This is a genomic window from Actinophytocola sp., assembly GCF_036555685.1.
GTDB lineage: Bacteria > Actinomycetota > Actinomycetes > Mycobacteriales > Pseudonocardiaceae > Actinophytocola.
In genome coordinates this window covers 1-57,671 of record NZ_DATBKY010000172.1, presented here as the reverse complement: position 1 = coordinate 57,671, position 57,671 = coordinate 1, and the positions used below count along the sequence as shown (strand labels likewise).

Annotated in this window: 40 protein-coding genes (1 of these 40 running past the window's edge); 21 read left to right on the top strand and 19 right to left on the bottom strand. The window is 73.6% G+C overall.

Translation table 11 applies throughout. The features are described from left to right. A protein-coding gene (locus VH969_RS16560; RefSeq protein WP_331975050.1) for a DMT family transporter crosses the window boundary here: on the top strand, positions 1-625 show its 3' portion. It extends 221 nt beyond the left edge of the window; 625 of the gene's 846 nt are visible here — the last part of the coding sequence; the start codon falls outside the window, past its left edge; the stop codon is at positions 623-625. After that, complete coding sequence (locus VH969_RS16555; RefSeq protein WP_331975048.1) at positions 615-1,049, top strand: DUF1707 SHOCT-like domain-containing protein; 435 nt, start codon at positions 615-617, stop codon at positions 1,047-1,049. Before VH969_RS16560 ends, VH969_RS16555 begins: the two co-directional genes overlap by 11 nt. Before the next feature lie 8 nt (positions 1,050-1,057). On the opposite strand, the gene VH969_RS16550 is transcribed toward VH969_RS16555, so the two are convergent. The 5 genes from VH969_RS16550 to VH969_RS16530 all read right to left on the bottom strand — a co-directional run bounded on the left by VH969_RS16550 (position 1,058) and on the right by VH969_RS16530 (position 6,816). Further along, the gene (locus VH969_RS16550; RefSeq protein ID WP_331975046.1) at positions 1,058-2,653 is read right to left on the bottom strand and encodes a serine/threonine-protein kinase; all 1,596 of its coding nucleotides are present in this window, start codon (positions 2,651-2,653) and stop codon (positions 1,058-1,060) included. A gap of 49 nt (positions 2,654-2,702) precedes the next feature. Next, positions 2,703-3,950 (bottom strand): APC family permease, encoded by a 1,248-nt coding sequence (locus tag VH969_RS16545; protein WP_331975084.1) that lies wholly within the window; start codon positions 3,948-3,950, stop codon positions 2,703-2,705. A gap of 14 nt (positions 3,951-3,964) precedes the next feature. Next, complete coding sequence (locus tag VH969_RS16540; protein WP_331975043.1) at positions 3,965-4,825, bottom strand: class I SAM-dependent methyltransferase; 861 nt, start codon at positions 4,823-4,825, stop codon at positions 3,965-3,967. 189 nt (positions 4,826-5,014) lie between these two features. After that, positions 5,015-5,629: a methyltransferase domain-containing protein gene (locus VH969_RS16535; protein ID WP_331975041.1), complete on the bottom strand. Its 615-nt coding sequence runs from the start codon at positions 5,627-5,629 to the stop codon at positions 5,015-5,017. A gap of 17 nt (positions 5,630-5,646) precedes the next feature. Next, the gene (locus VH969_RS16530) at positions 5,647-6,816 is read right to left on the bottom strand and encodes an aminotransferase-like domain-containing protein (RefSeq protein ID WP_331975039.1); all 1,170 of its coding nucleotides are present in this window, start codon (positions 6,814-6,816) and stop codon (positions 5,647-5,649) included. A gap of 72 nt (positions 6,817-6,888) precedes the next feature. Here VH969_RS16530 and VH969_RS16525 point away from each other — a divergent pair, with 72 nt between their 5' ends. The 3 genes from VH969_RS16525 (at position 6,889) to VH969_RS16515 (ending at position 8,921) form a co-directional block, all read left to right on the top strand. Then, positions 6,889-7,428 (top strand): Lrp/AsnC family transcriptional regulator, encoded by a 540-nt coding sequence (locus VH969_RS16525; protein ID WP_331975037.1) that lies wholly within the window; start codon positions 6,889-6,891, stop codon positions 7,426-7,428. Positions 7,429-7,555: 127 nt separating this feature from the next. Further along, the gene (locus tag VH969_RS16520) at positions 7,556-7,954 is read left to right on the top strand and encodes a cupin domain-containing protein (RefSeq protein ID WP_331975035.1); all 399 of its coding nucleotides are present in this window, start codon (positions 7,556-7,558) and stop codon (positions 7,952-7,954) included. 1 nt (position 7,955) lies between these two features. Beyond that, positions 7,956-8,921 carry an NADPH:quinone reductase gene (locus tag VH969_RS16515; RefSeq protein ID WP_331975033.1) on the top strand — a complete coding sequence of 322 codons (966 nt, stop codon included), beginning with the start codon at positions 7,956-7,958 and terminating at the stop codon, positions 8,919-8,921. 2 nt (positions 8,922-8,923) lie between these two features. Here the strand turns inward: VH969_RS16515 and VH969_RS16510 are convergent, their stop codons facing one another. Beyond that, complete coding sequence (locus VH969_RS16510) at positions 8,924-10,000, bottom strand: molybdopterin-dependent oxidoreductase (protein WP_331975031.1); 1,077 nt, start codon at positions 9,998-10,000, stop codon at positions 8,924-8,926. 702 nt (positions 10,001-10,702) lie between these two features. Here VH969_RS16510 and VH969_RS16505 point away from each other — a divergent pair. The 8 genes from VH969_RS16505 to VH969_RS16470 are packed head-to-tail and all read left to right on the top strand — an operon-like array spanning position 10,703 to position 30,383. Beyond that, positions 10,703-14,185, top strand: a complete 3,483-nt coding sequence (locus VH969_RS16505; protein WP_331975029.1) for a non-ribosomal peptide synthetase — start codon at positions 10,703-10,705, stop codon at positions 14,183-14,185. Between the two features lie 2 nt (positions 14,186-14,187). Further along, on the top strand, positions 14,188-14,412 hold the full coding sequence (locus tag VH969_RS16500; RefSeq protein ID WP_414638532.1) for an MbtH family protein: 225 nt from the start codon (positions 14,188-14,190) through the stop codon (positions 14,410-14,412). Continuing rightward, on the top strand, positions 14,409-17,924 hold the full coding sequence (locus VH969_RS16495; protein WP_331975027.1) for a condensation domain-containing protein: 3,516 nt from the start codon (positions 14,409-14,411) through the stop codon (positions 17,922-17,924). The genes VH969_RS16500 and VH969_RS16495 overlap by 4 nt, the downstream gene beginning before the upstream one ends. After that, the gene (locus tag VH969_RS16490; protein WP_331975025.1) at positions 17,921-19,939 is read left to right on the top strand and encodes an acyl-CoA dehydrogenase family protein; all 2,019 of its coding nucleotides are present in this window, start codon (positions 17,921-17,923) and stop codon (positions 19,937-19,939) included. Before VH969_RS16495 ends, VH969_RS16490 begins: the two co-directional genes overlap by 4 nt. Before the next feature lie 2 nt (positions 19,940-19,941). After that, entirely contained in the window at positions 19,942-21,258 is a 1,317-nt protein-coding gene (locus VH969_RS16485; protein ID WP_331975023.1) for an MFS transporter, read from the top strand. Further along, positions 21,258-27,764: a non-ribosomal peptide synthetase gene (locus VH969_RS16480; protein ID WP_331975021.1), complete on the top strand. Its 6,507-nt coding sequence runs from the start codon at positions 21,258-21,260 to the stop codon at positions 27,762-27,764. The genes VH969_RS16485 and VH969_RS16480 overlap by 1 nt, the downstream gene beginning before the upstream one ends. Before the next feature lie 32 nt (positions 27,765-27,796). Then, complete coding sequence (locus tag VH969_RS16475) at positions 27,797-28,819, top strand: iron-containing redox enzyme family protein (protein WP_331975019.1); 1,023 nt, start codon at positions 27,797-27,799, stop codon at positions 28,817-28,819. A gap of 13 nt (positions 28,820-28,832) precedes the next feature. Next, on the top strand, positions 28,833-30,383 hold the full coding sequence (locus tag VH969_RS16470; RefSeq protein ID WP_331975017.1) for an AMP-binding protein: 1,551 nt from the start codon (positions 28,833-28,835) through the stop codon (positions 30,381-30,383). Between the two features lie 21 nt (positions 30,384-30,404). On the opposite strand, the gene VH969_RS16465 is transcribed toward VH969_RS16470, so the two are convergent. The 3 genes from VH969_RS16465 to VH969_RS16455 all read right to left on the bottom strand — a co-directional run bounded on the left by VH969_RS16465 (position 30,405) and on the right by VH969_RS16455 (position 32,676). After that, on the bottom strand, positions 30,405-32,006 hold the full coding sequence (locus VH969_RS16465) for a GMC family oxidoreductase (RefSeq protein WP_331975015.1): 1,602 nt from the start codon (positions 32,004-32,006) through the stop codon (positions 30,405-30,407). A 188-nt stretch (positions 32,007-32,194) separates the two neighbouring features. Beyond that, positions 32,195-32,389 (bottom strand): hypothetical protein, encoded by a 195-nt coding sequence (locus VH969_RS16460; RefSeq protein ID WP_331975013.1) that lies wholly within the window; start codon positions 32,387-32,389, stop codon positions 32,195-32,197. A 101-nt stretch (positions 32,390-32,490) separates the two neighbouring features. After that, complete coding sequence (locus tag VH969_RS16455; protein ID WP_331975011.1) at positions 32,491-32,676, bottom strand: hypothetical protein; 186 nt, start codon at positions 32,674-32,676, stop codon at positions 32,491-32,493. 309 nt (positions 32,677-32,985) lie between these two features. Between VH969_RS16455 and VH969_RS16450 the strand changes: the two genes are divergently transcribed. Next, positions 32,986-33,783: an SGNH/GDSL hydrolase family protein gene (locus tag VH969_RS16450; protein WP_331975009.1), complete on the top strand. Its 798-nt coding sequence runs from the start codon at positions 32,986-32,988 to the stop codon at positions 33,781-33,783. A 104-nt stretch (positions 33,784-33,887) separates the two neighbouring features. After that, the gene (locus VH969_RS16445; protein ID WP_331975007.1) at positions 33,888-35,369 is read left to right on the top strand and encodes a sulfatase family protein; all 1,482 of its coding nucleotides are present in this window, start codon (positions 33,888-33,890) and stop codon (positions 35,367-35,369) included. Positions 35,370-35,374: 5 nt separating this feature from the next. Here the strand turns inward: VH969_RS16445 and VH969_RS16440 are convergent, their stop codons facing one another. The 6 genes from VH969_RS16440 to VH969_RS16415 all read right to left on the bottom strand — a co-directional run bounded on the left by VH969_RS16440 (position 35,375) and on the right by VH969_RS16415 (position 40,754). Continuing rightward, positions 35,375-35,947 (bottom strand): hypothetical protein, encoded by a 573-nt coding sequence (locus tag VH969_RS16440; protein ID WP_331975005.1) that lies wholly within the window; start codon positions 35,945-35,947, stop codon positions 35,375-35,377. A gap of 1 nt (position 35,948) precedes the next feature. Then, a complete protein-coding gene (locus VH969_RS16435) occupies positions 35,949-36,305 on the bottom strand; it encodes a type VII secretion target (protein WP_331975003.1) in 357 nt (118 codons plus the stop codon). 79 nt (positions 36,306-36,384) lie between these two features. Then, entirely contained in the window at positions 36,385-37,752 is a 1,368-nt protein-coding gene (locus tag VH969_RS16430) for a pyridoxal phosphate-dependent decarboxylase family protein (RefSeq protein ID WP_331975001.1), read from the bottom strand. Between the two features lie 10 nt (positions 37,753-37,762). Continuing rightward, positions 37,763-38,587: an AraC family transcriptional regulator gene (locus VH969_RS16425; RefSeq protein WP_331974999.1), complete on the bottom strand. Its 825-nt coding sequence runs from the start codon at positions 38,585-38,587 to the stop codon at positions 37,763-37,765. 24 nt (positions 38,588-38,611) lie between these two features. After that, positions 38,612-39,232, bottom strand: a complete 621-nt coding sequence (locus tag VH969_RS16420) for a class I SAM-dependent methyltransferase (RefSeq protein WP_331974997.1) — start codon at positions 39,230-39,232, stop codon at positions 38,612-38,614. 97 nt (positions 39,233-39,329) lie between these two features. Then, entirely contained in the window at positions 39,330-40,754 is a 1,425-nt protein-coding gene (locus tag VH969_RS16415; protein WP_331974995.1) for a hypothetical protein, read from the bottom strand. A gap of 315 nt (positions 40,755-41,069) precedes the next feature. Here VH969_RS16415 and VH969_RS16410 point away from each other — a divergent pair, with 315 nt between their 5' ends. From VH969_RS16410 to VH969_RS16400, 3 genes are all read left to right on the top strand, one after another. Further along, positions 41,070-43,670 carry a helix-turn-helix transcriptional regulator gene (locus tag VH969_RS16410; protein WP_331974993.1) on the top strand — a complete coding sequence of 867 codons (2,601 nt, stop codon included), beginning with the start codon at positions 41,070-41,072 and terminating at the stop codon, positions 43,668-43,670. A gap of 72 nt (positions 43,671-43,742) precedes the next feature. After that, the gene (locus VH969_RS16405; RefSeq protein ID WP_331974991.1) at positions 43,743-43,994 is read left to right on the top strand and encodes a DUF4242 domain-containing protein; all 252 of its coding nucleotides are present in this window, start codon (positions 43,743-43,745) and stop codon (positions 43,992-43,994) included. 116 nt (positions 43,995-44,110) lie between these two features. After that, positions 44,111-44,887, top strand: coding sequence for an SDR family oxidoreductase (locus VH969_RS16400; RefSeq protein ID WP_331974989.1), 777 nt, complete (start codon positions 44,111-44,113; stop codon positions 44,885-44,887). Between the two features lie 6 nt (positions 44,888-44,893). Here the strand turns inward: VH969_RS16400 and VH969_RS16395 are convergent, their stop codons facing one another. After that, the gene (locus tag VH969_RS16395; protein ID WP_331974987.1) at positions 44,894-46,531 is read right to left on the bottom strand and encodes a penicillin-binding transpeptidase domain-containing protein; all 1,638 of its coding nucleotides are present in this window, start codon (positions 46,529-46,531) and stop codon (positions 44,894-44,896) included. A gap of 44 nt (positions 46,532-46,575) precedes the next feature. After that, on the bottom strand, positions 46,576-47,736 hold the full coding sequence (locus VH969_RS16390) for an MFS transporter (RefSeq protein ID WP_331974985.1): 1,161 nt from the start codon (positions 47,734-47,736) through the stop codon (positions 46,576-46,578). Between the two features lie 54 nt (positions 47,737-47,790). Between VH969_RS16390 and VH969_RS16385 the strand changes: the two genes are divergently transcribed. Together VH969_RS16385 and katG are read left to right on the top strand one after the other, a co-directional pair. After that, positions 47,791-48,543, top strand: coding sequence for an AraC family transcriptional regulator (locus VH969_RS16385; protein WP_331974983.1), 753 nt, complete (start codon positions 47,791-47,793; stop codon positions 48,541-48,543). Between the two features lie 149 nt (positions 48,544-48,692). Further along, a complete protein-coding gene (gene katG / locus VH969_RS16380) occupies positions 48,693-50,927 on the top strand; it encodes a catalase/peroxidase HPI (RefSeq protein ID WP_331974981.1) in 2,235 nt (744 codons plus the stop codon). 86 nt (positions 50,928-51,013) lie between these two features. Here katG and VH969_RS16375 read toward each other — a convergent pair whose 3' ends face one another. Continuing rightward, on the bottom strand, positions 51,014-51,541 hold the full coding sequence (locus VH969_RS16375; protein ID WP_331974979.1) for a hypothetical protein: 528 nt from the start codon (positions 51,539-51,541) through the stop codon (positions 51,014-51,016). Positions 51,542-51,739: 198 nt separating this feature from the next. After that, a complete protein-coding gene (locus VH969_RS16370; RefSeq protein WP_331974977.1) occupies positions 51,740-52,195 on the bottom strand; it encodes a TIGR03618 family F420-dependent PPOX class oxidoreductase in 456 nt (151 codons plus the stop codon). Between the two features lie 280 nt (positions 52,196-52,475). Between VH969_RS16370 and VH969_RS16365 the strand changes: the two genes are divergently transcribed. Beyond that, a partial coding sequence (locus tag VH969_RS16365; protein ID WP_331974975.1) for an ATP-binding protein occupies positions 52,476-57,671 on the top strand: 5,196 nt, incomplete at its 3' end.

The window sequence follows — 57,671 nt, the reverse complement described above, 5'->3', positions numbered from 1 at the left end:
GGTCCAGGCGATCGTCGCGAGCCAGGTGGCGCTGACGGTCATCGGCGCGCACGTGCTTTCCACGGCGCGCGCCGGGCGGTACCAGATCGCCGCCGCCGCCGCGTGCGTCGCCGGGCTCGGGGTGGTCGCGGCGAGCGGCAGCACCGGCGACGCGCCGGTCGACGCCTCGGTCGTCGACACCGTGCTCGTCGTGGCGCTCGCGGCCATGGCGATCGCGATCCCGGTCGCCGTACGTACCGGCAGCCCCGACGGCCGCGCGGCGATCGCGGGGCTCGCGTTCGGCTGCGTCGCGGTGGCGGTCCGGTCGCTGCACCAGCGGCTCGACGAGCTGAGCGAGCTCGTCCGCCAGCCGGCCGCGTATGCGATCCCGGCGTTCGCCGCGATCGGCGCGGTCATGTTCGCGCTGGCGTTGCGCCGCGGCGGTGCGAGCGCGGTCGCCGCGATCGTCGTGGGGCTGGAGATGCTCGCCGCGGGTGCGCTGGGCATGGCGCTGCTGGGCGACGGCATCCGGCCGGGCTGGCAGGCACCGTGCGCGATCGGGGTGCTCGTCGCGGTCGCCGCGCTGGGTGCCCTCGCGCGCACCGGCGATCGGGTGGGCTGGCATGCTGGATCACATGGGCCGTGAGGAGATGCGGGCCGGCGACAGTGACCGCCAGGCCGTGGCGGAGAAGCTGAAGCAGGCGCACGACGAGGGTCGGCTGGATCTCGCCGAGTACGACGAGCGCCTGCAGCAGGCGTACGCGGCCAAGACCTACGGCGAGCTGGACGCGCTGCTCGACGACCTGCCCGGCACGTCCGCCGCCCCACGGCCGGCCGCGGCGCCCGCGGCGACGCCGGCGCCACCGCCCGAGAAGCGTTCCGCACGCGCCGGCCAGCTCGTCCGCGCGTGGCTCGGCGGCTTCGGCGGCATCTTCGTGATCTGCACCGCGATCTGGCTCGCGACGAGCATCGGCAACGGCCATGTCGAGTACTTCTGGCCGGTGTGGCTGCTCATCCCGATGGCCTTCGGCGTGCTCGGCCGGCTGGGCGGCGGCCGCCGCGACTCCTGAATGGACGGTCAGCTGCCTCGTGGGTAGACCTTGAGCACCTTGCCGTCCAGGTTGGCCTCGACGTAACCCGCGCCGTAGTCGTCGATGAGGTAGTACAGCATCGCCGGGGTCTCGTCGAAGAGGTCCGGCTGCACGACGAGGTAGCGCAGGGTCGGCTTGTCGATGCGCAGGTCCTTCGCGGCGCGCTTCGCCAGCGCGGGTATCGCGTCCCAGTTGACCTTGGCGAGGTCGAGCACGGCCTGGTCGGCGTCGACGCCGTCCGCTCCGGTGCGGGCGGCCACGCCGTCGCGGTACTCGAAGGCGTCGAACCCGTTCTCCACCGCCTTGGTCGGTGCGGTCGCCGTCGCGTAGTCGCCGTAGATGTTGAGCTGGGACACCGTGGTGCCGCCCATCTCGTCGGTGAGCGCGGCGACGGCGGTCCGCGCGCCGTCGGGGGTGAGCAGGTTCTCCGCGGCGTCCGGCGTGGGCGGGGGCACCGTCTGCGCGGGGGAGGCCTGCGTGCCGGGGAAGCCGACGGTGTTGGTCGTGGTGCCCTCGCCGCTGCCGGCGTTCGTGGTGCCGCCGGTGTCGTCCTTCGCGAACGTTCGGGTCATGATCAGCACGGCGGCCGCGATCGCCACGACCGCGGCCAGCGACACCGCCGCCGCCACGAGGCCGGCCTTGTTGCGTCGGGGTTCGGGCGGCTGCTGGTAGCTCGGCACAGCCGGCTGCGGGTACCGGGGCGGTGGCCGGAACTGCTGCTGGTACTGCGGGCCGGAGGGCACACCGGCTTCGGCGGCGGCGAGCATCCGGTCGAGCTGCTCGCCGTTGGGCCGGGCGGCCGGGTCGGGGACGAGGACCGAGGTGAGGGTGGACGTCAGCGATCCGGCCCGGCGGGGTGGCGGCACCGGCTCGGTCATCACCGCGGCGAGCGTCGCCATCGTGCTCGCCCGCCGCATCGGGTGGTAGCCCTCGACGGCGACGTAGAGCAGCATCGCGAGCGACCACAGATCCGAGGCGGTCTGCGTCTCGTCGCCGTGCAGCCGCTCCGGCGCGATGTACTCCGGCGAGCCGATCACCTCGCCGGTCGCGGTGAGCGTGGTCGAGTCGCGCAGCGCGGCGATGCCGAAGTCGGTGAGCACCGCGCTGCCGTCCGGTCGCAGCAGGACGTTGCCCGGCTTCACGTCGCGGTGGTGAATGCCGGCCGCGTGCGCGGCCCGGAGCGCACCCAGCACCCCGCGCCCGATGCGCGCGGCCTCCTGCGGTGCGAGCGGGCCCTGGCGCAGGCGGGCGTCGAGCGAGGTGCCGCGCACCAGCTCCATGACGATCCACGGGAACGGCGATCCCTCGTTCTCGAGGATCTGGTAGATCGACACGACGTTGGGGTGCTGCAGCCGGGCGAGCGCGCGGGACTCGCGCATGACCCGTTCCCGTTGCTGCGCGGCCAGTTCGGGGCTGTGCTCGTAGAGGGCGGCGTCGGGAGGCCGTACCTCCTTGATCGCCACCTCGCGGTGCAGCTCCAGATCGCGGGCGCGCCACACCGTCCCCATGCCCCCGCTGCCCAGCCGCTCCAGCAGCTCGAACCGCCCGCCGACGAGCCGTCCGGTATGTCCTCGCTCCGACATCGCGCACAACCTAGCAACCGCGCGGCCGCATCCGTACGGAAACCGCCGTTCAGGCGCGGGATCGTGCGCGCACGGCCGCACGGCCGGCCAGCCCGACGGCGAACATGCCCACGCCCGCGACGACCGACTGCCACGGCAGCGTCGCGACCAGCGCCAGGCAGCCGGCGACACCCAGCACGTTCAGGGCCCGCGGCCAGCGCCGCTGGGCCGGGGGCTGCGTGTACGCGGCCGTGTTGGCGATCGCGTAGTAGATCAGCACGCCGAACGAGGAGAAGCCGATCACGCCGCGCAGATCCGTCGTGGCGACGAGCACGCAGACCACGACGGCGAGCGCGACCTCGGCGTGGTGTGGCACCAGGAAGCGGGGGTGGACGGCGGCGAGCCAGGCGGGCAGGTCACGGTGGCGGGCCATGGCGAGGCAGGTGCGGCCGACACCCGCGATCAGCGCCAGCAGCGCGCCGAGCGCCGCGACCGCGCCCCCGACGTGCACTACCGGCGCGAGCGCGCCGGCGCCCGCGGCGCGAACGGCGGCGACCAGCGGGGCGGTGGCCGAGGCCAGCCGCTCCGGGCCCGCCGCGAGCAGCGCCGCCAAGCCGACCACGACGTAGACCGCGACGGTGATCAGCAGCGCGATGGGGATGGCGCGCGGGATCGTGCGCCGCGGATCGCGGACCTCCTCACCCATGGTGGCGATGCGCGCGTAGCCGGCGAAGGCGAAGAACAGCAGCCCCGCGGACTGGAAGACGCCGTAGGCGTTCGGCGCCGGCCCGGCGAGGTTCGCGGCACCGGCGTGGCCGCCGGCCGCGATGCCGACGACCACGACGGCCAGGGCGGTCAGGCTCGCGGCGACCAGGATGCGGGTCAGCAGCGCGGTCTTGGTGACGCCCCGGTAGTTGAGGGCGGCGAGGGCCAGCACCGCGGCCACCGCCGCCGCGCGTTGCGTCCACACCGGACCGGGCACGGCGTAGGACGCGAAGGTGAGTGCCATCGCCGCGCACGAGGCGGTCTTGCCGGCGACGAATCCCCACCCGGCCGTGAAGCCCCACCAGTGGCCGAGGCGCTCGCGGCCGTAGATGTAGGTGCCGCCGGAGGTCGGGTACGCGGCGGCCAGCTGCGCCGAGGCGGTGGCGTTGCAGTAGGCGACCACGGCGGCGAGCACGAGGCCGGCGAGCAGCCAGGAGCCGGCCGCCCGCGCCGCCGGCCCGAACGCGGCGAACACGCCTGCCCCGATCATCGCCCCGAGCCCGATGACCACGGCGTCGCCCGTGCCCAGGCGCCGCGCGAGCCGACCGTCCATGTGCGACCCGTCCGTCACGCGTCGGCGGTGAGGACGAACGCGGGGGAGGACCAGTAGTCGCACAGGGGCTCGACCACGACGTTGCGGTAACCGCACGCGGTGAGCTGGTCGGCCCACGCCGTGGCCGGCTGCTCCCAGGTGCTCCGCGTGGCGCCGGGTGCGAGCTGCCCGGCGAGGACGGGCATGAGGAACCCTTGTGCCACGAGGTCCCGGTCGGCGCCGTACTCGGCGAGACCCTGCTCGTAGGTGTCGGCGAGGAACGTGAGGTGCTCGGTGCTGCCGGGCGGGTGGCCGGGCACGTCGAACTCCGCGAGCACGAGGTGGCCGACGTGCCCGCGCAGCGCGGTCAGCATCGCCGCGCGTTCCTCGTGCGGCAGCGCGTGCAGGGCGAAAGTGGACTCGGCGAGGTCGAACCCACCGGCCGTTCCGGTGGCGAACGTGGTGGCATCGGTGGCGTGCGCCGTGACCGCCCCGCCGTACCCGTCGAGCGCCGAACTTGCTTGGGTGAGCAACGCGGGCGACGGTTCGACCAAGGTCACCGCGGGGCAGTGGCCGGACGCCGCCAGCGCCGGGACGAGCGCCCGGCCGTCCCCGCACCCGAGGTCCACGAGCGAGCGCACGCCGAAACGGTCGTACCGCTCGGCGAGCGCGGCGGTGGTCGCGTCGTAGAGCCGGATGTTGCCGCCACCCCGGATGAACGCCGTGAACGCGGCCGGCTGGTCGTACACCCGCCCGCCGCCCTCGCCCGCGAGGTACGCGGCGAGCGCGGCGTTGAGCAGCGGCCGCCGCACCCGGGCGGCGAGCTCCGCCCGTGCCCGCGCCTGGTCACCGTCCATGAGCGCCCGCAGCGCGGACACCTCCCCACCTGGTTCCACGGGACGACCTTACTGATCTGCCCAGGCGCGCCCGCCATGTTTTGTCTCCGCTGTGCCGGGACCGGTCGGGCACCACGATCCTCGCCGCGCTGCGGTGGGCCGCGGGCGCGGTGAAGATCAGCTGCGACCGGCCGCCCCGACCGGCGAACCTCTGCGACTTCTCCACCGCGGGCCGCCTGACCTGTTCGGTCAGCGCACGGAGGCCGTCGCGTAGAGCCAGGGGCGGGTCGGCACGATCTTGGGAAGCGGGTCGAGGATCTCGCGTTCCTCGAAGGTGAAGCCCGCCTGCTCGATCGCGGTGGGGGTGTCGCGGTTGGGGTGGCAGCCGCCGGCCAGCCAGATGCACAGCGGGGTCGCGAGGCGCTGCCAGCGTGCGTGGCCGCCGGTGTTGCGGACGTGCTCGAGAACCGCGAGCCGGCCGCCCGGCTTGAGCACGCGCCGCGCCTCGGCGAGGGTCTTCGCCTGGTCGGCGACCGAGCAGAGCACGAGCGTGAAGACGACCGCGTCCACGGCGGCGTCCGCGAACGGCAGCGTCTCCGCCGGCGCGGCGGTGACGTCCACGGGCACGGCCGCCTGGTCGAGCTTCGCGGTGAGGCGGGTCCGCATCGCCGGGTCGGGCTCGACCGCGTGCACCCGCGTGGCGGCACGGAAGTGCGGGAGGTTCGCGCCCGTGCCGGCGCCGACGTCGAGCACGACGCCGGGCAGGTCGGCGAGCAGGCGGGCCCGCAGCGGCGCGAAGATCTCGCGCTCGGCGGCGCCGTTCATCCTGTCGTACAACGCGGCGAACACCGGGTGTCCGGTCATGGCGCCTACTCTGACGGCTACCGCAGGTGCGCGGCCAGCCGGGTCAGGCCGTCGTTGATGCGATCGTCCGGCAGGCCGGAGAAGTTCAGCCGCGCGTGGTTGTGTTCCGGCTCCGTCGGGAAGAACGTCGTGCCCGGCACGTACGCCACGCGCGCCTCGGGCAGCGCGACGTCGCGCATGAACGCCACCGTGTCGAAGCCGGACGGGAACGTGAGCCAGGTGAACAGGCCGCCCTGCGGGGTCGTGTGCCGGACGGTGCCGGGGAAGGCGTCGTCGAGGATGCCCAGCATCAGGTCGCGCTTGTGCCGGTACGCATCGCGCATCGTGACGATGTGCGCGTCGATGTCGTAGCGGTCCAGGTACAGCGACACGGCCGCCATGTTGAGCGTGCTGCACTGCGTGTCCGCGGCGAGCTTGAGCAGCCCCAGCTTCTCCAGCACGTCGCCGTCGGCCACGGCCCAGCCGAGACGCATGCCCGGCGCCAGGATCTTGGAGAAGCTGCCGAGGTGCACGACCCGCCCCTCGGTGTCGAGGCTCTTCAGCGTCGGCAGGTGCTCGCCGTCGTAGCGCAGCGCGCGGTACGGGGTGTCCTCGACGACCAGCAGGTCGTACTCGTTTGCCAGCTCGATGAGCCGGCGCCGGCGCTCGAGGCTCATCGTCACGCCGGTCGGGTTCTGGAACTCCGGCACGGTGTACAGCAACCGAGCCCGTGGCGACCCGGCCAGCACGCGTGCGAGGTCGTCGGTGTCCATTCCGGACTCGTCGGTGCGCACGGGCGCGTAGTCCGGCTCGAACGGGTTGAACGCAATCAGCGCGCCGAGGAACGTCGGGTTCTCCGTGACCACCGTGTCGCCCGGGTTCAGCACGAGCTTCCCGGCGAGGTCGAGGCCCTGCTGCGCGCCCTGGATGATCAGCACGTCGTCCGCGCCGCGGTCGATGCCGTCGGCGGCGAGCCGCTTGGCCACGTGCTCGCGCAGCTCCGGCAGCCCGTCGGACGGGCAGTACTGCAAGGACAACGGGTTCCCGGCGAGCAGCTCGTCGTAGACCGCGCGCAGTTCGGCCATGGGGAACAGCGCCGGATCCGGGTAGCCGCCGCCGAAGGAGATGATCCGCGGGTCGGCCCCGTGCCGCAGCAGGTCCCTGATCGCGGAGGGCACGACTCGGCGCACCCGGTCTGCGTACTTCACGACCCATCCTCGCAAACGTACGGTCTTGATCGGCTTGAGTCTTACGTTCGTCAGTCTATGATTGCTCGCGACGTGTCAATCGACAAGGAGATTTCCGTGCCGCTGCCGCCGCGCCTCGACGAGACGGACGTGCAGATCCTCGAGTACCTCTCCGGCGACGCCCGGCTATCCCAGCGCGCGATCGCCCGGGCGGTCGGCATGTCGCCGCCCGCGGTCGCCGATCGGATCGGCCGGCTCGAGTCGCTCGGCGTGATCCGGGGCTACCGCGCGGAGCTCGACTACGCGCTGCTCGGCCGGTCGCTCACGGTCGTCGTCGGCATCGCCTCCGAGCGCAGCGACAACCAGCGCGAGCTGGCGCGGAAGGTCGTGCAGATCCCCGAGGTCGAGGCCGTCGACCTGGTGACCGGCAAGGACGACCTGCAGGTGCGGCTGCGGGTGCGCGACCAGGACCACCTCAACGAGGTGTACTTCGAACGCCTGCTCGCCCTGCCCGGCATCCGGCACACCGAGACCGCGCTCGTCCTCTACGCCTACACACCCGACAACTTCGCCAAGCGGGTACTGACCAGCCTGGCAGCCACTTCGACGACGCCGCACCGGGAGGAACCGTGACAGGACCGTGCGCTCCCCAACCGCAGCCAAGGGGACCGGGACGCGACAGAGCCACAGGTACGTGCTCGACCGCACTGATTCGATCAAAGGCGACCAACAGGGTTGATCCCGGGGAGGCGGAACTGCCATGACCGAGCACTTCAGCACCGAGGCCAGTGGCACGCCGACCGCGCCCGGCCGCTACGTGACCGTCGGCGACGTCGAGGCCGTCGAGTTCGTCGAGGGCCTGGAGTTCCGGCCGGTGCTCGCGCCGAACACCATGGTCAACTTCGTGGACTTCGCGGAGCACACGACCGCCCCGCTGCACGTCCACGAGGAGGAGCAGATCACGATCGTCCTCGAGGGCGAGTTCGAGTTCACCTTGGACGGGGAGACCCGCACGATGCGCGCGGGCGACGTCGCCGTGATCCCGTCATGGGTGCCGCACGGCGCGCAGACCAGGGACACGACGTGCCGCGAGATCGACGTGTTCAACCCGCCGCGCAAGTCGCTGCTCGACCACGCCCGCAAGCAGGCCGGCGACTGACGTGCACGCGGTCCGGGTCACGGCGTTCGGCGCGGAGGACGTGCTCGAGTACGCGGAGCTGCCCGATCCCGAGCCGGCCGCCGGGCAGGTGCGCGTCCGGCTGCACGCCGCGGGCGTCAACCCCGCCGACACCTACGTCCGCACCGGCCACTACGCGTTCTTCACCCCGGAGCTGCCGTACACGCCGGGCTTCGACGGCGCCGGCGTGGTCGACGCGGTCGGCGCGGGGGTCGTGTCCGTGTCGCCCGGCGACCGGGTCTTCGTGAGCTCGCTGGGCACGCCGGGGTTCTCCGGCGCCTACGCGGAGCTCGCCGTCACCGCCGCCGCCGACGTGCGGCCGCTGCCGGGCTCGCTGACCTTCCGGCAGGGCGCCGCGATCGGCGTCCCGTGCGCGACGGCGTGGCGCGCACTGTTCCAGAAGGCCGCCCTCCAGCCCGGCGAAACCGTGCTGATCCACGGTGCGAGCGGCGGTGTCGGTCTGCCCGCCACGCAGCTCGCGCGCGACGCCGGCGCGACCGTGATCGGTACCGCGGGCAGCCCGGCAGGCGCGGAGCTCGTCCGCGCGGCCGGCGCGCACCACGTCCTCGACCACACGTCCGCCGGCTACCTCGATGAGCTCGCCGACCTGGCGCCGGACGTGATCGTCGAGATGCTGGCCGACGTCAACCTCGGCCACGACCTCGAGGTCGTCGCGCGGTACGGCCGGATCGTCGTCGTCGGCAGCCGCGGCTCGCTCGACTTCACCCCGCGCCTCACGATGCGCAAGGAGGCCACGATCCACGGCACCGCCCTGTGGAACGCGACCGCGGCCGAGTCGGCCGCCGCCCTCGCCGCGGTCGCGGCCAAGCTCGGTTCCGGGACGCTCGCGCCCGTCGTCGGCGACGAGCTGCCGCTGCGGGAGGCCGCCGAGGCACACCGGCGTGTCCTCGCACCCGGCACGCGCGGCAAGCTCGTCCTCGTGATGTGAGCTCAGGTGAGCGGGAACGGCGACTGCCACCACCACGGCGTTCGGCTGAGCTCGAGCCGGTCGACCCACTTGACCCACCAGAAGCCACGGCGGCCGGGCGCGACGAGTCGGACCGGGTAGCCGTGGCCGGGGCGTAGGGGCTTGCCGTCGATCGTCGTGGCGAGCAGCAGGCGGTCGAGGTCGGCGACGGGCAAGCGGATCCAGTAGCCGGTGCTGGACCGGACGAGCACGCTGCGTGCCTCGCCGGGGTGGGGGAGCAGTGCGCGGACCGGGACGCCGGCCCAGTCGTGCTCGGCATACCAGCCGGACGTGCAGTCGAGCGTGGCGCGCACGCGCGTGCCGAACGCGGCCAGGTCCGCGAGTGCGAGCGAACGCGTCGTGCGGCCGTCGTCGACGGCGAGGCGCCAGCGGTCCGGGTCGACGACCGGGGTGGTGTCGTCGAGCCACGAGTAGCTGGGCATCGCGGCGGCGTCGAACGAGCCGGCCTCGTAGGAGCCGGTGAAGCGCCGCCGGCTGCCGGGCAGGCCGGCGACGGTGACGACCGCGGTCTGCGCGAGGTACAGGCCGGCCGCGGCACCCGTGAACAGGCCTGCCCGCAGCAGCGAGCGGCGGGACAGGTCCGCGCGGCGTGGCCGGGGCCGCCGGGCGATGGCGTGCCAGACGGCGAGGGGAAGCAGCACGAGCGCGGCGGCGACGTGGATCCACATCACGAGCACGCCGCCGACGGTGCGCACGAGCCCGGTCGTGTAGCCGAGGCCGGCGAGCAGCGTCGTCACCACGAGGCCCGCGAGCAGCAGCGACAGCCAGCGGGTCAGCCGGTGGCGGCGCAGCCCGCGCCGCACGACGCGACCCTTCCACGGCACCAGCAGCACGACCGCCATCGCCACGATCCCGTGGGCGATGACGACCCACCGGCCGGTGGCGGAGCCCGTCGCGACCGCGCCGAGGCCGGTGGCGAACGCCAGCAGCAGCGCGGTCAGCAGCGCCAGGTTCGTCACCCGCCCGGCCGGACCGCGCCAGGCGGTGGCGAGCGGGCCCCGCGGACGCGGGCGATCGCCGCGGACGGTCCTCGAGGCCATGGTGCCGACGGTAAGCGCCGCCGGCCGAGCGGGAAAGGCGGCACCGGCTCGGCGGTGCCACGTGCAAAACGACATAAATCCGGCAAACGCTTATTTCGCGTCGGCGAAAAGGGCGCCCGCGCTCGATTGCCGGACCACCACCCGAGCGGTCGACGCCCGCGCCCCGGGACCGGTGACCGGAGTCCGAAGTGGCGCCTGCGATCACCCCGAGTCACGCATTTGGTTACTTCGCAACCATTCCGGGTTACGGCTACCGCCGAGGTACCGCCGACCGGAGTAGACGGGACCGGCTGATCGGCGCACAGAATGGCGCGGATCGCCGATCTTCCGGCGGATATGACACCCGCGCGGATCGCTTGTCTCGCGGCGTTGCAAACGGTTAGAGTCCGACTCGGTTGGACATTAACGAGCCATAACAAGCCAGGGTTGCCCGAGCGCGCACGGGCCGCTTTTCCGTGCGTACGGCCGAGCAATCCAAGGGGATGATGACGCTGTCATTAGCCGAGCTGCCGGAGCGTACGACCGGGCTACCCGGAACTTCATGGCAGGTTCGGCGAGACACGTCGCCGCGCCCGGGCGACCCGGCGGAGGTCGCGCGATGACGGGCGACGAGTCGGCCGGCAACTTAGCCAGCCGGGCCCGCAGCCAACGGCGAGCGCGCGCCCTGCCGCGCACCACCGCCGTCCCGGCGGAGCCGGCCCGATGAGCGCGGCCCCGTTGTCCGCGGTACCTCCGGAGTGGATGGTCGCCGACCGGCCGGGCATCCCGGACGGCACCGTGGGCGAGCTGATCGCCGCGACCGCCACGGCGCAGCCGGACGCCGTCGCCGTGCGCCAGTGGGACACCGAGCTCACCTACGCGGAGCTGCTGGCCGCCGCCCGCCGGCTCGCCGCGACGCTGCACGCGGCCGGCATCCGGCCCGAGGACCGGGTCGGCATCTGCGTCGGGCGGCATCCCGGACTGCTCGTGGCACTCGTCGGCGTGCTGCTGTCCGGCGGCGCCTACGTTCCCCTCGACCCCGATCTGCCGGCGTTGCGGCTGACCGACACCGCGCGGGACGCGGGCGTGACGTGCGTGGTCGCCGACGCCGCCGGCCGCTCCGTGTTCGCCGGTACCGACGTGTCCATGGTCGACCTTCCGGATGCGGGGCGGGACGACTTCACCTGCCCGGCCGTGCCGGCGAACGCGGCCTACGTCATCTACACGTCCGGCTCGACCGGCCGGCCCAAGGGCGTCGTCGTCAGCCACGCCAACGTGGCGGCGTTCATGACCGGCATCCGCGAGCGTGGCCGGATGGAGCACGGCGCGCGGGCGCTCGCGATCACGTCGATCGCCTTCGACGTGTCGGTGCTGGAGCTGCTGGTGGCGCTCATGGTCGGCGCGTCCGTGCAGCTCGCCGCCGAGGCCGACCGGGCGGACCCGGACCGGTTGCGCCGCTTCCTGGTCGCCCACGAGGTGACCTGGGCCGAGGTGGCGCCCGCGCTGCTCCCGCTCCTCGACCCGGCCGACCTGCCGCTCGTGCGCGCGGTCGTGACCGGGGCCGAGGCGCCCGGCCCCGAGCAGGTGGCCCGCTGGACCGCGAACGGACGGCGGCTGATGAACGGCTACGGCCCGACCGAGACCACCGTCGCGGTCGCCGGGTTCGTCGTGTCCGGCGAGTGGCACACGCCGATCCCGATCGGCCGCCCGATGCTCAACCACCGCCTGTACGTGGTCGACGAGGACCTCCGCCTGGTGCCGCCGGAGGTCCCGGGCGAGCTGCTGATCGGCGGGCCCGGTGTCAGCCGGGGCTACCTCGGTGCGCCCGGCCTCACCGCCGACCGCTTCGTGCCCGACCCGTTCGGCGCGGTGCCCGGCGAGCGCCTCTACCGCTCCGGCGACCTGGTCAGCTGGGGCGCCGACGGGCAGCTGCGGTTCCACGGCCGCACCGACCGCCAGGTCAAGGTGCGTGGCCAGCGGGTGGAGCTGGCCGAGGTCGAGGCGGCCGTACGGGCGCACCCGGACGTCGGGCACGCGGTGGTGGCCGCCGTGCCCGGCCGGACCGAGGTGAGCCTGGCCGCGTTCGTCACGCCGGCGAACGCGCCGGACGACGCCGAGCTGCGCGACTACCTCACCGCCCGGCTGCCGGCCGTCATGGTGCCGACCCGCTTCCGCCGGCTCGCCGAGCTGCCGCTGACCCCGTCGGACAAGGTGGACGTGGCCGCGCTGGTGGCCGGCCTGACGGCGGAGCTGCCCGCCGGAGTCGCGGACGTGCCGGGCGTGCCCGCGGAGGTCGTCGTCATCTGGTGCGACGTGCTCGGCGTGCCGGCCGTGTCCGCCGAGGACGACTTCTTCGCCGGCGGCGGGCACTCGCTCGCGGCCATGCGCCTGGTCGCCGCGCTGCGCCAGCAGCTGCGCCGCGACGTCGCGGTCGAGGACGTGTTCGCCGCCCGCACGCTCGGCGGGCTCGCCAAGCGGGTCGCGGCCGCCGCCGAGCTGTCCGATGTGGACGGTACAGACCTGCCGACCGGGAACCCGCCGGCGTTGTCCGCGGCCCAGCGCCGGCTGTGGTTCCTCGACCAGCTCGCCCCGGACGCCGCCGCGTACAACATCGCGCTCGCGCAGCGGCTGCACGGGCACCTCGACCTCGACGCATTGCGCCGCGCGCTCGTCGAGGTGGTGGCGCGGCACGACGTGCTGCGCTGGCGGGTGCCGCACGAGGGCGGCCACCCGTACGCGGTTCTCGGCCCGGTCGCCGAGGTGCCGCTGCCGGTCGAGGACCTCAGCTCCCTGCCCGCCGACGAGCGCGAGCGGGTGGTGCGCGACCGGCTGCACGCCGAGGCCGGTACGCGGTTCGACCTCGCCGCGGGCGGGCTGCTGCGGGCGCGGTTGCTGCGGCTCGGCGCGACGGAGCACGTCCTGGCGATCACGGCGAACCACGCGGTGTTCGACGGCTGGTCCGAGCGGATCCTCTACCAGGAGCTGGCCGCCGCGTACGCCGGCACGGTGCGGCCGCCACTGCCCGCCGCGTTCGCCGACTACGTCGCCTGGCGCGAGGAGCGGTCCGGCCGGCGTGGCAAGGACGACCTGGCGTGGTGGACCGGGCACCTCGGCGGCGCGCCGACCGTGCTCGACCTGCCGCGCGACCACCCGCGCCCGGCCGAGCAGAGCTACGCGGGCGAGTTCGCGGCCGCCGACCTGCGCCCGGCCACCGACGCGGCGATCCGGGCGCTCGCCGCGGAGCTGGGCGCGACCCCGTCGACCGTGGTGCTCGCCGCGTACGGCGAGTTGCTCCGCCGCGTGGCCGGCCGGGACGAGGTGGTCATCGGCTCGCCGGTCGCGGACCGCCGGCACGCCGCGTTCGCCGACCTGATCGGCTTCTTCGTCGACATCGTGCCGCTGCGGCTGGGCCGCACCGGCGACAGCACCTTCGTCGAGCTGGTCACCGGTTGCCGCGACGAGCTGTTCGACGCGCTGGCGCACCCGGACGCACCCCTCGAGCAGATCGTGGACGCGTTGACCCTGCCGCGCGACCCGTCCCGCGGCGCGCTCGTCCAGGTGCTGTTCAACGTCTACAACTTCGCCCAGGCGCCGCTGGAGCTGCCGGGCATCCGGGTCGAGCCGCTGCCGCCCGGCGTGCCGGGCTCGCCGTTCGACCTCACCACCTACCTGGTCGAACGCGACGGGCGGATGCGCTTCGAGCTCGTCTACAACCCGGATCTATTTGCCGCGCAACGGATCGAGACGATGCTGGCCGCGCTCGTCCACCTGCTCGACGCCGCGCTGGCCGACCCGCTCGCCCCGGTCGGCTCGTTCGCGATCCCGCAGCTCGGCACGCTGCGGGCGGGCCTGACCGCGGAGCCGGTGCCGAGTACCGAGCCGGTCCGCGCCGAGCCGGCCGAGCCGCCCGGCGGGCCGACCGAGCGGGTCGTGGCCGCCGCGTGGTGCGCGGTGCTGCGGCGGGAGTCCGTCGGCGTGACCCAGAACTTCTTCGACCTCGGCGGCACGTCCATGGACCTGGTGTCCCTGGCGAAGCTGCTGCCCGGCGAGCCACGGGTGGTCGACCTGTTCAGCTACCCGACCGTGCGCGCGCTGGCCGCGTTCCTCGACGGCCAGGCCGACCGCGCCGTGGTGTCGGGTGCCGCCGAGCGTGGTGCGGCCCGCCGCGGCCGGCGCCGGACGGCCGGCCGGGCCAGGAGAACATGATCATGACCGGAGCAGCGGGAGCAGCAATGGAGACCTTCCAGGTCGTGGTGAACGACGAGGAGCAGTACTCGGTCTGGGCGGCGGACCAGGACCCGCCCGCCGGCTGGCGGCCGACCGGGTTCACCGGCGGCCGCGACGAGTGCCTCGCCCACATCGACCAGGTCTGGACGGACATGCGCCCGAAGAGCTTGCGCCGCGCGATGGAACCGGAGGCCGGGTCGCGGTGAGCGATGTCCTGACCGTCCGGGCGTCGCGGGCCCAGCAGCAGCTCTGGTTCGTCGAGCAGCTGGTGCCGGACGAGCCGGTGCACAACATCAGCTTCGAACGCCGCTACGCCGGCCGGTTCGACCCCGCGGTGCTGCGGGCGGCGGTGGCGGACGTGGTCGGCAGGCACGAGTCGCTGCGCACCCGGTTCACGGTGCGGGACAACAGCTTGTGGCAGGTCGTCGAGGCGGTGCCGGAGGCCGTGACCGTGGGGTTCGCCGACCTGAGCGACGACTCCGAGTCCGCCTACCTCGAGCTGTGCGCGCGGGTCGGCACGGAGGTGTTCGACCTCGGCCGCGCCCCGCTGTGGCGCATGACGCACGTCCGGCTCGGCGCGGACACCGACGGCCTGGTCGTGGTGCTGCACCACGCGATCGCGGACGCCATCTCCGCCGAGATCTTCATCCGCGACCTCACCGTGGCCTACGAGCGGCGGCTCTCCGGCCAGGCGCCGGACTGGGCGGAGCTGCCGGTGCAGTACGCCGACTTCACGGCCTGGCAGGAAGAGCGATCCGCCGAGCCGGTCGCGCGGCAGGACCTGGACTACTGGCGGGGGCAGCTGGCCGACCTGTCCACAGTGGATCTCACGCACGGCAGGCCGCGGCCCGAGCGGGTGTCGCAGCGCGGCCGCCGGCTGGACTTCGCCATCGAGCCCGCCACCGCGGCGGCCCTCGACGAGTTCGTCCGGGCGGAGCGGGCCACCGCGTTCATGGGCATGCTCGCGGCGTACGCGGCCACGCTCGGCCGGGTCTTCGGCGGCGCGGACGTCGCGGTCGCGAGCCCGGTCGCCGGGCGGCCGCTGCCGGAGCTGCGCGACGTCATCGGCATGTTCGTCGACCAGGTGGTGCTGCGGCTCGACCTCTCCGGCGGGCCGACGTTCCGCGAGCTCGTGCGGGCGGCGCGGCGGGTGGTCGGCGAGGCGCACGACCACGGCTCGGTCGCGTTCGACCAGATCGTGGCGGCGGTGGCGCCCGAGCGGGCGGCGGGTGTGACGCCGCTGGCGCAGGCCGCGATCAACCTGAAGCCACCGGCGCCGCCGCGGTTGCCGGCGGGCCGCATGCCGCGGGCGGTCGACGCCTCGCTGATCGACACGGGCACCGTCACCCACGACCTGTGGCTGGATCTGGAGTCCGAGCCCACGCCCTACACCGGGAGCGTGCGGTACCGGCCGGACGTGGTCGACCCCGCCGCGGCCGCTCTGGTGTGCGAGGTGTTCCCGCGCCTGCTGCGCGCCGGCCTCGCCGCGCCGGATCGTCCCGTATGGACGTTCGACGCGTTGTGGGACGAGCCTGCCGTGCCCGCGCCCGTTGTCGAGGACACGCTGCTGCACGAGCTGGTCTCGCAGCGGGCGGCGGCCACGCCCGACGCACCGGCGGTCGTGTGGGTGGGCGGGTCGCTTTCCTTCGCCGGCCTCGACGCCGCGGCGAACCGGGTCGCGCACGGCCTGCGCTCGCACGGCGCCGGTCCGGAAACCCCGGTCCTGGTCGCGCTGACGCGGTCCGCCGAGTACGCGGTGGCACTGCTCGGGGTGCTGAAGGCGGGTGGGGTGTGCGTGCCGGTCGATCCGGGGGAGACCGCGGCGGAGTTGTCCGCCGTCGCCGCGCGGTGCGGTGCCCGGCTGGCGCTGGCGCTCCCGTTCGCCGACGTCGCCTTGCCCGCCTCGGTGCAGGTGCTGCCGATCGACGTGGCGGCGGTGCCGGATCCGGGCCCGCCCGGCCCGGTGGCGCGGCCGGACAACGGCGCGTGCCTGATGCTCGACGACGGCGTGCTGTTCACGCATCGCAACCTCGTGTCGATGGTGCGTGGCCTGCTCGCCGAGCTGCCGGCCGGGGCGAGCCACCTGCTGGTGCAGCCGCCGACCGTCGACTCGTCGCTGACGCCGGTGCTCTGCGCGCTGGCCGGGGGCGGCGCGCTGCACGTCGTCGACGAGGCGACCGCGCTCGATCCGCAGGAGCTCGGCTCGTTCCTCGCGGCGCATCCGGTCGACTTCCTGACCACGACGCCGTCGCACCTCGCGGCCATGCTCGCGGTCGGCGACGCCGCGGCGTTGCGGCCCCGCCGGGCCGCCGTCCTGGCGGGCGAGCAGGTCGAACCCGTCTTGCGGTCCCGGCTGCGGGACGCGGGCTGGGACGCGGTCACCCTGTACGACCCCGCGGGGCCCGTTGCCGCCGGCCGGCTCGACGAGCCCCTCCGGCCGCTGCCCGGGGTTCGGCTGTCCGTGCTGGACCGGTGGGGCCGTCCGGTGCCGTCGGGCTGCCGGGGCGAGCTGCACGTCGGCGGGCCGCGCGTCACCCGCGGGTATCCCGCCGCACCCGGCGCGACGGCCGCCGCGTTCGTGCCGGACGCGGGCGGTGCGCGCCGCTTCCGGACCGGGGACCTGGCACGCCTCCGGCCCGACGGCACGCTGGTCCTCTGTGGTCGGACCGGCGAGGTGGCCGAGGTCAGCGACGACCCGGCGGCCGCACCGATTGCCCGGGAGGCACCGGAGGATCCCGCCACGCCGACCGAGGAGACCCTGCTGGAAGGCTGGGAGTGGCTGCTCCCGGCGGGCGACTTCGGCGTCACCGACGACTTCTTCGACATCGGCGGCGACTCGATCCTCGCCATCCACGCGGTCGCCGAGGCCCGCCGGCACGGGCTCGAGCTGACCGTCCGGCAGATCCTCGACCTGCGTACGATCCGCGCGCTCGCCCAGGCGCTCGACGCGGCGGAACCGGTCGAGCGGTCGGCGCCCCTCGGCATCGCCGGCCCGACCGTGATCCGCCTGCCGGCTCCCGCGGCCGAGACGCCGACGGTACCCGGCGTCACCGTCGACGGCCGCCGGCTGACCGCCGATCCGTCCCATGTAGACGACTGGACGCTGGGCCGGCTCGTGCGTGGGCTCTGCCCGGACGGTCCACACGAGACGGCCGGGCTCGGCGTGCTCGTGCCGCCGGAGACGGTGGCCGCGCTGGCCGGCCCGGCCCACGAGGCGTACGCCACCACGACCACCGACCTCGTCATCGCCGCGACCATCGCGGCGACGGGCGAGCCGGCCGTCGCGGTCGCCGACACGCGGCGCGCCGAGCCTTCCGCGGACGGCCGCGCCGAGCCTGGGCTGCTGCGGGTCGGCCGGGTGCGCGGTGACGCCGAGCTGATCCGCGCGGTAAAGGAGGCGTTCCGGGCAGCCGAGGACGACGACCCGGCCGTGCCTGGCGTGCGGGTCCTGCCCGTGCCGGACGCCGCCGAGGTGACCGCGATCGGCGACGCGGGGCCCCGGACGCTCGTGACGCTGGCGGGTCCCCGCCTGATCGTCACCGGCGCCGACGGCCTGGCCGAGCAGGTGCGAGACCACCTGGTCCGGCTCGTGGCGCACTGCGCGACGGCCGAGACCGTGTACTCCGCGGCCGACTTCCCGGACGCGGGCCTCGACGACGTGGCGGTCGCCGGCCTGCTCGCCGGCCTGGCGGACCTGGACCCGGAGGCGGCGCAGTGACAACCGACCCCGAGGCGGAGCTCGCGGCCAAGGAGGTCCGCGCGGTGCTCGCCGGCCCGGCGGCACGCGACGCCTTGGCGGCCGTGACCGAGGCGCGTCGGGCGGGGACCGAGCCCGACCCGCGGCCGCTCTACCGCTTGCTGGGCGAGCAGCGGCTGCTCGCGGTCTCGTGGCCGCGGGCCTACGGCGGACGCGCCCTGCCCGCCCGCTGCGCCGCCGCGGTCGTCGGCGAGCTCATCGCCGGTGGGGTGCCCGAGGTGTTGCACACCCTGTCCGTCCAGATCTGCGGCAACTTCCTGCTGACCGCCGGCACACCCGAACAGCGCGCCGCCGTGCTCCCCGGCCTCGCCGCCGGCCGGCGGACCGCGACCGTGCTCTACTCCGAGCCCGGCGTCGGCTCCGATCTGTCCACATTGGAAGCCACGGCGACACGGGCCGGGGACGGCTGGCGCATCAGCGGCCACAAGGTCTACAGCGTGGGCACCGCCCTGGCCGACTACGGCCTGGTCGCGGCGCGGACCAGCGTCGAGGCCACGCCCTACCGCGGCATCACGCTGTTCCTGGTCCCGCTGGACCTGCCCGGCATCACGATCGGCCGGCTGGCTTCCCTCGCCGACGACGACTTCGCGGACGTGCGGCTCGACGGCGTCGAGGTAGCGGCCACCGCGGTGATCGGCCCGGTCGGCGGCGCGTGGCCGCTGATCACCGAGGCGCTCGCGCTGGAGCGCACCGGGGTCGACTACGTGGCCAAGGCCGACCGGTGGCTGCGCGCCGTGCACCCGGCGAGCGAGCAGGCGGCGGAGTACGGCCGCCTGCGCACGCACACGGCGGCCGGCCGCGCACTCGCGGAGCGCTGCGTCGACCAGCTCGACACCGGCCGGGTGGACGCGGTCGCCGCGGCCGCGACCAAGCTGTGGTGCGCCGAGACCGCCCGGTCGGTCGCGTGGTGGTGTGCCGAGACGGCCGGGCCCGCGGCGCTGCGGCAGCCGGGCGTGCTCGAGTCCGCCTACCGCGAGGCGCCCGGACTGACCCTGTCCGCCGGCACCTCGGAGATGATGCTGGAGCTGGTCGCCTCCTCCGGCCTGCCGCTGCCCGACGCCGACGAGCCGCTGGCCGCCGAGCTGCGCGCGGCGTGCCGGGCCGTGGCCGGCGCGTACGACGAGCGCGACCCCGCCGGCGCGTGCTGGCCGGAGCTGGCCCGGCTCGGGGTGTTCGGGCTGACCGTGCCGGCCGAGCGCGGCGGGCTGGACCTCGGCCTGCGCGCGGCCGTGATCTGCTGCGCGGAGCTGGGCCGCGGCCTGCACGACGACGGCATCCTCGACACCCTCACCGCGATCGACGCGCTCGTGCGGGCCGGTCGCGAGCTGCCCCCGCTGGACGGCAGTTGGCGCGCCGTGCTCGCCGACCTCCGCCAGCCCGACCGCCCCGTCGTCGCCGACCCCGGTTCGGCCGACGCCGTGGTGGCCGTTCAGGACGGGCCGGCGCTCGCGCTCGCCACCGGCTTGCCGTTCCGTCCACATCAGACGGCCACCGGCCGGGTGTGGGCCGTCGACGGTCCGGCGGCGGCCGCGGACGTGCTCGCCGACGGCACCGAGGTGCTCGCCGCCGGGCGGGTGCGCCGTGCCGCGTGGCTGCTCGGCCTCGCGGGCGGCTGCCTGACGCACACCGTCCATCGGGCGCGCACCCGCGAGCAGTTCGGCCGGGCGCTGATCGCCAACCAGGACATCGCGTTCCGGCTCGCCCGCCTCGCCGTCCGGCTGCACGCGCTCACCGCGCTCGTCACCGACCTGGCCGGGCGGTTCGACGACGGCGGACCGGATCCCGCGCTCGCCGCCGGGGTGCTCGCCGAGGCGGGCGCGCTGGCGCTGGACGCCAGCCGCGAGGCCGTCCACCTGCACGGTGCGTTCGGCATGACCGACGGATCGCCGGTGCGCCGGCACTACCTGGCGGCGCCCGTGGCGATCGCGGGCGACGCGGCACCCGCCGTGCTGCGCGCCGAGGCGGGGGTGGGCTGACCGTGGCCGAGAAGACCGGAACGACCCGAACCGCCCGCCGGTGGCGGCCGTTCTCCGCACCCGTCTGGCACAACCGCGACTTCGTGAAGCTGTGGACAGGCCAGACGTTCTCCCAGTTCGGCGCCTACGTGAGCACGATCGTGGTGCCGCTGCTCGCGATCGAGACGCTGAACGCGGGCGCCGACGAGCTGGGCGTGCTGGGCCTGCTGAGCAAGCTGCCCGCGGTGCTCTACCTCGTGGCCGGGATCTGGGTCGACCGCATGCGCAAGCGGCCGACGCTGATCATCACGAACCTCGTGCGCGCCGCGCTGCTGCTGATGATCCCGGTCGAGTTCGCGCTCGGGATCCTCTCGATCGGCCTGCTCGGGGCGACGCTGCTGATCTCCGCGGTGCTCACGGTCTGGTTCGACACCGCGTACATGAGCTACCTGCCGGGCCTGGTCGGCCGCGAGCACCTGATCGAGGCCAACAGCCGGATGGAGTCGGCCCGGGCCACCGCACAGCTGACCGGACCGACCATCGGCGGCCTGCTGGTGCAGGCGGTCACCGCGCCGATCGCCGTGATCCTGGACGGCCTGTCCCTGCTCGCGTCCGTGTTCACGCTCGGCCGCATCAAGTACCGCGAACCCGAGCCGGCGCGGCAGGCTGCCGACGGTGCGCGCGGGGTACGCCGGGCGTGGGACGACCTGCTCGAGGGGCTGCGCTTCCTCGCCCGCCACGCCGTGCTGGGGCCGCTGATGCGGGCGATCGCGATCAGCAACGTGGCGTGGTCCGCGGAGACCACCTTGTACGTCATCTATGTCGTCTCGGTGCTGGACCTGCCGACCGCGCTGGTCGGCCTCACGCTGATCGGCACCGGCCCCGGCGCGCTGGTCGGCGCGCTCGCCGCCGGCCCGATCGCGCGCCGGATCGGGGTCGGCGGTGCGATCTGCACCGGCCTCGCCGGGTTCTGCCTGTCCACCCTGCTGATCCCGCTGACGCCGGCGTTCATCGGGGCGGCGCTGCCGATGCTGATCGTCGCGGCGTTCCTGATGTCGGCGAGCGGTGCGGTGTCCGCGATCAACGTGGAGAGCCTGTTCCAACGGTCCACTCCGGATGACCTGCAGGGCCGGGTGATGGGCTCGTTCCGGTTCCTCACCGTGGGACTCTGGCCGCTCGGCGCGCTGCTCGGCGGCTTGCTGGGCGCCGCGATCGGCCCGCGCGAGGCGCTGTTCGCAGCGGTCGTGGTCCTCGCGGTCGCGCCGCTGCTCGTGTGGTTCTCGCCGGTGCGCCGGGTCGGACCGGCCGAGCCGGCGGAGCCGGCCGGGGAGGGGGCCTGATGGCCGGGACCAAGCGCCGGGTGCGCGACATCTACCCGCTGACCGCGATGCAGCAGGGCATGCTCGTGCACGCGCTGCGGACCGCGGACCGTCCGGTGTACCAGCAGCAGTTCGTCCTCGGCGTCACCGGTGTACCGGACGAGGTGGCGCTGCGGCAGGGCCTGGACGACCTCGTGTCCCGGCACACCGTGCTGCGCACCGGGTTCGTCTGGGAGGGCGTCGAGAACCCGGTACAGGTCGTGTTCGCCGAAGCGCCGCTGCGCCTCGAGGTCACCGACGCCCGCGGTAGCGATGTGGACGCCGCGGTGCGGGCCGCACTGGCCGCCCAGTGGGCGACGCCGTTCGACATGCGCCGGCCACCGCTGCTGCGGGCGCACGCGCTGCGGGTGGGCGAGGCCGAGTGGCGGCTCGTCACGACGGCACACCACCTCGTGCTCGACGGCTGGAGCATGCCGACCGTGCAGGAGGACCTGGCCGAGCTGATCGCCGCCCGGCAGGAGGGGCGGGCGGCGGCGCTGCCCCCGGCCGCGCCGTTCCGCGAGTTCGTGACGTGGCTGCGCGACCACGACACCACCGAGGCGGCGAACGCGCATTTCAAGCGGCTGCTCGGCGACCTGCGGCACCCCACCCCGCTCGGCGTCGACCGGGTGGGACGGGTCAGCGCCGAGGCCGGACCGGCCGGCCGGATCGAGCGCTTCGTGCCCGGTGTCCTGGCCCGCCGGCCGGGGGTGTTGCCCAGCACGATCGCCCACGCCGCGTGGGGCCTGCTGCTGTCGCGGTGCGCGGGCACCCCCGACGCGGTTTTCGGCACGACCGTGTCCGGCCGCCCCGCGGAGCTGCCCGGCGTGACCGAGCGGGTGGGCATGTTCGTCAACACGGTCCCGGTGCGCGTCGCCGTCGACGGTGAGCTGCCGGTCGGCCCGTGGCTCGCCGCGGTACAGGAACAGCTGATCGCCGGCCGCGCGTTCGAGCACATCCCGGTGGCCGCGGCGCAGCGGTGCAGCGCGGTGCCGATGGGGGAGCCGCTGTACGAGAGCGTGCTGGGCTTCCAGAACTACTTCCTGTCCGAATCGGACACCGCCGAGTCGACCGGCACGGTCACCGTCCGCGCGCTGCGCCAGCAGGAGCAGACCGGCCTGCCGCTGGTGGTGTCGGTCGCCCTGCCGACGGATTCGATCTGGGTCCGGGTGGAGTACGACGAGCACCGCATCGACCGCCCGGTCGCCGAGTGGCTCGCCGACCGCTACGGACGGCTGCTAAAGGAGCTGGCCTCCGCACCGGACGACCAGCGGTTGAGCGACATCCCGCTGGTGGCGCCCGCCGACGTGGAGCCCGTGCCGCCGCGCCCGGTCGCACCGCTACCCGCATACGCCCCGGCGGGCGCGGCCGCTGCCCAGCTGCGGGCGGCGGGCGTACGCGCCGGCGACCGGGTGCTGCTCCGCCTACCCGCGTCGCCGGACCTGCTCGCCGCCGCGCTCGGTGCCCTCTCACTCGGCGCGGACGTCGAGCAGGTCCCGCTGGACGCGTCGGCCACCGAGCTGGCCGCACGCTGCCGTGACGCGGCGGTGCTCGTCGTCCCGGACGGTACGTCGTTCGCCGTGCCCCCACCGGTTTCCGTCGTCCACCTGGCACTGTCGGCCGACGCCCCGCCACCCGATGAGCCATCCGGCCGCTGGCGAGGTGCGTCGGCCCGGACCTTGGCCGAGGCAGTGGCGGCGGCGAGCGCGCTGCCGTTCGAGCCGGGCTCGCCTGCCGTGCTCGCCTTGGGCGCTGACGACCCGGCGTTGCTGCCGGTGGCGCTGGCCGCGTTGGCCGCCGGCGCGTCGCCGGAGTTCCGCGACCCGCTCGCGCCTGGCCCGCGCGATGGCGGTGTGGTCGCCGGCCCCGCCGTGCCGGGCGCGTGGCGTGTGTTCGGTACGGCTGCCACCGGCGGCGTGTACGCCTGCGTTCCGCCGGGGCAGCAGGACTTCGGAGCGGTTCCGGGTGGCTGGCTTGCCGACCCGGCCGGTCGGCCGGTGCCCGATGCCGTGGCCGGGGAACTGGTCGTCACCGGTGCGGACGGCGACGTTCGTACCGGAGTCCGGGCGCGTCGCCGGGGCGATGGCACGCTCGAGCGGCTGGGCGATCGGCCCGGTGGCGAGGATCTCTGGGTGGCCGCGCAGCTCGAACGCGACGATGCCATCGCGGCGGCCGTCGTCCTGGGGGAGCGGGCCTGGGTCGCCGGTGCCGGCGGGCGCGGCGTCGACGTGGCCGCGTCGCTCAACCGGCTGCGCCAGCGCGTGCCCAGCGCTCTGCTGCCCGCGGACGTCCGGCAGATCGCCGAGCTGCCGCGGTCCGCGAGCGGGCATGTCGACGTCCCCGCGCTGATCGGGGCCGACCCCGGGCGCGAGCACGTCGAGTCCCGGCCGCTCGCGGACCGCCTCGCCGCGTGGCCCGAGCCGCGGCGCACCGGGTTCCTCGCCGGGCTGCGGGCGGCGCAGCGGGCCGTCCCGCCCATCCGGCCGGGGCGGGTCCGCGGTCGGGTACCTCGGTCGGTGCAGCAGGAGTTCTACGCCGAGGCCGAGGCGTTGCGACCGTGGGTCGAGTCCACAATGGACAAGCCGGCTGGCGCCACGACGCTCACCTACGACGACTACGCGGCCTGGCAGGTCGATCCGCGGCGCACCGCCGAGCGGGAACGGCAGGAGGCGTACTGGAAGACCACCCTTCGCGGCGCCCCGGCCTCGGGCATCCCCGCCGACCGCGTGGCGCCCGGCGCGCCCGCCCGTGGACAGGCCAGCCTCACCGTGGCGGAGACCGCCACGACGAGGCGCTGGCTCGCCGCCCTCGCGCTCGTGCTCGGCCGCTGCGGGCGCGACGACGACGTCGTCCTCGGCGTGGTCACCCGCCCGGTCCTGCCCCCCGACCTCGACGGCGTGCCCGGGCCCTTCTGCCGGATGCTGCCGGTCCGGGTCGCGATCGGTGCGGGACTGACCGACGCCGCCACCGAGGCGCTCGAGGCCGCCCGGCGCAACGCCGACGTGCCATGGTCCAAGCTGCGCTCGATGCTCGCCGAGGACCCGCTCGTCAGCGTCGCCGTGCACGACCGAGCCGGCCGGCTCGCGCCGCACGCGGCCGCCACCGTGGGCCTCGACATCGCGCCCGCACCCGACGGCGGCACCGAGATCACCGCCGTGTTCGACGGGCGGGCGATCACCGAGCACACCGTGACCGCGCTGATCCGGCGTACCGCCCTCGCCGTCTCACTCGACCGCGCCGAGCCGGGCCGGCCCATCGACGCCGCCGACCTGGTCACCGGCGAGGAGCGGGCCGAGCTGCTGCGCGCGGGCGACGGCGGCCTGCTCAACGACCCACCCGCCACGATTCCCGGCCTGGTCGTCCAGCAGGACCCCGACGCGACCGCGCTCGTCGCGACCGACGGCGAGCTGACCTACCGGCAGCTGCTCGACCGGGCAGCCGGGCTGGCGGCCGAGCTCCGCGAGCGAGGCGTCGGCCCGGAGGACCGGGTCGCGGTATGCCTGCCGCGCACCGCCGCGACGGTGTGGGCGCCGCTCGGCATCATGATGGCCGGCGCCGCGTACGTGCCCGTCGACCCGAAGTATCCGCCGGCCCGCATCGCGTACCTGTGCGCCGACGCCGGAGTGTCCATAGTGGTCACGACGGCCGACCTGGCGGACCGGTTCCCGGACGGGACTCCCGTGCTGGAGCCGGAATCGACGGCGGCGCGGCCGGTCGATGCGATGACCGCACGGCCGGACGGCGGCGCCTACGTCATCTACACATCGGGCAGCACCGGCCGGCCGAAGGGCGTCCTGGTCGAGCACCGCGCGGTCGCCGACTTCTCCCGGCACATCGCGACCGCCTACGGGATCGGGCCGGAAACCCGGCTGCTCGGCTTCGCCGCGCTCACGTTCGACGTGTCCGTGTTCGACCTGTGGTCGGCGCTCTGTGCCGGCGCGACGCTGGTCCTGGCCGGCGACGAGGAACGCCTCTCGGTCGAGGCGCTGCAGCGGTTGCTGATCGAGCAGCGCGTCACCGCCGCCGAGCTGCCACCGAGCCTGATGCCGCTGCTCGACCCCGCCGCGCTGCCCCACCTGCGACTGGTGTCGGTCGGCGGCGAGGCGCCACCGGGCGTGCTCGTCGACGAGTGGGCCACCGAGCGCCGCGAGTTCTGGAACGGCTACGGCCCGGCCGAGACCACGGTCGCGGTCACCCTCATGCGCTGCGAGCCACCCTCCGGCGGGCGGATCCCGCCGATCGGCCTGCCGATGCCCAACCATCGCGCGTACGTGCTCGACGAGCACCTGCGCCCGGTGCCGGCGGGCGTCCCGGGGGAGCTGTGCATCGCCGGGGCCGGGCTCGCCCGCGGCTACCTCGGCCGGCCCGGCCACACCGCCGACCGGTTCGTGCCCGACCCCTTCGGCGACGAACCGGGCGCGCGGCTGTACCGCACCGGCGACCTGGCGCGGTGGACACCGGTGCCGCTGCCCGACGCCGCCAGCCGGTCGTCGCTCGGCGTACTCGAGTTCCTCGGCCGGGTGGACCGCCAGGTCAAGCTCCGCGGGTTCCGGGTGGAGCTCGGCGAGGTCGAGTCGGTGCTGGCCGCCGACCCACGGGTGCGGCAGGTCGCGGTCGAGGTGTGGGACGGCGCGGACGCCGGCCGGCACCTGACCGCATACGTCGTGCCCGCCGGTGAGGAGCCGGCACTCCACGAGGTCCGCGAGGTCGCGGCCGCGCGGCTGCCCGACTACATGGTTCCCACCCGGCTCGCCGTCCTGGCCGAGCTGCCCCGCACCCCGAGCGGCAAGATCGACCGCCGGGCGCTCCCGGCCCCGCCCGAACCGGCGGCGACGGCCACGGACACGGAGTGGACCGAGCTGGAACGCGTCATCGCCACCGAGGTCCTCGGGCCGCTGCTCTCGCTGTCTACTGTGGACAAGTCGACCGACTTCTTCGAGCTGGGCGGCAACTCGCTGCAGGCCACCCAGGTGACCGCACGGGTGCGGGACCGGCTGGGCGTCGACATCGGGCTCGCCGACTTCCTCGCCGAGCCGACCGTCGCCCGGCTGGCCACGCTGGTCGAACGGGAACGGGAGCGCGCGAGCGCGCGCCAGGACCAGGTCTACGCCGAGCGGCCCGTGCCGCGCATGACGCCGGGAACCGTGCTGCCCCAGTCCTTCCCGCAGGAGGCGCTCTTCCGCGCGGACGAGGGCTACGGCCACGACCCTTGGTACAACGCCCCGTTCGCGGTACGCATGCGCGGCCGGCTCGACCTCGGCGCGCTGCGCCGGGCCTTCGCGCTGCTGGTGCGCCGGCACGCGCCGCTGCGGGTCTCCCTGCACCGCGAGGGCGACGAATACGTCCAGCGCGTGCTGGACCTGACCGAGATCCCGGTCGAGGTGTCCGATGTGGCGGGTCCGGACCCCGAGCGCACGGTCCGCCGGCTCATCCGGGAGGAGGGCGCCCGCCCGTTCGACCTGGCCGCCGGCCCGCTGATCCGCGCCCGCGTGCACCGGCTCGGCCCGGACGACCACGTCGTGCAGTGGACGGTCCACCACACCGCGATCGACGGCTGGTCCATCGGCATCACGCTGCACGAGATCGGCACCGCCTACCACGCCTACGCCGACGGCACCGAGCCCGACCTCAAGCCCATCGAGGGCGACTATGCCGAGTTCGTCCAGTGGCACCGCGAGTACCGGGCCGGCCCGCGCTACGGAGAGGACCTGGCCGCGTGGCGCGACCAGCTGCGCGGGCTCGGCGGCATCGGGCTGCCCACCGAGGTCGAGCGCGCGGGCCACGAGTTCCGGCCCGGCTTCCTCGACCTGGTCGTCGACCGGAAGCTGGGCGCGGCGGTGGACGCGCTCGGCAAGCGCAGCGGCACGTCGCTGTACATGACCGGCCTCGCCGCCCACGCCGCGGTCCTCGCCGCCCACTCCGGCGCGGACGAGATCGCCGTCGTCACGCCGAACGCGTTGCGCGTCCGGTCGCACTGGGAGCGGCTGGTCGGCTGGTTCGTCAACCGGCTCGTGGTCCGGGTGCCGGTGGCCGGTGCGGCCACGTTCGCCGACCTGCTGCGTGTCACCCGCGAGGTGACCACCGCCGCGTTCGGCCGCCCGACCGTGCCGTTCGAGACGTTGCGTGCCGAGCTGGCGATCCCGGACGCGGCGCTGGCGGCCTGCTTCTCCGTACAGAACGCGCCGATGGCGGGCCGGGCGTTCCGGACGAGCGAGTTCGACATGGAGCTCGTCGGCGGCGACAACGGGTTCGACTTCGCCCCGATCGGACCGGTGTACGCGCCGATCGGCCTGCACTACGAGAGCGCGGTCTCCCTGCTGCCCCAGCAGGACGGCAGCCTCGCCGGCGGCTGGGAGTACGACGCCGCGCTGTTCGACGAGGCGACCGTGCGGCGGTGGCGGGCCGGCCTGCTCGCCGTGCTCGCCCGGGCGGCGGCCGCGCCCGACACCCCGGTCCGCGAGCTGTTCCGGATCGCGACGCAGAGCTGACCTCAGATGATCGATTCAAGAAGGAGTGCACGATGACTCAGATGGATGTGAAGCCCGGCGCGACGACCACGACGGAGCTCAGCGGCCTGGTCCGGTCCGTCGCCGCCGATCCGTCGGCCGACGCGCTGCACGAGCTCGAGCGGCGCGCCGACGAGGTGAGCATCCGCGCTTTCGGCGACGACGATCCCGCCGCGGAGCTGGAGGCACAGCGCTTCCTGTACGAGGTCTACGCGCACCGGATCCTGCCGCCGTGGTCCCCGGACTGGCGCGACTACACGGATCCGGTCGTCGTGAACGCGCACCGCCGCGTCGGCGACGCGTGGCTCGCGCGCGACCGCAAGGTGTACGGCGCGGGCCTGGAGATCCCGACCACGCCCGAGGGCTTCGGGAAGTGGGCCACCGTGGTGTGCGAGGAGCACGCGTCCGGCGTGACCCACCCGCTGTTCGACTTCCTCGCCGAGCGGGCGACCTTCGAGCAGCTGCGGGAGTTCCAGGCGCAGGAGACGCCGTTCGACATCCACTTCGGTGACCTGGTCGCGCTGCTGCTACCGGGCATCCACGGCGGCCAGAAGATCGAGCTGGCCGGCAACTTCTGGGACGAGATGGGCAACGGGAAGCTCGCCGGCACGCACCGGCAGCTGCGCCTGGACATGATGAAGCGCATCGGCGTACCCGCCGACGACTATCTGTCCAACGTGGACTTCTACTGGGTGGAAGAGCTGCGGATGGCCAACATGTACTTCCAGACCTCCGCGGACCGCAGCCTCGCGCCGCAGGCGATCGGCATGCTGCAGGCCACCGAGCTCGTGGTGCCGGGGCGGCTCGAGCGGCAGATCGAGGGCTGGCGGCGGGTCGGGCTCACCGACGCCGAGATGCACTACCTGCTCGAGCACGTCGTGGTCGACGTCGAGCACGCCGAGGGCTGGCTCAACCACGTCATCGCCCCGCTCGCCGCGGCCCGCCCGGACATGCTCCCCGAGGTGGCCATCGGCATCCTGCGCCGGCTCGACTGCGCGCTGGCCGTGTGCGACCGCGCCATGCGCGACATCGCCTGACCAGCCGGGCGCCATGACGTCGAGGACGCTCTACGAATGGTTCGCCCGATCCGCCGAGCGGCACCCGGAGGCGGTCGCGCTCGAGGTCGACGGGGAGGTGCTGACCTACCGCGAGCTGCGCCGCTGCGCGGAGGCGGTGGCCGGCACCGTCCTCGCCGCCCGGGGCTCGGTACCGGACCGGGTGGCGTTGCTGGCGAGCCGCAGCCTCGTGGCGTTCGCCGGCTACCTCGCCGCGCTGCGGCTCGGCGCCACGGTCGTGCCGCTCAACCCGTCGCATCCGGTGCGCCGCAACGAGGTCATCTGCGGTTCGATCGACTGCGACGTGCTGCTCGCCGACGACGGAGTGGCCGAGCTGGACGGCCTGGCCGGCGCGGCGGGCACCGTCGTCCGGCTCGGTGCCGCCGACGTGCTGGCCGCCCGGCCGGGCCCGCTACCGGCGTTGTCGGCCGCGGCCGACGACGTGGCGTACGTGCTGTTCACCTCCGGGTCGACGGGCCGACCCAAGGGCGTGCCGATCAGCCACGGCAACGTGTCGCCGTTCGTGGCACGCAACATCGCGCGCTTCGAGGTCGGCCCGGGCTGCCGGATGTCGCACACGTTCGACTTCACCTTCGACCCGTCGGTGTTCGACCTGTTCGTCACATGGGGCGGCGGCGCCACGCTGGTGTCGCCGAGCCGGACCGACCTGCTCAGCCCGGTGGACTTCCTGGCGGACAAGGCGATCACGCACTGGTTCTCGGTGCCGTCCGTGGTGTCGGTCAGCGCGAACCTCGGCAACCTGCCCACCGGCCGGTCCACGGTGCTGCGGCAGAGCATCTTCATCGGCGAGCAGCTCACCCGGGCCCAGGCCGCGGCGTGGCGCGCGGTCGCGCCGGGCGCCCGCATCGACAACGTGTACGGCCCCACGGAGCTGACCGTGGCGTGCACGGAATACCGCCTCCCCGCCGACCCGGCCGGCTGGCCCGCGACGTCGAACGACACCGTCCCCATCGGACCGGTGTACGACTATCTCGACCACGTGATCGTCGACGAGGACGGGTTCGCGGCGCAGGAGGGCGAGCTGTGCGTGCGCGGGGCGCAGCGGTTCGCCGGGTACCTGGATCCACGCGACGACGCCGGCCGGTTCCTGGTCCGGGAGGGCGACAGGTACGTGCCGGCCGACGGTGTCGCGCCGCGGCCGGAGTTCTACTACCGCACCGGTGACCGGGTGCGGTGGGAGGCCGGTGAGCTCGTCCACCTGTCACGGCTCGACCACCAGCTCAAGATCTGGGGCTACCGGGTGGAGCTGGGCGAGGTGGAGGCCGCCATCGCCCGCCACCCGGACGTGACCCAGGCGGTGGTGATCGCGGAGCGCGGCGCGGACGGCCCGGAGCTGGTCGCGTTCTACACCGGCACGCCGCAGCCCGGCCGGCAGCTCGTCCGGTGGCTGCGCGAGTACCTGCCGATCCACATGGTGCCGCGGCGGCTGAACCATCGGGACTCGCTGCCGCTGAACGTCAACGGCAAGATCGACCGTAACGCCCTGCGCGAGACCGGCCCGCGTGCGGCGGGACGGCCGTCGTGATCGAGAACCAGGGCGGAGTGGTCACTGTCCCGCGAGGATGAGGTCGGCGGCCCGCCACGCCAGCGCTGTGACCGGACCGTTGAGGTTGCCGGACACCATGATCGGCAGCACCGAGGCGTCGACGACGCGCAGGTTCGCCACCCCGCGCACGCGCAGCCGCGGGTCGACCACGTCGCCGTCGTCCGGGCCCATCCCGCAGGTGCCGATCGCGTGGTAGCCGCACCCGCCCATGACGAGGCCGGCGTCGAGGATCTGCTCGTCGGTGTCCACGTTGGGCCCGGGCACGAGCTCGTGCGCGATCCGCTTCGCGAGCGGCTCGGCGGCGAACATCCGGCGCATGCCGCGGAAGACGTCGACGGACGTCACGCGGTCGTACTCGGCGGTGAGGTAGCCGGTGTCGATGTCCAGTGGTGCGTCCGGGTCCGCCGAGGTGATGCGGATGCCGCCCTGGCTCTCCGGCCGCAGGATGTAGGCCACGGCCATGATCCCCGGCTCCTGCTCGATCTGCAGCGCCTTGCCGGGCTCTGGCGGCAGCACGGAGAACGGCGCGATCTGGAACTGGGCGTCCGGGCGGTCGAGCTCCGGGCGGGTCTTGAAGAAGCCGACGATGTCGAACGACGGCCCGGCGAGCACACCGGTGCGCGAGCGCTGGTACTCCTCCATGGCCCGCGCCTGGCCGGCCTCGGTGCTGAGCAGCTTGTTGTAGCCGAGGTCCTCGGCGAGCCGGAACATCATGGTGAACACGCGGTGCTCGCGCATCCGGCCGCCGACGTTCGGGCTGTCCACCACGACGTCCACGCCCGCGGCGCGCAACGCGTCCGCGGGTCCGACGCCGGACAGCTGCAGGATCTTGGGCGTCGCGAGGGAGCCCGCCGCGAGGATCACCTCGCGGGTCGCGTGCGCCTGGAAGATCTCGCCGTCCTGCCGGCCCCGCACGCCGGTCGCCCGGCCGCCGTCGAGCAGCACGCGGTCGACGAGCGTCTCCACGGCCACGCTCAGGTTGGGCCGGCCGATGACCGGGTGCAGGAACGCGCCGGCCGCGCTGACCCGGAGGCCGTCGCGGATGGTCGAGGTCGCGTAGCCGACGCGCTCCTCGTCCGCCTCGTTGAGATCGGCCGTCCGCCGCCAGCCGAGCGAGGTGCCCGCGGTGATGATGTCCTCGAGCAACGGGTCGCCGGCATCCGGCGTCGACACGCGCAGGGGTCCGCCGCTGCCGCGGACGGCGGACTCGCCGAGCGGGTTGTCCTCGATCGTCTTGAAGACCGGCAGCATGTCCGCCCAGCCCCATCCGGGGTTGCCGAGCCGCTCGAGCGCGTCGTAGTCCGCGGGCTGGCCGCGGTTGTAGACCATGCCGTTGACCGCGCTCGACCCGCCGAGCGTCTTGCCGCGCACCCAGAACTCCTGCTGCCGCGCCGGGCCGAACGGACGGGTGGGGTAGTGCCACGCGGTGTTCGGGTCGCCCAGCAGCTCGCCGAAGCCACGTGGGATGGCGATGAGCGGGTTCGTGTCCTGGTCGCCCGCCTCGATCAGCAGCACGCTGACCCCGGGGTCCGCGGAGAGCCGGTTGGCGAGCACGCAGCCGGCGGGTCCCGCGCCGACGATGACGTAGTCGAACTGTGTCACGGAGTCTCCCGTCCTTGAGAGTCAGCAAAACACAGTAGTACTACTACCGATCAAGTGGTGGTGCGCCGGATTTCGGCCAATTCGTTGGTCCACTATGGATTTAACGTGAAACGTTCGCGTGCGCGGGGGAGTGGACGACCTGGCCGGTGTGGGGGCAAGAACACCACCACGGGGGCGCCGGACCTCGGTCACATCACGCCGAACGACTCGCTGATCCTGTACCTGTTCGCCGGGCCCGGTTCTGGTTCGTGTGGGACGAGCTCGCGCTGGGCGCGCGCGGTGCCGTGGTCGTCGTGGCCGTCGACGGCTTCGTCGGCAAGCAGCTGTACATAGTGGACGAGATGCGCGACGCGACCGGGCTTCGACACGCAAATCCCGGTCATGCGGTGCGACATCCGCCACCGCGAGTCGAGCGCCGGCCTCAGTGGTCCAACGGCCGGGTGCCCGTGGATCGACGTGGATCGACGCGCCGTACCGCTCGGACTCACATGCGCGCCAGCACGTCCACACCGCCGCGATGGGTGTGTGCCCGCAGTGCCGCGGCCAGGAGCCGCTTGATGATCTGGTCCTTGGCGGCCGCGGCCACGTCACCGGCCGCTTCGAACTCATGGAGGAGTTGCCGGATCTCGCCGTGATCCTGCTGCAGCAGCGCGAGCGTCTCCTTGGACATCGTTCAGCCCTCCCACCAGGCTCGTCTGTCGGGTAATCGGATACCCCCCGACCCGGATCCGAAACGGGCGGCCACTGTGGCGCCGGTCCGGTGATCAAGTGGGAGGACGCGACGTGTCGGCTGACGACTCGCAGCGGTACCGGTAGCGGGTGCGCGGCTACACCCACGGCCACCCCGCCGGACGGTTCGCGGCCGGGGCGCTCGCTCGGAAACCGGCGTGATGGGAATCTGGCAACGAGAAGTCCTATCCGGGAAGTAGGTTTCCCACGGATCATTGGTGCGTTCGGGATCCCTGCCCCGGAGGTAACGATGTCGTTTCCCCGCACCCTCTTCCGCCCGCTCCTCGTCGCCGCGGTGACCGCCGCGACCGTTGCCGGACTGGCGATGCCGGCCTCGGCCGCGACCGGCAGATACGTCGCGCTCGGCGACTCCTACTCGTCCGGCACCGGCGCCGGCAGCTACGGCAACAGCGGCAGCTGCAAGCGCAGTGCGAACTCCTACCCGCAGCTGTGGGCCAACGCGAACGCCCCGTCGTCGTTCGCGTTCGTGGCCTGCTCCGGCGCGGTGACCAGCGACGTGCTGAACAGCCAGGTCGCCTCGGTCACGTCCGACACCGCGCTCGTGACGATCTCCATCGGCGGCAACGACGCGGGCTTCGCCGACGTCATGACCACCTGCAACACCAGCTCCGACTCGACCTGCGTCAGCCGCAACCAGCAGGCACAGGACTTCGCCCGCACCACGCTGCCCGGCCGACTGAACAACGTCTACACCCAGATCCGCAACCGGGCGCCGAGCGCGCGCGTGGTCGTGCTCGGCTACCCGCACATCTACCAGCTCAACGGCTCCTGCTGGATCGGCCTGAGCGAGACCAAGCGGGCCGCGATCAACCAGTCCTCCGACGTGCTCGCCTCGGTGATCTCCGGCCGCGCCGCCGCGTACGGGTTCACCTACATCGACGCGCGGAACAGCTTCGCCGGCCACGAGATCTGCGCTTCGGGTACCCGCTGGCTCAACAGCGTCACCTGGCCGATCGACGAGTCGTACCACCCGAACAGCAGCGGCCAGCGCGGCGGCTACTACAACCCGCTGGAGGCGGTCGCCTGATCCCCCGCCTGATCCCCGCCTGATCCTGCCGTGGGTGGCTCGGGTCGAGCCACCCACGGCGGCTCCGCACACCGTTCCCACGCGATCTGGTCGACACTGGCGGTATGGGACGTGTTCGCCGCCGGCTCGCGTTCGTCGCCGGCGTGATCGTGGTGCTGGTCGGCCTGGCCGGCGCCGCGCCGCAGACGGTCGCCGGCGGGACCGGCCCCGGGCGGCCGAACATCGTGTTCGTACTGACCGACGACCTGTCCTGGAACCTCGTGAAGTACCTGCCGCAGGTGCGCAAGCTGCAGGGCGAGGGCACGACGTTCACCGACTACGTGGTCACCGACTCGCTGTGCTGCCCGTCCCGGGCGTCGATCCTCACCGGCCGGTTCCCGCACGACACGGGCGTCTACACGAACGGCGGCGCGGACGGCGGCTTCCACTACTTCCACGACCACGGCGAGGAGTCGGAGACCTTCGCCGCCGCCCTGCGGGCCCACGGATACCGGACCGCGCTGATGGGCAAGTACCTCAACCAGTACATGCCCGCGCACCGAGAGGGCGGCACCGAACCGTACGTTCCGCCCGGCTGGAGCGAATGGGACGTCGCGGGGCCGGGCTACTGGGAGTACTGGTACAACCTCAACCAGAACCACGACGTCGTGCATTACGGCCACCAGCCGGCCGACTACCTCACCGACGTCCTGGCCGGCAAGGGCTCCGACTTCATCACCCGCTCCGCCCGCGATCACAAGCCGTTCCTGCTCGAGGTCGCCCCGTTCGCACCGCACTCGCCGTACACGCCGGCCCCGCGCCACAAGGACGACTTCCCCGGCCTGGACGTGCCTCGCGGCCCGGCGTACGACACGCTGCCCCAGAACGCACCGCCGTGGCTCGCCGGCTACGGGCCGCTGTCCGCGAGCGAGCGCGACGCGATCGATCACGCCTTCCGCAAGCGGGCACAGTCGGTACAGGCGGTCGACGACCTCATCGCCAACCTCCGCTCGACCCTCGAGAAGGCGGGCGTCGCGGACAACACGTACATCGTGTTCAGCTCGGACAACGGCTACCACATGGGCGAGTACCGGCTGACCCCCGGCAAGATGACGGCGTTCGACACCGACATCAGGGTGCCGCTCGTGGTGGCCGGACCCAACGTGGCACCGGACTCGGTGAGCCACGCGGCCGTCGCGAACATCGACCTCGCCCCGACCTTCATGCGCGCCGCCGGCGCACCCGTACCGTCCCGAGTGGACGGACATAGCCTGCTGCCGCTGCTGGTCGGCTGGCCCGGCATCGGCTGGCGGACGGCCAACCTCGTGGAACACCACGGCCCCGGCACCCGGCCCGACGATCCCGACCGCCCCGAACCGGGCAGCGGCGACCCGCCGACGTACGCGGCGATGCGCACGCACGCGTACACCTACGTCGAGTACGCCGACGGCTCGCGCGAGTACTACGACCACACCCGCGACCCCTCCGAGCTGCACAACCTGGCCGGGACGCTGAGCTCGGCGCGGCTGGGCCGGCTCCATGCCGCTCTCGAGCGCCTGACGAACTGCCACGACGGCCCCGCCTGCTGGGCGGCCGGCCACGTCTGAGCGCCTCAGACCGCGCTGATCTTGTCCAGCCGGCTGCCGATCGACGCGATCTCGTCCTGCTTGGCGTCGACCATCGCGTCGATTTCGGCCACGGCCTGCCGGACGATCGCCTTGGCGTCCTCGGGCGCGTCGTCCTGCATGGTGATGACGAGGACCGAGGCGTCGTCGGCCGCGCCGGCCGTCCGGCTCGCGAAGTCGGCCCCACTCGCGGCGACGTCGTCCAGCCCGTCGGCGATGTCCTTGCCGGCCTGCCCGGTCTCGCGGCTGTTCTTGCTCCGCGTGATGTAGCTGGTGAGCAGGTCGAGGCTGCTGCTGGCGAAGGCGTCGGCGGCCTCGCCGTGCCACCTGCGCAGCAGCCGCGCGCGGGTGTTCTCGAAGTCGTCGCCGACCTCGTGGACGGTCTTGGCCGGGCCGAGCACGCTGTCGGCGAGGTGGTGCATCTCGCTGGGCACGCAGTCCAGCAGATACAGCCGCTCGATCGGATCGGGCCCGGTGCCGAGCCGGGAGGCGGCCTCGGACAGCCGCAGCATCTCGTCGGACAAGGCGGCGCCGCGCAGCGCCTGGTGCCGGAAGTCCATCTCAGCCCCCGCTCGATGTGGAGAGCCGGCGCTCGAAGCCCCCGAGCGTGTCGGCCTGCTCGTCGTCGTTCCTGCGGTACTCGTCGGCCGTGCGCTCGAGGTCCTCGGCCATGTCCTGCGTGCGTGTGCCGAGGTCCTCCGCGCCCTGTGCGCGCCGCGCGACGGCCCGGTCCCACTTCGCGGCGATCTCCTGCGCCGCCGGCGAGCGGCCGAACACGTAGTCGGCCCCCGCGCGCTCGGTCAGCCCCCGCTGGAAGTCGTCGGCGGCGTGGAAGTCGCGCACCGCCATCTCCCGCATCTTCCTCGCGGCCCGGTCCAGCTCGGCCGGATCGACCTCGCTCTTCCCCTTGCCCGCCACGCGTTCTCCCCTCATCGACGTGCAACGGTCATCCGGGCCGGACGCTAGGAGGGGCGGCTACATCGGAGCTAAGCGGTGGCTAAGCGGCCTGCGCGGCCGCCTGGCGGATCACGGCCAGCGCCTCGTCCACATGGGACCGGTGGCTGCGGACGCTCAGCACGCACAGGCGGATCGTGTGGTGGCCGGACACGCGGGTGCTCGACAGGTACACGCGGCGGGTCCCGTTGATCCGGTCCAGCAGGGCCTCGGTCGCCGCGTCGCCAGCAGGGGAGCGGAACACGGTGACGGTGAGGCCCGCGGGGTAGGGGACCACGAGGTTGGGGTCGGCGGAGAGCGTGCGGTGGACGTGCGCGGCGAGATCCAGCTTCTCGTCGAGCGCCTCGCGGAACGCGGCCACGCCGTGCAGGTGCAGCGGCAGCCACAGGCGCAGCCCGCGGTAGCTGCGGGTGAGCTCGGGGCCGAGGTCGGCGTAGTCCGGGCCGCTGCCGCGGTCGAGGTCCTGCAGGAAGTCGCCGGTGGCGCTGTGCGCGGCCCGCAGCCGGCGCTGGTCGCGGACCAGCAGCACGCCCGTGCCGTAGGGCACGAACATGCTCTTGTGCGGGTCGAGGGTGAGCGAGTCCGCCGCGGAGATCCCGGTGAGCACCTCGCGGCCGCGCTCGGTGAGCTGGAAGGCGCCGCCGTACGCGCCGTCGACGTGGAACCACAGGCCCTCGCGGCGGGCCAGCGCGCCGACCTCGTCAAGGCGGTCCACCACCCCGGTGCTCGTCGTCCCGGCGGTGCCGACCAGCAGGAAGGGCCGCCGGCCGGCGGCCCGGTCGCGGGCGATCAGCGCCGCGGCCGCGCCGACGTCCATGCGCTCGTCCGGGCCGACGGGCACCGTACGCACCTGGTCGGCGGTGAGACCGGCGATCCTCGCCGACTTGGCGACGCAGTAGTGCGTGTGCCCGGTGACGTAGACCGTGCCCCGCGGGTCCGGGCCGCCGAGCCGGTCCTCGCGGGCGGCGTGCAGCGCGGCGAGCGTGGCGATCGACGCGCCGGAGGTGAACAGCCCGCCCGCGCCTTCGGGCAGGTCGAACAGGTCGCACAGCCACCGCACCACGCTGTGCTCCAGCGCGACCAGCGCGGGCGCCGGACCGGCCAGCCCGGTGTAGCGGTTGACCGTGTACGCGAGCATCTCGGCCAGGACCGAGCTGTAGAGCCCGCCGGGCGCGAAGTAGCCGAAAAAGCGCGGGCCCGCGGTCTCGATGGCCCGGCCGGCCGCGTCGCCGAACCGGCCGAGCAGGTCGGCGAGGTCGCCGGGGCGGTCCGGCGGCGGGGCGAGGAGCTCGGCCGGGACGCCGGAGTCGAGGTTGCTCGCGGGCGCGTCCTCCAGCCCCGACATGAAGTCCTCGACCCACGCGGTGGTCGCGGCGGTCCACTCCTGCCGGGTGCGCTTGTCGGGTTCCATGCCGGTGACGCTAGGTCGGCCGCGCGCCCCGCTCTTGTACGTTCTTGCGCTGGTACCGCCCGGGCGCGACGCCGACGACGCGCCGGAAGTGCCGCGACAGGTGCGACTGGTCGGCGAACCCGACCGCGACGGCGACCTGCGCGGCCGGCGTGCCCGCGTCGAGCAGCGCGCAGGCACGGCGCACGCGCAGCTGGTTGAGGTACGCGTGCGGCGGCATCCCGAAGCGGGCGCGGAAGGCCCGCAGCACCGCGAACTGGCCGGTGCCGACCTCGGCCGCGAGCTCGGCGAGGCTCGGCGGGTCGACGATCCGCTCGTGCAGCAGGTCGCGTACCAGCTCGACCGCGTGGCGGCCGGCCGGTGTCGTGGGCCGCCGGCGGCCGCCACCGTAGCCGCGCCACAGCGTCGCGAGCGTGGTCATCAGCAGCGTGCCGGAGGCGAGGCGGTCGCCCGACTCGGCCGCGACGTGCGCCTGCCGGATGACCGCGGCGGCGGCCGGGTCGTCGACGACGGCCTGGGCGAACCACGGGCTGCGGCTGCCGGTGGCGTCGGTGACCACGTCGACGGCCGGGTAGAAGACCCGGTACGCGCAGCCGTCGCCGGCGTCGGGGTGCCCGTCGTGGACGACGTCCGGGTTGAGCAGCACGACCCCGCCGGCGGCGATGCGGTGCCGCTCGGTGCCGATGAGCAGGCGTTCGGCGCCGGCCCGGATCGTGCCGAGCGCGAACGTGTCGTGCGTGTGCCGCGAGAACCCGTGCCGGACGTAGCGGGCGCGCATCAGGTCGACGCCCGACACCGCGGGATGCCGCCAGTAGTGCGCCTCCTCCACCGGGTCCATGGCCGCCAGGCTAACCCTCGGTCGTCAGTGGCCGGCGCGTGTCGCGGCCCAGGCCCCCTTGCGTGCCTTGAGAACGATGTCCTCGATGTGTCCGCCGGCGGGCGGCGTGGCCGAGACACGCGGCCGGATCTCGTCGACCTCGACCTTCCACGTGCCGTCGAGCGCCGCGGCGATCTGGTGCGGCCAGTAGTAGTCGTCCGGGTCGAAGGCCGGGTCCATGTGCTCGCGGTGGGACGTGTCGAGGTTGTGGGTGGCGACGAGCAGCGTCCCGCCCGGCGCGACCGCCGCGAGCAGGGAGTCGAGCGCGCGGGTCGCGGCGCGGGGGAGCGGGAAGTAGATCGCCGACACGAGGTCGAAGGCCCCGGCCGGCGGCGGGAACACGGTGAGGTCGCCATGCGTCCACGACACGCCTTCGCCGCCGGCCACGGCGGCGGCCCGCTCGAGCGCGACCCGCGAGATGTCGACCGCGGTCACGAGCCACCCCCGCGCGGCGAGCCAGCGGGCGTCCGCGCCCTCGCCGCAGCCGAGGTCGAGCGCCTGGCCGGGCGTCAGGTCGGCGGCCTCCACGACCAGCACGCCGTTCGGTTCACCGCTCCACAGCCGGTCCCGCGTGTGGTACTTGTCGTCCCAGTAGTGTTCGTCCACATCCGGACGATGCGCCCGCCGGGCGGCCTCGCGCAACGTTCGTTGCCGATCCGGCAACCGCCCCGTCCCCGGCCAGCCGGGCAGGAGCGGACGCCGCTCACTGGTAGGAGATCATCACCGGGGTGGGCCGCTTCGCCATCGTCTGGCGCGGCGTGAGCATGGGGTGGTCCTCGTCGTAGAAGTTCTTCCAGCCGAGGGGGAGGTTGCGCGGGCGCGCGGCCACGACCGACCGCCAGGTGGAGTTCTTCTGCCCGGTCGAGCCCTGACCGTCCATGTGGATCAGCAGCGACAACTCGTCGTGCGAGGTGTTCAGGGCGGCCTCGTGGCGGATCATCGAGAGCCGGAACTGGTGGATGACGAAGAGCTTCTGCGGCAGCGTGTGCCGTGCGGTGAGGCCGGCCAGCCACGCGGACGTCCGGTTGAGCTCGGCCGCCTCGATACCGCCGATCTGGCCGAGCGGGCGCTGGCGCGGACCGAGCTTCCACTCCGGGTCGACCGCCAGTCCCACGTGGGGCAACCGCAGCAGCGGCTCGTACCGGCGCGCCTGCCTGAGCAGGTCCGAGCGGCCGGGCTGCAGGTCGAGCACCACGTACAGGCCGGCCTTGCGTGCCTTGTCGACCCAGGGCCGCAGCTCGCCGACGCTCGACTCGCCCGAGAAGTCGCCGTCGGGCCCCGGAGCACCCTGCGCGACGGTCGCGATGATCTCGAACGCCGGCACGACGGGGACGTCGCTGAACGGCCGGTACGCCCCGGCCATCCGCTTGGCCCGCGCGATGCTCGCGTCGATGCCCTGCTCACCGAGCACGCCGAGCGACCGCGTGCCGGGATGGCCGTAGAGGCAGACGATCCGCCGGCCGGCGAGCACGACCTGCCCGCCGCCGGGCAACTGCGCGCCGTGGGCGGCTGTGGCTAGCCGGTTCTCCAGGCGCGCGGGCGGCCCGAACTCACTGCCGAGGGCCAGGACCGTCCGCGTCGGGGCAGCGCGCAAGGCGGCGATCGCCTTGGCGTCGGCGCGGGGGTCAGCGCCCGAGACCGTGACGACCTCGGCGCCCGCGGCCCGGGCCGTCGCCACGGCCGCGGCGTCGTCGCGGGACCGCGCCACGAGGAGCGTGAGCTCCACCGGCCGCGGCTTCACCGCCGGGATGTCGGCTGCCGCGGCCCGGTCGTCCGGGCCGACCGTCCGCACGGACACGCCGGCCTCCGACGCTCGCACCGACTCCCGCACCGACTCCCGCACCGACGCTGCCGCTGCCGCGCCGACGGCGAGCACCGTGCCGGGTGCCAGGCGCCCGAGCTCCCGTTGCCATGCTGTCCTTTGTGGACCTTCGCGGTGCGGGTAGAGCAGGACGGGGGCGCCGATCTCCGTGCCCAGCGTGGCCGCCTCGGCGATGCCGGCCCGGTCCGCCTCCGTGGCCACCAACACGACGGGTGCGCTGCGGAACAGCGCACGCGACACCGCGATCGCGGAGTCGACTCCGGGCGCCGCGTCGAGCACGGTGGTCGCCTCGTCGGGTGCCGCCACGTCCGCACGGTGCACGGGCACCGGGGCACTCGTCGACGACTTGGCAGTCGCGCGCGGAACCTCGACCGCGTTGACCGAACACCCGGCAAGTGACGTGAGGGAAAGGAAAACGGCAGCAAGCCGCGCCGATCGTCTCCCCGGCCTGCCCGGCACCCGACCTCCACGCGACATAGGCGATCAAGCCCGACCATAGTCACTCGCCGCGTACCGAGGAAGACGTCGGGTGAGCAAATCCCTGCCGCAGCAAAGATTCGGCGCATATTGTGCCGCCGCGACGGTGTTCGCCCGAGCGTTTCCGCCGGGTTAGGCTGCGGCGTGTCGTTGCTGGAGCGGGACGCGCTGCTCGCGGGGCTGGACGCCTACCTGACCGAGGTCCTCGGTGGGCGTGGGCGGCTGGTGTTCCTCGGCGGGGAGGCCGGCGCCGGCAAGACGACGCTCCTCGCCGCGTTCACCGAGCTGGCCGGGCAGCGGGTGCGTGTCCTGCGCGGCGCCTGCGACGGTGGCACCACCCCGCGGCCGCTCGGCCCCCTCGCCGACATCGCCGGGATGCTCGGGGCGGCCGTCGAACAACAGCTGGACAGCGACCGGCCCAGCCGGGGACCGCTCTTCGCGGCCGTGCGGGGCGCGCTGGGCGAGCGGCCGACGCTGTTCGTCGTCGAGGACGCGCACTGGGCCGACGACACCACCCTCGACCTCGTCCGCTACCTCGGACGGCGGATGGACGACCTGCCGCTCCTGGTCGTCGTCACCTACCGGGACGACGAGGTCGGGCCCGGACACCCGCTCACCGCCGTGCTCGGGGACCTGGCCACGGCCGCCGTCGTCGCGCGGATGCTGGTGCCTCTCCTGACCCAGGGGGCGGTGGCCGAGCTCGCCCGGCGTGCCGGCGGCGACTTCGACCCGGTCGAGCTGTACGAGCGCACCTGCGGCAACCCGTTCTTCGTCACCGAGGTGCTCGCCGCCGGGACCACCCGGCTGCCGCCGAGCGTCGTGGACGCGGTGCACGCCCGGGCCGCGCGGCTCACCCCGGCGGCGCGCGAGGTGCTGGCCGCCGCGTCGGTCGTCGGCCCGAAGGCCGAAGCCGACCTCGTGCTCGGCGTCTCCGGCCGGCCGGCGGAGGCGCTCGACGAGTGCGTGCGCCGCGGCCTGCTCGTCGACCTGGGCGACCAGGTCGGATTCCGGCACGAGCTGGCCCGCCAGGCGGTCTACGAGGGACTGCTGTCCGGCACCCGGGTCCGGCTGCACCGAGCGGTGTACGGCCGGCTGCTCGCCACCACCGACGACCGGCGCCTCGCCCACCACGCCGACCGGGGCGGGCTCGCGAAGGCCGTCGTCCGGCACGCGCCGCGCGCCGCCGAGCAGGCCGCGTCGCTAGGCTGCCACCGGGCCGCCGCCACGCACTACCGGACGGCCCTGCGCCACGGCCACGTGCTGTCCGACGCGGAGCGCGCCGACCTGCTCGGCCGCCTGTCCTACGAGTGCTACCTGACCGACCAGCTCGACGAGGCGTTCGCCACGCGCGAGGAGGCCCTCGGGCTGCACCGCGCCGCGGGAAACGAGCCCGCGGTGGGCACGGCGCTGCGGTCGCTGTCCCGGCTGTCCTGGTTCCTCGCGCGCAACGCCGACGCGCACCGGTACGGCACCGAGGCGGTGACCACGCTCGAGGCGTACGAGCCGGGGCCGGAACTCGCCATGGCCTACAGCAACATGTCGCAGCTGCGGATGCTCGACCACGACTGCGACGCGGCGCTCGCCTGGGGTGAGCGCGCGATCGAGCTGTCCGAGCGCCTCGGCGAGCAGGAGGTGCTGGCCCACGCGCTCAACAACGTGGGCACGACCCTCATGATCAGCGGCGCGGTGGAGGACGGCATCGCGCGCCTGCGGCGGTCGCTCGACATCGCGCTGGCGGTGGACGCGCAGGAGCACGTCGCCCGGGCGTACACAAACCTCGGCTGGGAGCTCGGGTTGATGCGGCGCATGGACGAGGCCGAGAAGGTGCTGCGCACCGGCATCGCCTACGGCGTGGACCGCGATCTCGACTCGTGGTGGCTGTACATGCAGTCGTGGCTGGCCTGGCTGATGGCCGAGCGCGGTCGCCACGAGGAGGCCGAGCAGCTGGTCGGGCAGATCCTGCCGTATCCACGGCTGCCGCCGATCACCCGCATCCCGGCGCTCACGGTCGCCGGGGTGCTGGCGGTGCGCCGCGGCGCACCGGTGGGCTCCGCGCTGGACGAGGCGTGGCAGCTCGCCCTGCAGACCGGGGAGCCGCAGCGGGTGGCGCTGGTCGCGGCGGCCCGGGCCGAGCAGGCGTGGACCGAGGGTGACGGGGCGAGTATCGGGCCCCTGACCGAGGCCGCGTGGACCGACATGCGCGACCACAGCGACGTGTGGGACATGGCCGAGCTGGCGTACTGGCGCAAGGTCGGTGCCGCGCCGGCCGACCCGGGCCGCACACTCCCGGAGCCGTTCGCCTCGCTGATGGACGGCCGGCCGGCGGACGCCGCGAACCTGTGGGCCGACCTCGGCTGCCCCCGCTGGCACGCGTTCGCACTGTCGCGTTCGGACGATCCGGCCGACGTCCGGACCGCGCTCGGCATCCTGAACGGCGTGGGCGCGCCGGCCACCGCCAAGGCGGTCGCGCGCGACGTCCGCCTGCGCGGCGTGGCCGTGCGCGAGCCGCGACCGGCCACCCGGAACAACCCCGCCGGCCTCACCGCGCGGGAGCTGGAGGTCCTTCAGCTGCTGGCGCGCGGCCTGTCCAACGCCGAGTTGGCGGTGCGGCTCGGCCTGTCCGGCAAGACGGTCGGCCACCACGTCTCGGCCGTGCTGCGCAAGCTCGGCGTGCCGACCCGGTCGCGTGCCGTGGCAACGGCGTCCGAGCTAGGGATCCTCATGCCCGTCGTGCCGCCAAGTTAGGGAACACGCCCGATGCCGACCCGGCTCACGCGAGGTTCGCTGTGTGTACGACAACGAACGAAGGAGCCGGAAATGGCACTGTTCATGGATGTTCACTCGATCGACGGCGAGGTCAGCATCGACGACGTCGCCAAGGCGCACGCGGCCGACCTGCAGACGCAGGAAGGCCGCGGGGTGAACTACCTCAGATACTGGGTCGACGAGTCGGAGGGCAAGATCTTCTGCCTGGTCGACGCCCCCGACGCGAAGGCCGCGGAGTCCGTGCACCGGGACGCGCACGGGCTGGTGGCCGACGAGATCTTCCAGGTGCAGGAGGGTTCCTGATCGGGAGCCGCCACGGAAGAAAGGCCGCAATCATGCCGATTGCGGCCTTTCGCCATGCTTTGTCCATTTTGGTCACATCACGCGACGCTCAGTAGTCGTAGCGATTTCGCTTGCGTATGGCTGTAGCGACGGTCTCGGCCGGATCGAATAGGGATTGCGCGCAAGCGCTCTCCGTTCGGCAGAAAGGGATCGTGGTGGCAGGTAAGCCCATCGCTGTGGTGGTAGGGGCTACTGGGGGAATTGGCCGGTCTGTCGTGAATCTGCTGGCCGACGGGTACGCGTTGTGCCTGGCCGGTCGCGACGCGGTGGCGCTCAAGTCGATGGTGACGGAGCTACCCGACGCATTCCACTGGCAGGTCGATCTGGCCACGTCGGAGGGCATCGGCCTGGTTCCGCCGGAGCTGGCCGAGGTCGACCTCCTGGTGCACTGCGCCGGCGTGTTCGAGCGGGACACGATCATCGCGACTCCGGACGAGGTGTGGCGGGACGTCTTCGCGGTGAACTTTTTCGGCGTAGTGGAAATGACTCGCAATCTGCTGCCCGCCCTACGGGCTGCGCGCGGCCGGGTCATTCTCGTGAACTCGACGGTCGTCGCCGGCTCGCCGGCCGGCCGCTCGGCGTACGCGGCGAGCAAGCACGCGCTGCGGGTCTTCGCGCAGGCGCTGCGACAGGAGGAGATGGGCAACGGTGTCCGGGTGACGAGCATCTATCCGGGCCGGGTCGCGACCGACATGCAGCGCATCGTGCGCCGCTTCGAGGGCGGCCCGTTCGAGTCGGAGCGCTACCTAGCCCCCGACTCCGTGGCCTCGGCGATGTTCTTCGTGCTGTCCGCGCCGCCCGGGACGCACCTGGCGGACATGGTGCTGGAGCCGACGGATCCGGCGATCTCGTGACCCCGGTCAGCCGATGCCGCCGAGGAACGCGCCCGTGACGGTGACCGCGGCGGACGAGGACGAGGAGTCCTTCACCAGCGTCGCGAAGGCGAGGTCGCCGCGGTAGCCGGCGAACCAGCCGTGGGCCTGCGTGCCGTCGTCGAACTGAGCGGTGCCGGTCTTGCCGTGGACGTCGCCGTAGCGGTCGAGCGCGCTGCCGCGTCCGGAGGTGACGACGTCGCGCATCATCGTCCGCAGCGAGGCGACCACCGCGCCGGGCGGCGGCTCGTAGCCGGCGTTGACCGTCGTCTTGAGGTCGCGCCACAGCCGCGGCGTGATCGCACGACCGGCGGCGACCGTCGCGGCGACGAGTGCCATGCCGAAGCAGCTGGCCACCACCCGGCCCTGGCCGATGCTGTTCTCGACCTGCTCGGTCGAGTTCGCCGCGGCCGGCACGGTCCCGGCCTCCGTCTTGATGCCGGGGATGGCGAAGTCGGCGGCGAGGCCCAGCCGGCTCGCGGCGCGGGGGAGCGCGCCGGGCGGCAGCTTCGCCGCCTGCATCGCGAACGTCGTGTTGCACGACTGCGCGAACGCGGTGCGCAGCGGCACGTCGCCGAGCTCGAAGCCGGCGTTGCGCACGGTTCGCTGGCCGATCGTGGCCGAGCCGGGGCACGGCACGACGGTCTCGATGCCGGCTATGCCGGCGTCGAGGAGGGCGGTCGCGGTGGCGATCTTGAACGTCGAGCCGGGCGGGAAGAGCCCGTGCAGCGCCACCAGATCGTCGCCGGCGGCTGCGTTCTGGGCGACGGCGAGCAGGTCACCGGTCGACGGCTGGATGGCCACGATCATCGTCGGGGCGGCCTGCCCGTCCACCGCCGTCTGGGCCGCCGCCTGGACCGGCTGGCTCAGGGTCGAGGCGAGCGGCTTCGTCGGCCTGCCATGCAGGACCCGGACGTCCTTGCCGGCGGCGTTCGCCGACGCGACGTACCAGCCGTCCGCCGGGGTCCGTCCCCTCGCGACACGGCCCATGGCGGGCAGCAGCAGCGGCGCGAACCGCGGGTCCTTGGCGGTCGTCCCGTCCCCGGTCCACGTGATCAGCGGCGCGCCGCCGCGGCCGACCACGGCGGGCTGCCCGGTCAGGTCGTGCAGCACGAGCCGCTGCCCGGCGGCGAGGTTCGGGTGCACGATGCCCGGCTGCCACCGGACCAGCCAGTCCGCGCCCTTCCTGGCGAGCCGCAGCGAGCTCTTGTACTCCCAGGCACGGCCGTCGCCGAGGTCCCAGCTGAGCGTGAACGGCTCGACGGCCACGGTCGCGCCGGCCGCCGGCTCGACGAGCTCGTCCCGGCTCGCGACGAGGGAGGTCGGCGCGAGCCCCTGCCAGACGTCACCGAGCTGCTTGGTCGCGGCCGCCGCGTCGTCGGTGAGCTTGCCGGCCGCCGCGGCGTCGCCCGCGGTGAGCTCGTTGAGGAACTCGTTCGTCAGCTCGGTCGCCGTGAGGGCGGTCGCCGGCTCGTCCGCGGCGGTCGCGGGCTTCGCGTTGTCGCCCGACGGCAGGAGCTGGAGTACGCCGAACACGGTGATCACGACGGTCAGCACGGCGCCACCGGCGATGATCAGCCGCTTTCGCGCGCGGCCGGCGCTGATGTCCTCGCGGTAGGCAGGCAACAGGGTCCCCCGAGTGCAGGCCCCGACCTGGTCGATCTCGGAGATTACCGCAGTGGCACAAGGTTTTCGGTCACGACCGGCTCGGGCAACGTGCGGGCCAGCAGCCAGCTCAGCACGGGCAGCGCGATCAGCGGCGCGAGGGCCGCCTGCAGGGAGGTGTGGTCGGCGATCGTGCCGATGAGCGGGCTCGCGATGCCGCCGATGCTGACGGTCAGGCCGAGGGTGACGCCGCTGGCGGTGCCGACCCGCGTGGGCAGGTAGTCCTGGGCGAGCGTGATCTGCAGCGAGAACGGGACGTAGAGGCCGGCGGAGGTCAGCGCCACGAACACGTACAGGGCGGGCCCCGGCACGAAGACGACACCGGCGACGGCGCCGACCGTGATCAGGTACGACCAGCGCACCACGCCGACCCGGTCCCAGCGGTCGGCCAGCCGGCTGCCCAGGATCGTGCCCACCGCCCCGCCGAGGTACAGCAGGAACAGCGCGCCGCTGCCCGCCGCGGTCCCCCCGCCCGTCCGCTGCGCGGCGTAGAGGGCGATGAACGCGCTCACGCCGACGAAGACGATCGACCGGCAGATCACGGCGAGGGAGAGCTTCACGAACGACGCCGTGTCGTCGCTCCGCCCGGACCGCGCGGCGCGGCTGCTCGACCGCGGTCCCGGGCCGAGCGCGCGCAGGACGGACAGGCACAGCACGCTGCCGGCGAGGGCCGGCACGACGAGCAGCGGCGTCAGGCGCAGGCCGCCGACGGCCATGACGGCCGCGACGAGGACGGGCGCGGCCGCGAACCCGATGTTGCCGCCGAGCGAGAACCAGCCCATCGCGGTGTTGCTGCGGCCGCTGGCGATCCGCGCGATGCGGGCGGACTCGGGGTGGTAGGCGGCGACGCCGATCCCGGACACCGCGACGAAGGCCAGTGTCAGCGCGTACGAGCCGCTGACGCCGCTGAGCGCGATGCCGAGCCCGCCGAGCAACGTGCTCGCCGGCACCAGCCACGGCATCGCCCACCGGTCGGTCAGCGCGCCGAACAGTGGCTGCGCGACCGACGACAGCAGCGACGCGGCGAGCACGATGCCGGACGCCGCGGCGTAGCCGTAGGCCCGCTCGGCGACGAAGAACGGCACGAGCGCGGCCACCGAGCCCTGGTAGACGTCCACGCACGCGTGCCCGATGGCCAACAGGAGGATCGACTTGTTCCGCGCCACGTTGCCATGTTCGCGAGCCGGAGCGGTGTCCCGCTTCCGATAAAATGCCATTCGATGACGCAGATCCGCCACACGCCCGCGGCGCCGACCCGGGTCCAGACGCTCGCGGCCGGAGCCGCCATCGACGCACACCGCCACGACGATCACCAGATCGTGTACGCGGCCAGGGGAGTGCTGGCGATCGCCACCGACCGTGGCTCCTGGGTCGCCCCGGCCACGCGGGCGATCTGGGTGCCGGCCGGTACCGTCCACGCGCACGAGGCGCACGGCGAGCTCGAGCTGCACCTGGTCGGCCTGCCCGCGACCACGAACCCCCTGCGGCTGACCGAGCCCGGCGTGCTCGAGGTCGGGCCGCTGCTGCGCGAGCTGATCCTCGCCTACACCCGCCCGCCGCACGACGACACGCCCGAGCGGCGCCGGCTTCGCGCCGTCCTGCTCGACCAGCTCCGCGCGTCGCCGCAGCAACCGTTCCACCTGCCGGCACCGAGCGACTCCCGGCTACGGGCCGTGTGCGCGATCCTGCGCGCGGACCCGGCCGACAACCGCACGCTGGCCGCTCTCGGCGCCCGGGTCGGCGCGAGTGACCGGACCCTGAGCCGGCTCTTCAAGGCCGATCTCGGCATGACGTTCCCGCAGTGGCGCACCCAGCTCCGGCTCTACCGCGCGCTGGTGCTGCTGGCGGAGAACGTGCCGGTCACGGCCGTGGCGCACACCTGCGGCTGGTCGTCCACGAGCGCGTTCATCGACGTCTTCCGCCGCGCCTTCGGCCACACTCCGGGAACCCACCGCGACCGCCGGACGGGGTGATCACCCGGGGCGGGTGGGCGATGATCACTACGCGTAGTGTGACGCCCCGGTCGTCCCTTCGCGGACACGCGCCGCGGGGCTTTCGCGTGTCATGCGTCGTCGGGTCGCGACGTTGTCGAACATGCTGCTGCTTATCTCGGAGGGTTCACGTGGCTGACAGTCCAGACGCCGTTGTCGGAGAGATGAACGTGGCGGAGGCCGGCGGCTGCCCGGTCTCGACGGGCCGCTTCAGCCACCCGACGGAGGGCGGCAGCAGCCGCGAATGGTGGCCCGACCAGCTGAACCTGACGATCCTGCGCAAGCACCCCGACGTCGCCAACCCCATGGGCGGGGACTTCGACTACGCGGCGGCGTTCAGCAGCCTGGACCTCGACGCCCTGGCGCGGGACGTCGACGAGGTGCTGACCACCTCGAAGGACTGGTGGCCGGCCGACTTCGGCCACTACGGCCCGTTCATGGTCCGGATGGCGTGGCACAGCGCCGGCACCTACCGCATCGACGACGGTCGCGGGGGAGCGGGTGCCGGCATGCAGCGCTTCGCGCCGCTCAACAGCTGGCCCGACAACGGAAACCTGGACAAGGCACGCCGGCTGCTCTGGCCGGTCAAGAAGAAGTACGGCCGCAACATCTCGTGGGCCGACCTGATGATCTTCGCCGGCAACCGTGCGCTGGAGACGATGGGCTGCCGGACGTTCGGCTTCGCCGGCGGCCGGGCGGACGTGTGGGAGCCCGATGAGGACGTCTACTGGGGCCCCGAGCGCACGTGGCTGGGCGACGAGCGCTACAGCGGTGACCGGCAGCTGGAGAGCCCGCTGGCCGCGGTCCAGATGGGCCTCATCTACGTGAACCCGGAGGGCCCGAACGGGACACCCGACCCGCTCGCCGCGGCCCGCGACATCCGCGAGACCTTCCGCCGCATGGCCATGAACGACGAGGAGACCGTCGCGCTGATCGCGGGCGGGCATACGTTCGGCAAGGCCCATGGCGCGGCGGACCCGGACGTGTACGTCGGCGCCGAGCCCGAGGGTGCGCCGATCGAGGAGCAGGGCCTCGGCTGGAAGAACAGCTTCGGCACCGGCAAGGGCCGGGACGCGATCACGAGCGGGCTCGAGGTCACGTGGACGCCGACGCCGACGAAGTGGGACAACAGCTTCTTCGAGACGCTGTTCGGTTACGAGTGGGAGCTGACCCGGAGCCCGGCCGGCGCCCACCAGTGGCAGCCGAAGGACGGCGCGGGCGCGAACACCGTGCCGGACCCGGCGGACGGCTCGCTGTCGCGCCCGCCGACGATGCTGACGACCGACCTCGCGCTGCGGTTCGACCCGGTTTACGAGCCGATCTCGCGCCGGTTCCTGGAGCACCCGGAGGAGCTGGCCGACGCGTTCGCGCGCGCGTGGTTCAAGCTGACGCACCGCGACCTGGGCCCCGTCCAGCGCTACCTCGGCCCGCTGGTGCCGCGGGAGACGCTGATCTGGCAGGACCCGGTGCCTCCCGTGGACCACGAGCTCGTCGGCGCGGACGACGTCGCCGCGCTCAAGCGGCAGATCCTCGGCTCGGGCCTGTCGATCGCCCAGCTCGTCTCGACCGCGTGGGCGGCGGCCTCGTCGTTCCGCGGCAGCGACAAGCGCGGCGGCGCGAACGGCGGCCGCATCCGGCTCGAGCCGCAGCGGCAGTGGGCGGCCAACGAGCCCGACTCGCTCGCGACGGTGCTGCGCACGCTCGAGGGGATCCAGGAGTCCTTCAACAACGCGCAGGCCGGCGGGAAGCGGATCTCGCTCGCCGACCTGGTCGTGCTCGGCGGGTCGGCTGCGGTCGAGCAGGCCGCGCGCGACGCCGGTCACGACGTGCAGGTGCCGTTCACAGCCGGCCGCACGGACGCGTCGCAGGAGCAGACGGACGTCGAGTCGTTCGCCGCGCTCGAGCCGGCGGCGGACGGGTTCCGCAACTACCGCGGCAAGGGCAACCGGCTGCCGTCGGAGTACCTGCTGATCGACCGCGCGAACCTGCTGACGCTGAGCGCACCGGAGATGACCGTGCTCGTGGGCGGCCTGCGGGCCCTGGGCGCGACGTACCAGCAGTCCTCGCTGGGCGTGCTCACCGCCACGCCGGAGCGGCTGACGAACGACTTCTTCGTGAACCTGCTCGACATGGACACCGAGTGGTCGCCGGCGTCCGAGGACGCGGAGACGTTCGAGGGCCGCGACCGCGCCACCGGCGAGGTCAGGTGGACCGGCACCCGGGTGGACCTCGTGTTCGGCGCGAACTCGGAGCTGCGCGCGGTGGCCGAGGTCTACGCGAGCGACGACGCCGGGGAGAAGTTCGTGCGGGACTTCGTCTCCGCGTGGACCAAGGTCATGAACCTGGACCGCTTCGATCTGAGCTGACTACCGCGAAGTCCGGGTCGGCCGCCTGCCGGCCGACCCGGACACCGGATGCCGCCTTCGTTCCGGCGCGCGGGGGTGACCGGCGCTCAGTCGAACGGCACGTCCTCCGCCGGCGCGGACTCGACGGGGTCGATGGTGATGATCTGGTCGTTCTCGTCCGGGTCGGAGCCGATGGGGACGTCCTCGCCCGGGGCGGACTCGACGGGGTCGATGGTCACGACGCCGTCCTCGTCGTGGCCCGGCTCGGGCTCGATGTAGACGTCGTCGGCCGGTGCCTCCTCGACGGGCTGGGTCGTGACGACGCCGTCGTCCGCGTCCGGCTCGGGCGCGAGGTAGATGTTCCCGTCATCGGGCCCCTCGTGCGGCGCGACCTCCGGGGCGGGCTCGGTGTGGACGTGGTCGCCCGGTTGCTCGTCGTAGATGACCTCGTCCGCCGGTCCGTAGCGAAACGGCGGCGGGGCGTCGGGGTCGTAGCCCTCGTCGGGGTTGGGTGGTGGTTCGTCCGTCGGCACCTGGTCGCCGGGCGGCCACTCGGACGGGTCGTCGTCCAGCAGCTCCAGGTTCTTCACGGACCTGATGAGATCGGCCAGGTTGTCGAAATCCGGGTATGTCATGGCGCACTCCTGAAAGTTTTCCGTTGGGGCGCAACGACTTCCGCCGGCGCCCGCCCGGACCCTCGTCCGGGTGAGACAACGTTAGGTTCGTGGAGCGCGCCCGCCATCCGGGCGATCCCCGTCGGTTCCCCCGGGGGCCTTCGGCCGGTACGGGATCGGTGCGGGGGTGTGCGCGAGGACTAGGGGGATTTTCCCGCCTTACGGGTTCGTGCTGAACCTGGTCGGCGTCACGAGGACGGCGACCCGCCGTTCTTCGGCCATGGCCCGGTCGTACTCGTCGAGATCGGGGTGCTCGCCGCCGGCCGCGTGGTAGATGTCGCGCAGCAGTTGGGGGAGCCGGTCGGCCGGCACGCCGGGATGCGGGTCGTCGGGGCCGGCGAGCTCGGTCGTGCCGGACACCGCGATCCACTGCCAGCCGGAGCGGAAGACCAGGGTGGCGCGGGGGTGGGCCCGCATGTTCGCGAGCTTGGCCGTGCCGGCCTGCGACACCAGCGCGACCACCTGCTCCCCGGTGACGGGATGGGGCAGGATGCCCGCGTTCACGACCGAGACGGACGGTTCGCCGTCCGCACGCGTGGTAACCACCACTGCCAGCCAGTGCTCGGCGGGGGCCAGCTCGGCGATGCGGCGCAGGCCGTATTCGGTCGAGACCATGTCGGGTACCACCTCGGGTCGTGCTGGCGCGCTGTCGCGCCAGAGCCTAGGGCCGGTACCGGTCGATCTCGTCACTCGAGGACCCCGTTTGACGGCCCGCCACCCGCCTCCGCTTGCATCGACCTCGAGTTTCGAAGGAGCCGCGGCGTGACCGGAGTCATCTTTTGGCTGGTCCCCACAACTTCGAGGGCAAGGCTCCGTCGATTGCAGCATTTCTCTACCGGTCGATACACGAGAATGTGTGGGTGCTAGCCCAACACGCGTGCAGGAGGCTCGGTCCGTGTTCAGTCGTGTAGCCATCGTCAACCGTGGTGAGGCCGCGATGCGGCTGATCCACGCCGTCCGGGAGCTCTCGGCCGAAACCGGATCGCGGGTCGAAACCGTCGCGTTCTACACCGACGCCGACCGGACGGCCACGTTCGTCCGCGAGGCCGATCTCAGCTACGACCTGGGTCCCGCGTCGGCCCGGCCCTACCTGGACATGGCCGTCCTGGAGCGGGCGCTGCGCGAGACCGAGGCCGACGCGGCCTGGGTCGGCTGGGGGTTCGTCGCCGAGGACCCCGCGTTCGCGGAGCTGTGCGAGCGGCTCGGGGTGACGTTCGTCGGCCCGACCGCCGAGGCGATGCGCAAGCTCGGCGACAAGATCGGGTCGAAGCTGATCGCCGAGGAGGTCGACGTCCCGGTCGCGCCGTGGAGCCGCGGCGCGGTCGACGACCTGGACACCGCGCTGCGCATGGCCGACGAGATCGGCTACCCGCTCATGCTCAAGGCGACGGCGGGCGGCGGCGGTCGCGGCATCCGCAAGATCTCCTCCGGCGAGGAGATGGCCGAGGCCTACGAGCGCACCCGCATGGAGGCCGAGCGTGCCTTCGGCAGCGGCGTGGTCTTCCTGGAACGCCTGGTCACCGGCGCGCGGCACGTCGAGGTCCAGGTGATCGCCGACGGGCAGGGCACCGCGTGGGCGCTCGGGGTCCGCGACTGCTCGGTGCAGCGGCGCAACCAGAAGATCATCGAGGAGTCCGCCTCGCCGGTGCTGAGCACCGAGCAGGCCGAGGAGCTCAAGGCGGCCGCCGAGCGGCTGGCGCTCGCGGTCGGGTACCGGGGCGCGGGCACCGTCGAGTTCCTCTACCACCCGGGCGAGAAGCGGTTCGCGTTCCTCGAGGTCAACACCCGGCTGCAGGTGGAGCACCCCATCACCGAGGCGACCACCGGGACCGACCTGGTGAAGGCCCAGCTGCACGTGGCCGCGGGCGGGAAGCTCGAAGGCCGCCCGCCCGCCGAGATCGGGCACGCGATCGAGGCGCGGCTCAACGCCGAGGACCCCGACCGCGACTTCGCCCCGTCGCCGGGCCAGATCGTCCGGCTGGACCTGCCGTCCGGGCCCGGCATCCGGGTCGACACCGGCGTCAGCGAGGGCGACACGATCCCGGCCGACTTCGACTCGATGATCGCCAAGATCATCGCGTACGGCCGCGACCGCGAGGAGGCGCTGGGCCGGCTGCGCCGCGCGATGGCGCAGACGACGGTGATCATCGCCGGCGGCGCGACGAACAAGAGCTTCGTGCTCGACCTGCTCGACCAGCCCGAGGTGATCGACGCGAGCGCGGACACCGGCTGGATCGACCGGGTCCGCGGCGAGGGCAGGCTCGTTGCGCAGCGCGGGTCGGCGGTCGCGCTGGCCGTCGCCGCGATCGAGGCCTACGAGGACGCCGAGCACGTCGCCCGGCAGCGGCTGCTGGAGACCGCGCACGGCGGCCGCCCGCAGGTGCAGCTGGACACCACCCGGCCGGTCGAGCTCAAGCTGCGTGGCGTCGGGTACCGCGTGCACGTCGGCCGGGTCGCCCCGCACCGGTTCCGCGTCGCGATCTCCGCGGGTGGCGGCGCGCCGCACGCGGCCGAGGTGGAGATCGACCGGTTCGACCGGGAGACCGGCCAGGTCGTGGTCAACGGGACGCGGTTCCGCCTGGTGACCCACGCGCACGGGCCGACCCACCTCGTCGAGGTCGACGGCGTGGCCCACCGGATCAGCCACGACGAGGGCGGCGTCGTCCGCGCCCCCGCGCCCGCGCTGGTGGTCGCCACGCCGCTGGAGGTGGGCGCCGAGGTCGAGGCCGGCGCGCCGGTCCTCGTGCTCGAGTCGATGAAGATGGAGACCGTGCTGCGCGCCCCGTTCCGCGCGCGGCTGCGCGAATGCGCGGTGGCGGTCGGCAGCCTGGTCGAGACCGGGGCCCCGCTGCTGCGGCTGGAGCCGCTCGGTGAGGGCGGCGACGCGGGTGCCGGACCGGAGTCCGCCGCCGAGGTCGAGATCGACCTGCCCGCCGAGCTGACCGACGTGCCGGCGGCCGAGCGGGTCGCGGCCGGGCTCGCGGACCTGCGCGGGCTGCTGCTCGGCTTCGACGCCGACCCGCGGGGTGGCGGGCGGGCGCTGGACGGCTACTTCGCGGCGCGGTCGGAGATCGCCCGTGGCAACGGCCGGCCCGTGGCGGGGGAGATAGCGCTGCTCGAGGTGTTCGCCGACCTGTCCGAGCTGACCCGCAACCGCCCGGCGGGGCCGGACGTCGAGTCCGACACCCAGGTGCACAGCCCCCGCGAGTACTTCCACACCTACCTGCAGAGCCTCGACGTCGAGCGGGCCGGGCTGCCCGAGGCGTTCCAGGAGCGGCTGACCAAGGTGCTCGGCCACTACGGCGTCGGGGACCTGGAGCGCACGCCGGAGCTGGAGGACGCGGTCTTCCGGATCTTCCTGGCCCAGCGGCGCGCGGCGAGCGACGTCGCGGTGGTGACCACGTTGCTGCGGCAGTGGCTGACCGAGCCGCCCCCCGGTGAGCCGCAGCTCGAGAGTGCCGGGCTCACCCTGGAGCACCTGGTCGCGGCCACCCAGGTGCGCTTCCCGGCCGTCTCCGACCTGGCCCGCTCGGTGGTCTTCAGCTGGTTCGCCCAGCCGATCCTGCGCCGCAACCGCGCGCGGGTCTACGCGGGCGTGCGCAAGCACCTGAAGTACCTGGACGCCAACCCGGACGCGCCCGACCGCGCCGAGCGCATCGCCGAGATGGTGCGCAGCACCGAGCCGCTGGTGCGGCTGCTCGGCCAGCGCCTCGTCCGCGGCGGCGGGACCACGGCACCGGACAACGCGATCATGCTCGAGGTCCTGACCCGGCGGTACTACGGCAACAAGCCACTCGTCCGCGTCCGCACCAGCGAGGCCGCGGGCTGCACGTTCGTCGTCGCCGAGCGGGCGGAGTCGTCCGTGGTCTCGGCCGCGGTGAGCTTCGACGCGCTGGCCGGCGCGCTGCGCGGGCTGGCGGAGCTCGCGAACGGCGAGGCCACGCTGGTCGCCGACATCTACCTCGCGTGGGAGAAGCAGCCGGAGGACTCCGCCGCGATGGCGGCCGCGCTGCACGAGGTCATCGGCGCGCAGCCGATGCCGGACCGGGTGCGCAGGCTCACCGCCACGGTTGCCGGCAGTGGCGGCGCGGTGATGCACCATCACTTCACGTTCCGCCCGTCGACGACCGGCATGATCGAGGAGCGGCTGATCCGCGGCCTGCACCCGTACATCGCGCAGCGGATGCAGCTCGAGCGGCTGAGCCGGTTCGACCTCACCCGGCTGCCGTCGTCGGACGAGGAGGTGTACCTCTTCCGGTGCGTGGCGCGGGAGAACCCGTCCGACGACCGGCTGGTCGCCTTCGCGCAGGTGCGCGACCTCACCGAGCTGCGCGAGCACGACGGCCGGCTGGTGGCGCTGCCCACGGCCGAGGACACGATCGCCACGTGCCTCGACTCGATCCGCCGCGCGCAGTCGCGGCGGCCGGCGGGGAAGCGCTTCAACACCAACCGGATCGTGGTCTACGTGTGGCCGCCGAGCGATATCACCCGCGAGGAGCTGGAGATGATCGCCGGGCGCGTGCTGCCGACGACCGCGGGCGCCGGGCTGGAGGAGATCCAGTTCATCGCGCGCCAGCGCCACCCGGAGACGGGCGAGCTGGTCAAGATCGCCGTACGGGTGTCGTTCGACGCCACCGGCGGTAGCGAGCTCACCGTCGGCGAGCCTTCGGACGAGCCGGTCGAGCCGGTCGACGACTACCGGCAGAAGGTCCTGCGGGCGAGCAGCCGCAACACCGTGTACCCGTACGAGCTGACCGGCCTGCTCGGCGACTTCGTCGAGCACGACCTCGACGAGAACCACGCGCTGGTCCCGGTCGACCGGCCGAAGGGCCGCAACACCGCGGCGATCGTGGCGGGCGTGGTGACCACGTCGACGAGTCGGCACCCGGAGGGCATGTCCCGCGTGGTGCTGCTCGGCGACCCGACGAAGTCGCTCGGCGCACTGTCCGAACCGGAGTGTCGCCGGGTGATCGCCGCGCTGGACCTCGCGGAGCAGCGCGGTATCCCGGTCGAGTGGTTCGCGCTGTCCGCGGGCGCGCGCATCTCGATGGAGTCCGGCACGGAGAACATGGACTGGGTGGCCGCCGCGCTGAAGCGCATCGTCACCTACACCCAGGCCGGCGGTGAGATCAACATCGTGGTCGCCGGGATCAACGTCGGCGCCCAGCCGTACTGGAACGCCGAGGCCACGATGCTCATGCACACCAAGGGAATCCTGGTGATGACGCCGGACTCGGCGATGGTGCTGACCGGCAAGCAGTCGCTGGACTTCTCCGGCGGCGTCTCGGCCGAGGACAACTTCGGCATCGGCGGTTACGACCGGGTGATGGGGCCGAACGGCCAGGCGCAGTACTGGGCGCCGAACCTGGCCGCGGCCCGTGACGTGCTGATGGCGCACTACGATCACTCGTACGTCGCGCCGGGGGAGCGGGGCCCCCGGCACGCGGGGACCGACGACCCGTTCGACCGGGACGTCTCCGACTTCCCGCATTCCCTCGCGGGCAGCGACTTCACGACGGTCGGCGAGATCTTCTCGGCGTCGGCGAACCCGGATCGCAAGAAGGCGTTCGACATCCGCACGGTGATGCGTGCGGTGGCCGACCAGGACCACGTCGTGCTGGAGCGCTGGGCGGGCATGGCCGACGCGGAGACCGCGGTGGTGCAGGACGCGCATCTGGGCGGGCGGCCGGTCTGCCTGCTCGGGATCGAGTCGCGGTCGGTACCGCGGCGTGGTTTCCCGCCCACCGACGGGCCGGACACGTACACGGCCGGCACGCTGTTCCCGCGCTCGTCGAAGAAGGCCGCCCGGGCGATCAACGCGGCCAGCGGCAACCGGCCGCTGGTGGTGCTCGCGAACCTGTCCGGCTTCGACGGCTCGCCGGAGTCGATGCGCAAGCTGCAGCTGGAGTACGGCGCGGAGATCGGCCGGGCCATCGTGAACTTCGCGGGCCCGATCGTGTTCTGCGTGATCTCGCGCTACCACGGTGGTGCGTTCGTGGTGTTCTCCAAGGCGCTCAACCCGAACATGACCGTGCTCGCGGTCGAGGGCTCGTTCGCGTCGGTCATCGGCGGCGCGCCCGCGGCGGCGGTC

Excerpts from the sequence above, each read along its gene's own strand:
- VH969_RS16555 (WP_331975048.1), top strand. The coding sequence starts at position 615 with ATGGGCCGTGAGGAGATGCGGGCCGGCGACAGTGACCGCCAGGCCGTG.
- VH969_RS16550 (WP_331975046.1), bottom strand. The coding sequence starts at position 2,653 with ATGTCGGAGCGAGGACATACCGGACGGCTCGTCGGCGGGCGGTTCGAG.
- VH969_RS16545 (WP_331975084.1), bottom strand. The coding sequence starts at position 3,950 with ATGGACGGTCGGCTCGCGCGGCGCCTGGGCACGGGCGACGCCGTGGTC.
- VH969_RS16535 (WP_331975041.1), bottom strand. The coding sequence starts at position 5,629 with ATGACCGGACACCCGGTGTTCGCCGCGTTGTACGACAGGATGAACGGC.
- VH969_RS16520 (WP_331975035.1), top strand. The coding sequence starts at position 7,556 with ATGACCGAGCACTTCAGCACCGAGGCCAGTGGCACGCCGACCGCGCCC.
- VH969_RS16510 (WP_331975031.1), bottom strand. The coding sequence starts at position 10,000 with ATGGCCTCGAGGACCGTCCGCGGCGATCGCCCGCGTCCGCGGGGCCCG.
- VH969_RS16505 (WP_331975029.1), top strand. The coding sequence starts at position 10,703 with ATGAGCGCGGCCCCGTTGTCCGCGGTACCTCCGGAGTGGATGGTCGCC.
- VH969_RS16500 (WP_414638532.1), top strand. The coding sequence starts at position 14,188 with ATGACCGGAGCAGCGGGAGCAGCAATGGAGACCTTCCAGGTCGTGGTG.
- VH969_RS16480 (WP_331975021.1), top strand. The coding sequence starts at position 21,258 with ATGGCCGGGACCAAGCGCCGGGTGCGCGACATCTACCCGCTGACCGCG.
- VH969_RS16475 (WP_331975019.1), top strand. The coding sequence starts at position 27,797 with ATGACTCAGATGGATGTGAAGCCCGGCGCGACGACCACGACGGAGCTC.
- VH969_RS16470 (WP_331975017.1), top strand. The coding sequence starts at position 28,833 with ATGACGTCGAGGACGCTCTACGAATGGTTCGCCCGATCCGCCGAGCGG.
- VH969_RS16460 (WP_331975013.1), bottom strand. The coding sequence starts at position 32,389 with ATGACCGGGATTTGCGTGTCGAAGCCCGGTCGCGTCGCGCATCTCGTC.
- VH969_RS16455 (WP_331975011.1), bottom strand. The coding sequence starts at position 32,676 with ATGTCCAAGGAGACGCTCGCGCTGCTGCAGCAGGATCACGGCGAGATC.
- VH969_RS16450 (WP_331975009.1), top strand. The coding sequence starts at position 32,986 with ATGTCGTTTCCCCGCACCCTCTTCCGCCCGCTCCTCGTCGCCGCGGTG.
- VH969_RS16445 (WP_331975007.1), top strand. The coding sequence starts at position 33,888 with ATGGGACGTGTTCGCCGCCGGCTCGCGTTCGTCGCCGGCGTGATCGTG.
- VH969_RS16440 (WP_331975005.1), bottom strand. The coding sequence starts at position 35,947 with ATGGACTTCCGGCACCAGGCGCTGCGCGGCGCCGCCTTGTCCGACGAG.
- VH969_RS16430 (WP_331975001.1), bottom strand. The coding sequence starts at position 37,752 with ATGGAACCCGACAAGCGCACCCGGCAGGAGTGGACCGCCGCGACCACC.
- VH969_RS16425 (WP_331974999.1), bottom strand. The coding sequence starts at position 38,587 with ATGGACCCGGTGGAGGAGGCGCACTACTGGCGGCATCCCGCGGTGTCG.
- VH969_RS16405 (WP_331974991.1), top strand. The coding sequence starts at position 43,743 with ATGGCACTGTTCATGGATGTTCACTCGATCGACGGCGAGGTCAGCATC.
- VH969_RS16400 (WP_331974989.1), top strand. The coding sequence starts at position 44,111 with ATGGCTGTAGCGACGGTCTCGGCCGGATCGAATAGGGATTGCGCGCAA.
- VH969_RS16385 (WP_331974983.1), top strand. The coding sequence starts at position 47,791 with ATGACGCAGATCCGCCACACGCCCGCGGCGCCGACCCGGGTCCAGACG.
- VH969_RS16375 (WP_331974979.1), bottom strand. The coding sequence starts at position 51,541 with ATGACATACCCGGATTTCGACAACCTGGCCGATCTCATCAGGTCCGTG.
- VH969_RS16370 (WP_331974977.1), bottom strand. The coding sequence starts at position 52,195 with ATGGTCTCGACCGAATACGGCCTGCGCCGCATCGCCGAGCTGGCCCCC.